50 protein-coding genes and 2 pseudogenes (2 of these 52 running past the window's edge) are annotated in these 57,671 nt (G+C 45.4%); 42 read left to right on the top strand and 10 right to left on the bottom strand.

Annotated elements, in window-relative coordinates; all coding sequences use genetic code 11:
- Positions 1-442, bottom strand: the start of a protein-coding gene (rdgC, locus tag LIX84_RS19390) for a recombination-associated protein RdgC (RefSeq protein WP_005391604.1). It extends 473 nt beyond the left edge of the window; the window shows 442 of its 915 coding nt (coding positions 1-442); the start codon lies at positions 440-442; the stop codon falls past the left edge of the window.
- A gap of 224 nt (positions 443-666) precedes the next feature.
- Here rdgC and phoB point away from each other — a divergent pair, with 224 nt between their 5' ends.
- The 3 genes from phoB to LIX84_RS19375 are packed head-to-tail and all read left to right on the top strand — an operon-like array spanning position 667 to position 3,654.
- The gene (gene phoB / locus LIX84_RS19385) at positions 667-1,356 is read left to right on the top strand and encodes a phosphate regulon transcriptional regulator PhoB (RefSeq protein WP_005381752.1); all 690 of its coding nucleotides are present in this window, start codon (positions 667-669) and stop codon (positions 1,354-1,356) included.
- Positions 1,357-1,396: 40 nt separating this feature from the next.
- Positions 1,397-2,695, top strand: a complete 1,299-nt coding sequence (phoR, locus tag LIX84_RS19380) for a phosphate regulon sensor histidine kinase PhoR (RefSeq protein WP_226421993.1) — start codon at positions 1,397-1,399, stop codon at positions 2,693-2,695.
- A complete protein-coding gene (locus LIX84_RS19375; RefSeq protein ID WP_226421992.1) occupies positions 2,695-3,654 on the top strand; it encodes a PstS family phosphate ABC transporter substrate-binding protein in 960 nt (319 codons plus the stop codon). Before phoR ends, LIX84_RS19375 begins: the two co-directional genes overlap by 1 nt.
- Before the next feature lie 34 nt (positions 3,655-3,688).
- Here the strand turns inward: LIX84_RS19375 and ppx are convergent, their stop codons facing one another.
- Positions 3,689-5,194 carry an exopolyphosphatase gene (ppx, locus tag LIX84_RS19370; RefSeq protein WP_226421991.1) on the bottom strand — a complete coding sequence of 502 codons (1,506 nt, stop codon included), beginning with the start codon at positions 5,192-5,194 and terminating at the stop codon, positions 3,689-3,691.
- Complete coding sequence (ppk1, locus tag LIX84_RS19365) at positions 5,178-7,268, bottom strand: polyphosphate kinase 1 (RefSeq protein ID WP_005391598.1); 2,091 nt, start codon at positions 7,266-7,268, stop codon at positions 5,178-5,180. Before ppk1 ends, ppx begins: the two co-directional genes overlap by 17 nt.
- Before the next feature lie 207 nt (positions 7,269-7,475).
- Between ppk1 and LIX84_RS19360 the strand changes: the two genes are divergently transcribed.
- From LIX84_RS19360 to phoU, 5 genes and pseudogenes are all read left to right on the top strand, one after another.
- A complete protein-coding gene (locus tag LIX84_RS19360) occupies positions 7,476-9,680 on the top strand; it encodes an ABC transporter permease subunit (RefSeq protein ID WP_226421990.1) in 2,205 nt (734 codons plus the stop codon).
- Positions 9,681-9,710: 30 nt separating this feature from the next.
- Positions 9,711-9,942, top strand: a pseudogene (locus LIX84_RS23565) (phosphate ABC transporter permease PstA); the annotation flags it as partial.
- 65 nt (positions 9,943-10,007) lie between these two features.
- Positions 10,008-11,384, top strand: a pseudogene (gene pstA / locus LIX84_RS19355) (phosphate ABC transporter permease PstA); the annotation flags it as partial.
- A gap of 2 nt (positions 11,385-11,386) precedes the next feature.
- A complete protein-coding gene (gene pstB, locus LIX84_RS19350) occupies positions 11,387-12,205 on the top strand; it encodes a phosphate ABC transporter ATP-binding protein PstB (RefSeq protein WP_005381745.1) in 819 nt (272 codons plus the stop codon).
- A 30-nt stretch (positions 12,206-12,235) separates the two neighbouring features.
- Entirely contained in the window at positions 12,236-12,934 is a 699-nt protein-coding gene (phoU, locus tag LIX84_RS19345) for a phosphate signaling complex protein PhoU (RefSeq protein ID WP_005381744.1), read from the top strand.
- Positions 12,935-12,996: 62 nt separating this feature from the next.
- Here phoU and ppk2 read toward each other — a convergent pair whose 3' ends face one another.
- From ppk2 to LIX84_RS19330, 3 genes are all read right to left on the bottom strand, one after another.
- Positions 12,997-13,773, bottom strand: coding sequence for a polyphosphate kinase 2 (ppk2, locus tag LIX84_RS19340; RefSeq protein WP_053808700.1), 777 nt, complete (start codon positions 13,771-13,773; stop codon positions 12,997-12,999).
- 70 nt (positions 13,774-13,843) lie between these two features.
- A complete protein-coding gene (locus tag LIX84_RS19335; RefSeq protein ID WP_081442479.1) occupies positions 13,844-14,587 on the bottom strand; it encodes a copper homeostasis protein CutC in 744 nt (247 codons plus the stop codon).
- Positions 14,588-14,870: 283 nt separating this feature from the next.
- Positions 14,871-15,482, bottom strand: coding sequence for a peroxiredoxin C (locus tag LIX84_RS19330; protein WP_005381738.1), 612 nt, complete (start codon positions 15,480-15,482; stop codon positions 14,871-14,873).
- 199 nt (positions 15,483-15,681) lie between these two features.
- On the opposite strand from LIX84_RS19330, the gene LIX84_RS19325 reads away from it, so the two are divergent.
- The 3 genes from LIX84_RS19325 (at position 15,682) to aceA (ending at position 20,256) form a co-directional block, all read left to right on the top strand.
- Complete coding sequence (locus LIX84_RS19325) at positions 15,682-16,587, top strand: hydrogen peroxide-inducible genes activator (RefSeq protein WP_005383681.1); 906 nt, start codon at positions 15,682-15,684, stop codon at positions 16,585-16,587.
- A gap of 606 nt (positions 16,588-17,193) precedes the next feature.
- Positions 17,194-18,822, top strand: a complete 1,629-nt coding sequence (aceB, locus tag LIX84_RS19320; protein WP_226421988.1) for a malate synthase A — start codon at positions 17,194-17,196, stop codon at positions 18,820-18,822.
- A 120-nt stretch (positions 18,823-18,942) separates the two neighbouring features.
- The gene (gene aceA, locus LIX84_RS19315) at positions 18,943-20,256 is read left to right on the top strand and encodes an isocitrate lyase (protein WP_226421987.1); all 1,314 of its coding nucleotides are present in this window, start codon (positions 18,943-18,945) and stop codon (positions 20,254-20,256) included.
- A 124-nt stretch (positions 20,257-20,380) separates the two neighbouring features.
- Here aceA and LIX84_RS19310 read toward each other — a convergent pair whose 3' ends face one another.
- Positions 20,381-20,830, bottom strand: a complete 450-nt coding sequence (locus LIX84_RS19310; protein ID WP_005391583.1) for a CBS domain-containing protein — start codon at positions 20,828-20,830, stop codon at positions 20,381-20,383.
- A 323-nt stretch (positions 20,831-21,153) separates the two neighbouring features.
- Here LIX84_RS19310 and LIX84_RS19305 point away from each other — a divergent pair, with 323 nt between their 5' ends.
- The 6 genes from LIX84_RS19305 (at position 21,154) to secF (ending at position 28,278) form a co-directional block, all read left to right on the top strand.
- Positions 21,154-22,320, top strand: coding sequence for a S1 family peptidase (locus LIX84_RS19305; RefSeq protein ID WP_226421986.1), 1,167 nt, complete (start codon positions 21,154-21,156; stop codon positions 22,318-22,320).
- A gap of 270 nt (positions 22,321-22,590) precedes the next feature.
- Positions 22,591-23,643, top strand: a complete 1,053-nt coding sequence (gene queA, locus LIX84_RS19300) for a tRNA preQ1(34) S-adenosylmethionine ribosyltransferase-isomerase QueA (RefSeq protein ID WP_046874341.1) — start codon at positions 22,591-22,593, stop codon at positions 23,641-23,643.
- A 150-nt stretch (positions 23,644-23,793) separates the two neighbouring features.
- A complete protein-coding gene (gene tgt / locus LIX84_RS19295) occupies positions 23,794-24,942 on the top strand; it encodes a tRNA guanosine(34) transglycosylase Tgt (protein ID WP_005391577.1) in 1,149 nt (382 codons plus the stop codon).
- A gap of 166 nt (positions 24,943-25,108) precedes the next feature.
- Complete coding sequence (yajC, locus tag LIX84_RS19290; RefSeq protein ID WP_005381725.1) at positions 25,109-25,438, top strand: preprotein translocase subunit YajC; 330 nt, start codon at positions 25,109-25,111, stop codon at positions 25,436-25,438.
- Positions 25,439-25,459: 21 nt separating this feature from the next.
- Complete coding sequence (gene secD / locus LIX84_RS19285; protein WP_006741889.1) at positions 25,460-27,316, top strand: protein translocase subunit SecD; 1,857 nt, start codon at positions 25,460-25,462, stop codon at positions 27,314-27,316.
- A 14-nt stretch (positions 27,317-27,330) separates the two neighbouring features.
- Positions 27,331-28,278 carry a protein translocase subunit SecF gene (gene secF / locus LIX84_RS19280; protein WP_005391572.1) on the top strand — a complete coding sequence of 316 codons (948 nt, stop codon included), beginning with the start codon at positions 27,331-27,333 and terminating at the stop codon, positions 28,276-28,278.
- 209 nt (positions 28,279-28,487) lie between these two features.
- Here secF and suhB read toward each other — a convergent pair whose 3' ends face one another.
- Positions 28,488-29,291, bottom strand: a complete 804-nt coding sequence (gene suhB, locus LIX84_RS19275; protein ID WP_047010191.1) for an inositol-1-monophosphatase — start codon at positions 29,289-29,291, stop codon at positions 28,488-28,490.
- Positions 29,292-29,522: 231 nt separating this feature from the next.
- Between suhB and trmJ the strand changes: the two genes are divergently transcribed.
- From trmJ to LIX84_RS19175, 20 genes are all read left to right on the top strand, one after another.
- Complete coding sequence (gene trmJ / locus LIX84_RS19270; protein ID WP_006741887.1) at positions 29,523-30,242, top strand: tRNA (cytosine(32)/uridine(32)-2'-O)-methyltransferase TrmJ; 720 nt, start codon at positions 29,523-29,525, stop codon at positions 30,240-30,242.
- 125 nt (positions 30,243-30,367) lie between these two features.
- Complete coding sequence (iscR, locus tag LIX84_RS19265) at positions 30,368-30,874, top strand: Fe-S cluster assembly transcriptional regulator IscR (RefSeq protein ID WP_005381720.1); 507 nt, start codon at positions 30,368-30,370, stop codon at positions 30,872-30,874.
- 28 nt (positions 30,875-30,902) lie between these two features.
- The gene (locus LIX84_RS19260) at positions 30,903-32,117 is read left to right on the top strand and encodes an IscS subfamily cysteine desulfurase (RefSeq protein WP_005391556.1); all 1,215 of its coding nucleotides are present in this window, start codon (positions 30,903-30,905) and stop codon (positions 32,115-32,117) included.
- A 38-nt stretch (positions 32,118-32,155) separates the two neighbouring features.
- A complete protein-coding gene (iscU, locus tag LIX84_RS19255; protein ID WP_005381718.1) occupies positions 32,156-32,539 on the top strand; it encodes a Fe-S cluster assembly scaffold IscU in 384 nt (127 codons plus the stop codon).
- Positions 32,540-32,609: 70 nt separating this feature from the next.
- On the top strand, positions 32,610-32,933 hold the full coding sequence (iscA, locus tag LIX84_RS19250; protein WP_005391554.1) for an iron-sulfur cluster assembly protein IscA: 324 nt from the start codon (positions 32,610-32,612) through the stop codon (positions 32,931-32,933).
- Positions 32,934-32,988: 55 nt separating this feature from the next.
- Positions 32,989-33,504 (top strand): co-chaperone HscB, encoded by a 516-nt coding sequence (gene hscB, locus LIX84_RS19245; protein WP_203343553.1) that lies wholly within the window; start codon positions 32,989-32,991, stop codon positions 33,502-33,504.
- 21 nt (positions 33,505-33,525) lie between these two features.
- Positions 33,526-35,379 carry a Fe-S protein assembly chaperone HscA gene (hscA, locus tag LIX84_RS19240; RefSeq protein ID WP_104969103.1) on the top strand — a complete coding sequence of 618 codons (1,854 nt, stop codon included), beginning with the start codon at positions 33,526-33,528 and terminating at the stop codon, positions 35,377-35,379.
- Between the two features lie 13 nt (positions 35,380-35,392).
- Positions 35,393-35,731, top strand: a complete 339-nt coding sequence (gene fdx, locus LIX84_RS19235) for an ISC system 2Fe-2S type ferredoxin (RefSeq protein ID WP_005391548.1) — start codon at positions 35,393-35,395, stop codon at positions 35,729-35,731.
- Positions 35,732-35,774: 43 nt separating this feature from the next.
- On the top strand, positions 35,775-35,969 hold the full coding sequence (iscX, locus tag LIX84_RS19230; RefSeq protein ID WP_005391546.1) for a Fe-S cluster assembly protein IscX: 195 nt from the start codon (positions 35,775-35,777) through the stop codon (positions 35,967-35,969).
- Positions 35,970-36,130: 161 nt separating this feature from the next.
- The gene (gene pepB, locus LIX84_RS19225; RefSeq protein ID WP_005391544.1) at positions 36,131-37,429 is read left to right on the top strand and encodes an aminopeptidase PepB; all 1,299 of its coding nucleotides are present in this window, start codon (positions 36,131-36,133) and stop codon (positions 37,427-37,429) included.
- Between the two features lie 94 nt (positions 37,430-37,523).
- Positions 37,524-37,949, top strand: a complete 426-nt coding sequence (gene ndk / locus LIX84_RS19220) for a nucleoside-diphosphate kinase (RefSeq protein WP_005391542.1) — start codon at positions 37,524-37,526, stop codon at positions 37,947-37,949.
- A gap of 378 nt (positions 37,950-38,327) precedes the next feature.
- A complete protein-coding gene (locus tag LIX84_RS19215; protein WP_005391540.1) occupies positions 38,328-39,455 on the top strand; it encodes a bifunctional tRNA (adenosine(37)-C2)-methyltransferase TrmG/ribosomal RNA large subunit methyltransferase RlmN in 1,128 nt (375 codons plus the stop codon).
- Positions 39,456-39,890: 435 nt separating this feature from the next.
- Positions 39,891-40,841, top strand: a complete 951-nt coding sequence (rodZ, locus tag LIX84_RS19210) for a cytoskeleton protein RodZ (RefSeq protein ID WP_226421985.1) — start codon at positions 39,891-39,893, stop codon at positions 40,839-40,841.
- A 6-nt stretch (positions 40,842-40,847) separates the two neighbouring features.
- Complete coding sequence (gene ispG / locus LIX84_RS19205; protein WP_005391537.1) at positions 40,848-41,966, top strand: flavodoxin-dependent (E)-4-hydroxy-3-methylbut-2-enyl-diphosphate synthase; 1,119 nt, start codon at positions 40,848-40,850, stop codon at positions 41,964-41,966.
- Positions 41,967-41,992: 26 nt separating this feature from the next.
- Positions 41,993-43,261, top strand: a complete 1,269-nt coding sequence (hisS, locus tag LIX84_RS19200; RefSeq protein WP_005391530.1) for a histidine--tRNA ligase — start codon at positions 41,993-41,995, stop codon at positions 43,259-43,261.
- Positions 43,262-43,387: 126 nt separating this feature from the next.
- Positions 43,388-44,002 carry a YfgM family protein gene (locus tag LIX84_RS19195; RefSeq protein WP_226421984.1) on the top strand — a complete coding sequence of 205 codons (615 nt, stop codon included), beginning with the start codon at positions 43,388-43,390 and terminating at the stop codon, positions 44,000-44,002.
- A 12-nt stretch (positions 44,003-44,014) separates the two neighbouring features.
- Positions 44,015-45,175 carry an outer membrane protein assembly factor BamB gene (gene bamB, locus LIX84_RS19190; RefSeq protein ID WP_226421983.1) on the top strand — a complete coding sequence of 387 codons (1,161 nt, stop codon included), beginning with the start codon at positions 44,015-44,017 and terminating at the stop codon, positions 45,173-45,175.
- Between the two features lie 167 nt (positions 45,176-45,342).
- A complete protein-coding gene (gene der / locus LIX84_RS19185) occupies positions 45,343-46,839 on the top strand; it encodes a ribosome biogenesis GTPase Der (RefSeq protein WP_005391527.1) in 1,497 nt (498 codons plus the stop codon).
- A 59-nt stretch (positions 46,840-46,898) separates the two neighbouring features.
- Positions 46,899-47,774 (top strand): alanyl-tRNA editing protein, encoded by an 876-nt coding sequence (locus tag LIX84_RS19180; RefSeq protein WP_226421982.1) that lies wholly within the window; start codon positions 46,899-46,901, stop codon positions 47,772-47,774.
- A gap of 309 nt (positions 47,775-48,083) precedes the next feature.
- Positions 48,084-48,308 (top strand): zinc ribbon domain-containing protein, encoded by a 225-nt coding sequence (locus LIX84_RS19175; protein WP_226421981.1) that lies wholly within the window; start codon positions 48,084-48,086, stop codon positions 48,306-48,308.
- Positions 48,309-48,321: 13 nt separating this feature from the next.
- On the opposite strand, the gene xseA is transcribed toward LIX84_RS19175, so the two are convergent.
- Positions 48,322-49,653, bottom strand: a complete 1,332-nt coding sequence (gene xseA, locus LIX84_RS19170; RefSeq protein ID WP_226421980.1) for an exodeoxyribonuclease VII large subunit — start codon at positions 49,651-49,653, stop codon at positions 48,322-48,324.
- 231 nt (positions 49,654-49,884) lie between these two features.
- Here xseA and guaB point away from each other — a divergent pair, with 231 nt between their 5' ends.
- From guaB to LIX84_RS19145, 5 genes are all read left to right on the top strand, one after another.
- On the top strand, positions 49,885-51,351 hold the full coding sequence (guaB, locus tag LIX84_RS19165; protein WP_005391524.1) for an IMP dehydrogenase: 1,467 nt from the start codon (positions 49,885-49,887) through the stop codon (positions 51,349-51,351).
- A 99-nt stretch (positions 51,352-51,450) separates the two neighbouring features.
- Positions 51,451-53,004, top strand: a complete 1,554-nt coding sequence (gene guaA, locus LIX84_RS19160) for a glutamine-hydrolyzing GMP synthase (protein WP_005391523.1) — start codon at positions 51,451-51,453, stop codon at positions 53,002-53,004.
- 165 nt (positions 53,005-53,169) lie between these two features.
- Positions 53,170-54,693, top strand: coding sequence for a Na+/H+ antiporter NhaC family protein (locus tag LIX84_RS19155; RefSeq protein WP_226421979.1), 1,524 nt, complete (start codon positions 53,170-53,172; stop codon positions 54,691-54,693).
- A 212-nt stretch (positions 54,694-54,905) separates the two neighbouring features.
- A complete protein-coding gene (locus LIX84_RS19150; RefSeq protein ID WP_226421978.1) occupies positions 54,906-56,588 on the top strand; it encodes a chitinase in 1,683 nt (560 codons plus the stop codon).
- Positions 56,589-56,770: 182 nt separating this feature from the next.
- Positions 56,771-57,361, top strand: coding sequence for an acetate uptake transporter (locus LIX84_RS19145; protein ID WP_005391518.1), 591 nt, complete (start codon positions 56,771-56,773; stop codon positions 57,359-57,361).
- Positions 57,362-57,460: 99 nt separating this feature from the next.
- On the opposite strand, the gene LIX84_RS19140 is transcribed toward LIX84_RS19145, so the two are convergent.
- Positions 57,461-57,671, bottom strand: the 3' portion of a protein-coding gene (locus LIX84_RS19140; protein WP_012842106.1) for an alanine/glycine:cation symporter family protein. It continues 1,337 nt past the right edge of the window; 211 of the gene's 1,548 nt are visible here — the last part of the coding sequence; its start codon lies off the right edge, out of view — the gene reads right to left on this strand; it ends in the stop codon at positions 57,461-57,463.

The following is a 57,671-nucleotide window of genomic DNA, read 5'->3' as shown; positions in this document are numbered from 1 at the left end:
CTTCCGCTTTTTTGTAGCTGCTTGCGTCAACAAGGATGAACCCTTCTTTTGGCATGATGAGCACGTGAGTGTGGCTGCTGCGGCTAAATGCGCGAGGCAGTAAATCCATTACGATGTCATCTTTCAGGTTGTCTTTCTCTTTCTTCTTCAGAGGACGACCTTCTTGCGCTTCCATTGCTTCTACTTTTGCATTCAATGACTCTTTGATCACTGAGGCAGGTAGCATTTTCTCTTCTTTCTTGGCGCAAATCAGAATGCGGTTTTCTGACACGTGAGTCATCATGTCGCCATGTCTACCCATTGCACTGACCCAGCCAAATTTCTGTTTATCTTGACTGCCACATGGGGTGAATCGGAATTCAGACAGTTGAGTTTCTAGTTGTTCGGCGTTGAAAGTAACCTCGCGGTTAACGCGGTATACCAGACAGTTTTTAAACCACATAAATCTTCTCTAGGCTTGATGACAAGGGACTAATCATAGGGAATTTTTGTGCTGATGTCTTAATAGAAATGAAAAATATCCGAATGAACCTCAAAAGAAAGTTATATGAAAATTTGTTTTCAAAGGTCACAAAAGTGTCATAATTGGTAGTGATAATGCTTATGCATAGAGGGGCGCTTTGTCTCTTAAATTCATTAGCTCAACGAACATAAGGTTACTCAATTATGTCTAGAAGGATTCTGGTTGTTGAAGACGAAGCTCCTATTCGCGAAATGCTGTGCTTCGTACTTGAGCAGAAAGGTTACCAAGCGGTAGAGGCGGAAGATTACGATACTGCAGTAACCAAACTGGCTGAACCCTTCCCTGATTTAGTTTTACTGGATTGGATGTTACCAGGCGGAAGCGGCATTAACTTCATCAAGCATATGAAGCGAGAGGAATTAACGCGCAACATTCCAGTTGTGATGCTTACCGCTCGTGGTGAAGAAGAAGATAAAGTGCGTGGTTTAGAAGTCGGTGCGGATGACTACATTACTAAGCCATTCTCTCCTAAAGAGCTGGTTGCCCGCTTAAAAGCGGTGATTCGTCGCGTAACCCCGACCGCACTGGAAGACGTCATTGATGTGCAGGGATTGAAGCTTGATCCTGTATCACACCGTGTCACGGCTAATGATGCACCATTAGATATGGGCCCAACAGAGTTTAAAATGCTGCATTTTTTCATGACGCATCAAGAGCGTGTGTACAGCCGTGAGCAGCTATTAAACAATGTTTGGGGTACTAACGTGTATGTTGAAGATCGTACGGTCGATGTTCATATTCGCCGCCTGCGTAAAGCATTGGAAGCCGCAGGTCATGATAAGCTGATCCAAACTGTTCGTGGTGCTGGATACCGCTTCTCGACAAAGGCATAAATTAACACGCAGCTTATCGGTACCATTTCTGGAGTTATGAGTGGTTGAAAGATTAACGTGGAAAAAGCTGGCCTGGGAGCTGGCTTTTTTTTACACCCCATGGGTGATAGTAGGTTGGATATTCGGTTATATGCCGTGGTTGCTTTTGGCAGCTACGGCATTGCAGCTTGTGTGGCATTTGCATAACCAAGTACGTTTATCTTCTTGGTTATGGGATGAAAAGCGCCTTACGCCACCGTCTGGTAGCGGTAACTGGGAATCTTTGTTCAATGGCTTGTATCGCTTACAGCAGCGCCAACGCCGTAAACGCAAAGAGCTTACTAATCTTATCCGCCGATTCAGAAATGGTGCGGAATCTTTACCCGATGCCGTCGTGGTGTTCCGTGCTGAAGGCAATATCGTTTGGTGTAACAAACTGGCTCAACACTTATTGGGTTTCCATTGGCCGGAAGACTCTGGTCAACCTATCTCCAACCTCATTCGTACGCCTGACTTTATCAAGTACCTCAACAAGAAAGACTTCTCTGAGCCATTGGAAATGAGTTCACCACTCAATGTCGAACGCATGCTAGAACTACGTATCGTACCGTATACCGAAGGTGAACATTTGATGGTGGTGCGTGATGTTAGCCAGTTAAAACAACTTGAGGGAATGCGCCGTAATTTCTTTGCTAACGTTTCTCATGAACTGCGTACACCAATGACGGTGCTACAAGGTTATTTGGAGATGACAGAAGACCCTGACATGGTTGTGGGCCCAATGTGGAGCAAAGCGCATGGTGTTATGACGGAGCAGCTTAACCGCATGAACAGTTTGGTGAACCAACTACTGACGCTATCTAAAATTGAAGCGGCACCTATGCATGAGCTTGAAGAAGTCGTGAATGTACCTGCGATGCTCGAAGTACTAGAAAAAGAGGCGGTCAGCCTTAGCGGGGACAACCAACATAAATTGAAATTTGATGTTGATGCTAGCCTACGCGTACTGGGCGATGATGACCAGTTACGTAGTGCTATCTCTAACCTCGTTTATAATGCTGTCAAATACACACCGCCTGGCGCGAACATTAATGTTCGTTGGTTCCAGACATCTCAAGGCGCATGCTTAGAGGTGGAGGATAGTGGTGATGGTATAGAGCCTCAGCACCTCCATCGACTTACTGAGCGTTTTTATCGCGTCGATAAAGCAAGATCACGCGATACCGGAGGGAGCGGGTTAGGGTTGGCTATTGTGAAACATGCGCTGAGCCACCATGATGCTCATTTGGAAATTCACAGTGAAGTGGGCGTGGGCAGTAAGTTTTCTTTTGTATTGCCTGAACGTTTGGTGGTGAAATAATGGCATTAAGAGTCGCAAAAGTGTTCAGTCTACTGGCTCTCGCTTGTTCAGGTATGGCTGTCGCTCAAGATAAACCATTGCCGAATTATCATAAAACGACTGGGATTGTCGGGAATTTGCTCTCTGTCGGCTCCGATACACTTGCGGGCATGACAACACTTTGGGTTGAAGAGTTTAAATCCATTTACCCGAATATTAATGCGCAAGTCCAAGCGTCTGGCTCTTCTACTGCCCCCCCAGCATTGACCGAACAAACAGCTCAGTTTGGTCCCATGAGCCGCCCTATGCGTTTAAGAGAGGTTGAAGCGTTTGAACGTGAACATGGCTACAAGCCAACGGCGCTCAGGGTGGCCATCGATGCAATAGGTATTTTTGTTCATCAAGACAATCCAATTCAAGGGCTTAACTTTAGTCAGTTAGATGCTTTGTTTTCTGCCACGCTACGCTGTGGTGAAAGTCAATTTATCACGAACTGGCAGCAACTCGGTCTTGAATCACAGTGGGCAAAGCGCAACGTACAGTTGTTTGGTCGTAACTCCGTTTCTGGAACTTATGGTTACTTCAAAAGCAATGCCTTATGTGGCGGCGACTTTAAAACCCGAGTTAACGAGCAGCCAGGCTCCGCGTCAGTTGTGCAAGCTGTAGCGTCAACCATCAGTGGAATTGGTTATTCCGGTGTCGGCTATCGAGTAGCAGGCGTGCGCTTAGTTCCGGTGGCAAAAATAGGAAATGACTACGTGACGCCAACGCGAGAACATATTGTTAGTGGTAAGTACCCACTATCACGTTACTTATATGTTTACGTGAATAAGCACCCGGATTACCCATTAACACCAATTGAAGCCGAGTTTATTCGCTTTATTTTCTCCGCTCAGGGGCAAGCGTTGGTTGAGAAAGATGGCTATGTACCCATTACAGCAGATTTTGCAGAAGAAGAATTAAAAAAAGTCGGCCTATAAGCCGACTTTTTGTTTAGGCGTGAACAGTGCGAGATCAGAAAGTGAGTGTCCACTTCGCGCTGCTCCATCGTTCTTGTTCTTCCTGTAAATCAGCATGAAGCAATTTGTTGTTTTCTAGCCATGCTTTATCTGTGCACGTAAGAATCCATTCATCATTTTTGATGGATAAAGTGATGTCAGGCAATGGATCTTCGTTACGCTGTCCATTTAATACGATAGAAAGTCGTAATATTTTGATGAGGCTTATCACGTCACTTTGTTTGTAGAGGTTGAAATCTGGCAGTTCTTGCAGTTTGAGCGCTTTACGCTGGAAGCGGGCTAATGTTGCGAGCACTAATTGCTGTTCACGGTTGAAGCCTTGTAGAGTGGAATGCAACAGAATATAGAAAGAGTGGCGATGGAAGCTACGTAAGTTGATACTTAATCCGACTTCATGAAGCAATGCTGCCCATTCTAGTAAGTCAAATAACTCACTTTTTTTCTTAATGCCTAGTTCAGAGCGCACCTGACATAACATCTCACGTGCATGGCCTTTAACACGAGCAGCATGCTCTAAGTCAACCCGGTGTTTGTTGGCTAAATTTTCAGTTGTGCGCATACGTATATCGGAGCGCGCAAAACGCTCTTCCATTTCGTACAACAGGCCTTCGCGCAGAGCACCATCGGAGAAAAACATCTGCTCAATGCGAAGTGCTTTGAAAATCGCGGACAAAATCGCCACGCCTGCCGCGAATACGGGCTTACGTTCTTCTGTTAAACCTGTCAGATCAATCTCTTCTATTGAATCAAAATTACACAGAGTTTCAATAAGCGTGTCCAGTCTCTTCGCGGTGATCAGGCCATCTTCAAAACCCAACCCTACAAGTACTTCTTGAATCGCTTTGATAGTTCCTGACGAGCCGAGCGCGATATCCCAGCCTTTTTTACGGTATGCTGAAGCTATGGACTCGAGTTTTTGCTCGGCGGCTAACATCGCTTTATTAAAGTTTTTCCCAGACAGTTTGCTGTTTTTAAAATATTGCTCTGTAAAGCTGACGCATCCCATCTGTTTACTGTTGAGAAGCTCAGGTTCAAACTCTTGTCCAATGATCATTTCGGTACTGCCGCCGCCAATATCAACGACCAACTTGGAGTTTGACTCTACTTGAGTGTGAGCGACACCTAAGTATATCAGGCGGGCTTCTTCTTCCCCAGGGATGATTTCTATTGGGAAGGGCATCACTTCTTTCGCACGCTCAATGAATAGATGAGCATTTTTAGCGCGTCTTAGTGTGTGTGTCGCGGCGATACGCACATTCGACTCATCAAGCCCTTGCAGTCTCTCTGCGAACATGGCTAAGCACTCTAACGCACGTTCCATCGCGGAATGACTTAAGTTCAATTCACTGTCGAGTCCTGATGCTAAGCGAACACGCTGTTTATGACGGCTAACCAGTTGTAAGTCACTGCCTACAACCTTGGCCACCACCATGTGGAAACTGTTTGAGCCGAGGTCTATCGCGGCAATGTAGCGAGTATCTTGTTCAAGTATTTGAGGCATCTGAATTTTGTTTTCTAGTTTGCTTTTCTATATTTTTAAGATAGTCATAGATAGCGATTTGAGAACGAACTTTTTTGCGATTACCTCGTGGTACGTAAGCGTTGCTCATTTCCTTATCTATAAAACGAGCCTTTACTGTATCGGTAAAATGGATATTCGTTATATCAATAATTCTCTGTTTCAAACGTGGATCACGGACTGGCGCCGCCACCTCAATGCGGTGATCGATATTTCTTGTCATCCAGTCAGCAGAAGAGATATAGACTTGCGGATCGCCATCGTTATGGGTAATCACCACGCGTGGGTGTTCCAAAAAGCGGTCAACAATACTGATGATGCGAATATTGTCGCTGATCCCCTCAATGCCCGGTACTAATGAGCACATGCCGCGAATGATCATATTTATTTTCACTCCCGCCGTACTTGCTCCATATAGCTTATTGACGATGCCCTTATCGACTAGGTTATTGACCTTGATCGTAAGAGCGGCTTTCTTTCCTAGCTTGGCATTCGCAATTTCATTATCAATTAAGCGGTAGATTTGGGTTCGAGAATTACGTGGAGATACCATGAGGTGGTTGAACTTCACTGGGCGGTATGGATTCTCAATATAACCGAAGACATTACGAACTTCGTTAGTGATTTCTTGATCTGCCGTAAGCAGGGAGAAGTCGGTATAAATTCGTGCCGTCTTCTCATGGAAGTTGCCTGTGCCGATGTGTGCGTAGCGAATAATTTCTTCACCTTCGCGGCGGCTAATCATCAGTAGCTTTGAGTGAATCTTAAGACCAGGCGCACCAAAGATGACGTGCACACCAGCTTCGGTCAACACTTTTGACCATTCGATATTGGCTTCTTCATCAAAGCGAGCCTGCAGCTCCACGACCACGGTGACGTTTTTGCCGTTGTGCACGGCATCAATTAACGAGTTCATCAAGCGAGAATCTTTCGCGACACGGTAAATGTTAATCTTGATACTAAGCACTTTCGGATCGAAGGAGGCTTGGCGTACCAACTCACTAATGTGGTCAAAAGTGTGGTAGGGGTAATAGAGTAGAATATCTTTCGCTTTAATCGCATCAAAGCTGTTAGCGTAACCTTCGAAATCGGCGCATTTCATTGGCGGAAGCGGTTTATTTTCAAGGTACTCTCGCCCAACATTTGGAAAAGCAATGAAGTCTTTAAAATTGTGATAGCGGCCGCCGGGGATAAGGTTATCGTAATTAGAGATATTGAGCTTGTTACAAAGAAACTCTAGCATTTGGGGCGGCATATCACGTTCGTAGACGAAGCGAACGGGCTTTGCTGTCAGTCGCTGATTGACACCTTCCGACATTTGTTCGAGCAAGCTGTATTCGATTTCGTTGCGTAAATCGTATTCGGCGTCACGCGTCATTTTCATCGCATAGCCGCTAAGCTCATCATAATCAAAAAAGCCTTTGAACAGCTCATCCAAACAGTGGCGGATAATATTATCAAGTAAGATGATGGTTTTTCGACGCTTTCCTTTCTGTTCTGGTACCATCACAAAGCGGGGAAGGTGATCGGTCGGAATTTCGATCAGAGCGTACTGGTAATGCTCTTCTTTACGTAGCTCTACGGCGATGTAAGCGTACTCGTCTTTGAGAAATTGCAGAACATCGATCTCATCTTTCATTAGCAAAGGGGTGATATGCGGCATGACCTCTCTACGGAAGTATTTCGCGATCCACTTTTGCTGCGATTCATCCAGTTGTTGCTCGTTGACCAAGAAAATGCGACGTCGCGCCATTTCTCGAATCAATTCGCTGTAAAGCTCATCAAATTGTTCGTTAAGCTTGAGTGCTTTCGACTGCATTTTGGTTAACAGTCGTTTAGGGCTATCACTGCCACCGCGCTCTTGGCTGATTAGGATTCTGCGCTTCACGTCCGCAAAGCGTACTTTGTAAAATTCATCTAAATTGTTGGAAAAGATCCCAAGAAAGCGAATACGTTCGATCAAAGGGACGGTTTTATCGGCAGCTTCTTGTAATACTCGTTCGTTGAAAGACAACCAACTCAGTTCTTTTTCTATATATAGTTTTTCTGCGCTCATAACCTTACCTAGCCAAAAGTGAAGTAATACGTACTCATCTTGGAAAAATGGATGAGTGAGAACATTATGAGATTTTCATTACAGATTTATTTCATACCACGCATTGCATAAGAGTTGTATTCTTTTCAGGTGTTTAATGTGATCTGTAATATAATTGTCATCTTAACGACATATTCTAGTACTAAGTCAAAAAAGGTAGAGATTTAAATGGCACAAGCCGAGTTTTCATTGCAGGAAAAAGATAAGAAACGACTGATAAAAGATCGTTTAGTTCGACTTGCAGTGACATCTGGTGGTGTCGGCGTACTCGCGGCGCTTATTTTGATCTTTGTCTACCTCGCCATGGTGATCATTCCGCTTTTTTCTGATGCGGAGATCAAAACCAACCAAGCAATTCGAGCCACTCATATTGAAACACCACTGGCGATTTCAGTGGATGATTACGCTCAGCTCGCGTTCGTTCTAACCCAAAGTGGTGAGATTCAATATTTGTCGATGGAAGATCCTACGAAACCTGCGGTGTATAAACAGCAAATCGTCCAGAAACCCGTCGCTTTCTCTCAACCTGCTCCTGGGCTAGGTTGGTATGGATTTGTTGATGGGCAGGGTAAAGCGAACCTTTTCAAGCCAGAATTTAATGCCACGTTGAGAGAAAATACACGTCCTCCGGAAGTGATTGATCTAGACACCAGCATGGATCTGACACTAAGTACGCCTCAAGATCCTGTGACTCAGTTTGTATTTGCAGCTTCGACGCCCTTACCAACGATTGTTTGGCAGACGCAAAGCGGTGAAGTGAAAGCTCGCTGGCAAGTGGCTTCGTCTTTGGGTACGCCTCCGACAACGATCGATTTTACGTTCTCTTCAGGCTTTGATGCACCTCAGCAAATGTTATTGACACCTGACGGTGAAACGCTTTATTTGCGCGATGGCTCTGAGTTGATCGTGTTAAAGAAAACCGCACGTAAATTTGCTGTGCGAGAGGTGGTCGATCTCACTCAAGGTGATAAGAAGCATTCCGTTCGTACGATAGACTTATTGGCTGGTGCTTACTCGCTTTTGGTGACGCACAACGATGGTCGGGTGTCGCAATGGTTTGATACGCTGCAAGAAGAAAAACGCACGTTAACGCATATTCGTGATTTTAAATTGGCATCAGAGCTTAAGTATTTGTTGCCGGATTCTCATCGAAAAGGATTTTATAGCTTTTACACCAACGGCACGTTGCAAAGCCATTATACAACCAGTGAAAAACTGGTGTTGTTTAAGCGAGCGTACCATCAAGCGCCTGCAATCGCAGCCATGTCTAACAATGAGCGCTACTTAATCACTTGGCAAAGTAATGAGTTAAACGTTGCGGAAGTGGACAATGCCTATCCGGAAATTTCATTGTCTTCATTATGGCAAGAAGTGTGGTACGAAGGGTATCCTGAGCCTGAATATGTGTGGCAATCGACTTCGGCGAGCGATAACTTTGAGGCTAAGTTCAGCCTAGTACCTATTGCGTTCGGGACGATAAAAGCGGCGATGTTTGCGATGCTGTTTTCAGTACCGCTCGCAGTGCTAGGTGCTATTTATACGGCTTACTTTATGTCGCCACGCATGCGTCGTGTCGTAAAACCGTCGATTGAGCTAATGGAAGCACTGCCGACTGTGATCATTGGTTTCCTAGCGGGGCTGTGGTTCGCCCCTATTGTAGAGGATCACCTGATTACGATCGTTGTTATGTTGTTCGTTTTGCCCTTGAGCACCATGATTATGGGAGGGTTATGGGCGTTAATACCGCAACCTTTGCGGAATCGTCTGCCTAATGGTTGGCATGCTTTAGTGCTCATGCCTGTCATATTGGTACTGATTGGGCTTGGCGTGTGGATTTCGCCTACGATTGAGCAGACGTTCTTTGGTGGCGATATGCGCTTATTCTTAACCGAGCATGGTATTGGCTACGATCAACGCAATGCATTGGTGGTGGGGTTAGCGATGGGGTTTGCTGTTATCCCGACGATTTTTACCATCGCCGAAGATGCCATTTTCTCTGTACCGAAGCATTTATCGGATGGCTCTTTGGCATTAGGGGCCACGCCTTGGCAAACTTTAATCTATGTTGTCTTGCTTACCGCAAGCCCAGGTATTTTTTCTGCCATTATGATGGGCCTGGGACGCGCTGTTGGTGAAACCATGATTGTGTTAATGGCAACGGGCAATACGCCATTAATGGATTGGAATATTTTGGAAGGATTGCGCAGCCTGTCGGCGACCATCGCCGTTGAGTTGCCAGAGTCGGAAGTTGGAAGTTCGCATTATCGCCTGCTGTTCCTAGCTGCATTGATTTTGTTTGTGTTTACGTTTGCAGTAAACGCGCTTGCGGAGTGGGTTCGTCAGAGACTGAGAGACAAGTACCGTGCGTTGTAATAATGGTTTGAATAAAGAGCGAGTAATGACGTGTTAAATTGGATTCGTTCTGGCGCACCGTGGATATGGCTAACAGGCGGTGCAGTCAGCATCAGTTTGTTGTCGGTATTAGGGTTGTTACTCCTTATCGGCTGGAAAGGCCTGACTTACTTTTGGCCAGCTCCCTTGTATCAGTGGAATGTTGCAGCGCTGACCCCTGTACAAGGCGAAGTGCTACATGAAAATACTATTCTGATTGGCCAAGTGTATGAGCGCAGCTTTGTACCGAAGAGTTATCTGCCTGAAAGCGCAGCACAGCAGTTAGAAGACGATGAAGACTTTGCCACGCGACTCAGTATCAAAATCGCTAACCGAGAGTTGTATCCCGCCGATTTTATCTCCGTATTGCAAATGCAGTTGGATGAGCCCACGACGCCAAAAGAGTGGGCGGTGATAGAGCGCAGTAGCGGTGGTTATTTCTTTGGTAAGCTGGTGGCGTTTCAAGATGGCGATAATATATACACCAGTGATATTCAATCGGTACTAAATAAAAAGCTTGATGATGCAGAAACTCTGCGCCATGAGATTGATTCTTTGGTGGTCGATCAGCTTAAAGAGCTTGGTTGGAAGCTAGAGCAGTTGCGATTAGAAAAGCGCAAGCATGAGTTGAATGACACGCTGACAGAAAGCTTCTTAAAGGAAAACCAGACTAAAAAAGAGCGGATAGAGAGAGCTCTGGCGACGTTAGATTTACAGCTTGATGGCTTACGATTACAGCTTTCTGGCTATGCCCTGATTGTCGAGGATATGACGGGCTCACAAGTATCGATTCCGCTCGAAGACATTTTGGACTACTGGTACCCAAACCAAATGTCACTGCCTGATAAAGTCATGCACTGGGGGAAGCAGGTTTGGAAGTTTTTATCTGAAGATCCAAGAGAGTCGAACTCTGAAGGAGGCGTGTTCCCTGCGATATTTGGTACGGTTTTCTTAGTACTTATCATGTCGATCATTGTGATGCCACTTGGGGTGATCGCTGCTATCTATCTGCATGAATACGCTAAGAATAACGCTCTAACCAGGGTTATTCGTATTGCGGTTATAAACCTAGCGGGTGTTCCATCGATTGTTTATGGCGTGTTTGGTTTAGGCTTCTTTGTTTATACGATTGGTGCCTCTATCGACAACGTATTCTATGCGGAGAAGTTACCGGCACCAACCTTTGGTACGCCGGGTTTGCTATGGTCCGCATTAACCCTTGCCGTGTTGACGCTTCCGGTTGTGATTGTGACGACAGAAGAAGGTTTAACTCGTATTCCGAGTTCAGTACGACATGGCTCTCTGGCACTTGGTGCAACTCAGTTCGAAACACTATGGCGTGTGGTTTTGCCTATGGCGACGCCAGCTATTATCACAGGGTTGATCCTTGCGATTGCGCGGGCAGCTGGCGAAGTAGCGCCACTGATGCTGGTGGGGGTCGTGAAATTGGCATCCAGTTTACCGGTTGACGGGCAATTCCCTTATGTGCATTTGGATAGAAAGTTCATGCATTTAGGTTTTCACATTTATGATGTTGGCTTTCAAACCTCCAACATCGAAGCTGCGCGACCATTAGTTTATGCCACCTCTTTCTTACTCGTGACAGTGATTGTCGGGCTAAACTTAACAGCAATCAGTATTCGCAATAATTTACGAGAAAAATACAGAACGTTAGGACAAGATTAAGTATGTTTAATTTTGATAGTACATTAGGTTATGAGCCACCATTGGACGTTCATAATTTAACGGATGAACAAACAGCAATCTCAATCGAGAACCTTAATCTTTTCTATGGTCAAACTCAGGCGCTGCATGATATTTCGATGCGAATTCCCAAAGGGCGAGTCACCGCTTTTATCGGTCCTTCAGGGTGTGGAAAGTCGACGTTATTACGTTGCATCAATCGCATGAACGACTTAGTAGAAGGGTGTCGAGTCACAGGTAAAGTCCGTCTACATGGCAAGAATGTTTATCATCCTAATGTCGATGTTGCGACACTTCGACGCCGAGTGGGGATGGTGTTTCAAAGACCCAATCCATTTCCTAAGTCTATTTATGAAAATGTAGTTTATGGCTTACGCTTACAAGGTGTAAAAAACAGCCGCAGTTTAGATGACGCAGTGGAGCGATCCTTGCGCTCGGCGGCGTTGTGGGATGAGGTAAAAGACCGCTTGCATGAGAACGCATTTGGTTTATCTGGTGGTCAGCAACAGCGCTTGGTCATTGCGCGTGCGGTGGCGATTGAGCCGGAAGTCCTGTTATTGGATGAGCCGACATCAGCGTTGGATCCAATCTCAACTTTAACTATTGAAGAGCTTATCAATGAGCTTAAGACTCAATATACTGTCGTTATCGTTACCCATAACATGCAGCAAGCGGCGCGAGTGAGTGATCACACCGCATTCATTCATATGGGTAAGTTAATTGAATACTCTGACGCGGACTCGATCTTCACCTCGCCAATGAAGAAACAGACCGAAGATTACATTACGGGTCGATACGGTTAAGTCGCGACTCTATACGGAATAAGGAACATCATGCACTTTGGACGTCATATTTCAGGACAATTTAACGTAGAGCTAGAATCGATTCGTACTCATGTATTAACCATGGGTGGCTTGGTAGAACAGCAGCTTTCGTATGCTATTCAAGCCTTGCATAAAGAAGATATCGAACTGGCGCGTAAGGTTGTGCGTGACGATCATAAAGTGAATGCGATGGAAGTCTCGATCGATGACGCCTGCACACGCATTATTGCTAAGCGTCAGCCAACGGCAAAAGACTTGCGCTTAATCATGGCTATCATCAAAACGATCACTGATTTAGAACGTATCGGTGACGTGGCGACACGCATTGCTTACGTTGCCATTGAAAGCCCATCATCAAAAGAACGACAGTTCCAAGTGTCGTTAGAGCCTCTCTGCCGTCAGGCAATTAATATGCTGCATCAGGTTTTGGATGCGTTTGCCCGCATGGATGTAGAAGCGGCAGCAGAGGTGCACAAACAAGATGACAAGCTAGACGCTGAATATGAAGCGGTAATTCGTCAGTTGATGACCTATATGATGGAAGACCCAAAAAATATCCCCAATATTCTGCAAGTGATGTGGTCTGCACGCGCGATTGAACGCGTGGGGGACCGTTGCCAGAACATCTGTGAATACATTATTTACTTCGTGAAAGGGAAAGATGTACGCCATCTAGGTGATCAAAGCATTGATGACGTACTGAAGTAACTGATTTCAATAAATAGACCAGCTTTTAGGCTGGTCTATTTATTAGGGAAAGGGAAAGTACATCAATATTTATCGGGCACGAAGGTCTGATCATCAATGGGTGCTCTGACATAACCTTCTTTATTGAGATCGGGTAATTCAATCGGTGGGTACTCAAGCGCTTTGTAATCAATCTGGCTAAGTAAATGGCTGATACAGTTCAAGCGCGCTTTCTTTTTATCATCAGAAGGGACGACCCACCAAGGGCAGTTTTTCGTGTCTGTATAGGCAAACATCTTATCTTTTGCCTCCGAATACTCCGCCCAGCGGTGACGTGACTCCAAATCCATTGGGCTGAATTTCCAACGTTTGATCGGCGTATTAATTCGACCTAGAAAACGTTTTTCCTGCTCTTCGTCTGAAACCGAAAACCAATACTTAATCAGAATAATCCCAGAGCGTTGCAACATTCTTTCGAATTCAGGACAAGAGCGTAAAAACTCTTCGTATTCATCAGGCGTACAGAACCCCATGACTTTTTCGACACCCGCTCGGTTATACCAACTTCGGTCAAATAAGACGATTTCACCAGCAGATGGTAAATGAGCGACGTAACGTTGGAAGTACCATTGCGTTTTTTCTTTTTCTGTCGGTGCAGGCAGAGCGACCACGCGACAAACACGCGGGTTTAGCTTTTCTGTGATGCGTTTAATCACCCCGCCTTTGCCCGCAGCATCACGGCCTTCAAACAGAACCACCACTTTTAACCCTTTGTGTTTGACCCACTCTTGAAGTTTTACGAGCTCAACTTGAAGGTTTTTGAGCTCCTTTTCGTATTCCTTTTTCTTCAATTTAGACATACACCTTTCCTCACTCCTTGATAAACAATATGTTAGCACTCAAAAGCTATGCGTGTGAGGTTACGGTCGTCTATTTGAGAGCTGCTACGACATCGGTAATGGCTTGTGTACTTGTGATGGGGATTAAAAAATCATCGACATCGGATGCGCCCATTTTGCTTTGTTCTGCAATAAATATCATTTGGCTAGGGCGTGTGGTCTTGCCTGACAGATGGATTTCAGGAACTTGAGTGTCTTCTACTAATGCACGTACGTTACTTGCATTAACGCCAGCACCCGCCATGATTGCAATGCGTCCTTGGGCTTGTTCAACAAGAGATTTAAGTACTTTCTGGCCTGCTGGCGCAGAAGGTGCGAGCCCTGAAGTGAGAATGCGTTCGCAGCCCAAACTGATGACCTCTTCCAATGCTGATTGAGCGTTTCTACATTGATCAAAAGCACGATGGAACGTTACGCCCAGCCCTAATTCCTGTGCGAATTCGCACAGTGCTGTTGCAAAGGGCATGTGGATATCCCCTTCTTGGGTGAGTACACCGAGAACCACACCATCCAAGCCCGATTGGTGAGCCGCTTCAATATCCCAACGCATCATTTCGATCTCTTCTTCACTGTAGAAGAAGTCACCTTGGCGTGGGCGAATCATGGCATAAACAGGAATAGTCGAAATCCTAGCGGCTTGCTGCATAAAGCCATAACTGGGTGTTAGTCCGCCTAAAGCCAAAGAGGAGCAAAGTTCAATCCGAGAGGCGCCGCCAGTAATGGCGTAGTGCAGAGATTCAATATTATCGATACAGACTTCTAGGTGAGTAACCACGTTCATTCATCCTGCTAACGTTACAAATAAGTGTTGTGGCTAAGATATTAGCAGGGCCAGTAAGCAGAATCTGTATGGGAGGCATGAGAAATAGAGGTAAAGTTTACGCTGCAGCGTTACCTCATTTTGGCGGTTTATCTGAAGGTAAAAGAAAGCCCAGAGCATTTGCTCTGGGCTTTGATAGGACTTTACTTAGACTGATTGGCGTTTGCGGTTTTCCGCATTAGCTTTTTGCTTTATATACATCCAACCATCACACCCGTTGAGCTAGGGTGAAGGTCTATTATTTTTTGCCTAGGTCAGCTGCGTGCTCAGATAGGAACGCTGCAACACCTTTTGGAGATGCGTCCATACCTGCTTTACCTTCTTCCCATTGTGCAGGACATACTTCGCCGTGCTTCTGGTGGAAGTTAAGAGCGTCAACCATGCGTAGCATTTCGTCGATGTTACGGCCTAGTGGTAGGTCGTTAACTACTTGGTGACGTACAACGCCTTCTTCGTCGATTAGGAAAGAACCACGGAAAGCAACGCCTGCTTCTGGGTGCTCAACGTCGTAAGCTTTACAGATTTCGTGCTTAACGTCAGCAACTAGTGGGTACTTAACTTGACCGATACCGCCATCTTCGATAGCAGTGTTACGCCATGCGTTGTGAGAGAACTGAGAATCGATAGAAACGCCGATTACTTCAACACCTTTAGCTTGGAAATCAGCTAGACGGTTGTCGAATGCGATTAGCTCAGATGGGCAAACGAAAGTGAAATCTAGTGGGTAGAAGAATACTACTGCTTTCTTACCTTTAGTGAACTCTGCAAAGTTGAAGTTTTCAACGATTTCACCGTTACCTAGAACAGCTGCTGCAGTAAAATCAGGGGCTTGACGACCTACTAGTACCATTTTTTTGCTCCTAAAAAGTATGGTTAGTTCCAAACCGAATTCAGTTGTGTCGGTTTGGTCCGTGTTTGTACGAGACAAACTATAGTACAGATTGTAGTATTGAAAAAAGCGAAATAAATAGATTGAGTTAATCGAAAAAAACGATAATAGCAAAACTCTTAACTCGATCACTGGAACGGCGGTAGATACAAATACAATTATGAATAAATGGCCCAGTTTGAAGCAGTTGCACTACTTAGTCACACTGCATGAAACAAGACATTTTAGTGACGCTGCAGAGCGTTGTTTTGTCAGTCAGTCGACTTTAAGTAAAGGTATTCAAAACTTAGAGGAATTGATTGGTTGTCCATTATATGAAAAGAAAGACAAGAAAAGTCCACTGGTTTTTACCCAAACAGGAGAAATGGTAGTAAAGCAGGGGCGAGAGCTGTTAGCAAAAGGGCAAGATTTGGTCGAGCTTGGACGTATGTGCCAAGGCGACGATATGCAAGGCCAGCTAAAAGTGGGATGCATACCAACAATTGCTCCGTTTTTACTGTGTGATTTGGTGCAAGAGGTTAACTACCGTTTCCCACAACTGAATCTTTTATTAAGAGAAGACACGACAACAAACTTACTTCAAGCGCTTAGACACGGTGAGTTGGATGTACTCATTTTAGCGTTGCCAGTTGAAATTGACGGTATGGAAAGTCGAGTGGTGGGTAAGGATCCGTTTCGAATGGTTATTAGTGCTAATCAAGCCCAATCGGTGCCTGTGCCGATTCGTTACGCAGATTTACCTGACGAATCCGTCTTTTTATTAGAGAAAGAGCATTGCTTAACGGAACACGCGGTATCAGCGTGTAAATTAACAGATAAAGAAAAAATTAATCCGTTTACAGCAACCAGCCTTCATACTTTGGTGCAAATGGTTGCGAATGGTTTAGGAACGACGTTCATTCCTCAAATGGCTATCGACCACGGCCTGCTGCATAACCAGAATTTAGTCGTGATCGATCCCCCAGGAAAGCAAGCCTATCGTGAAATTGGCTTAGTTTGGCGTCCGAGTTCATCAAGAACGAAAACATTTAATCAGCTTGCAGAAGTCGTTTCCGAGCTGCTTTAGCTATTAGTATTAGCCTCTACATCTCCATTATTTATCTAAAAGCGCACTGAAAACAGTGCGCTTTCTAGTATTTTATTCTGTTGGTGAACTTTGACTTGTAAAATTTTACAGCTCTTCTTTGATGAAGCTTTCATAAAATAGTGAAATTTCACAATGTTAATTTTACACAAAACCTTGTATGTCTTGTTTGACCCTTGTTTGAGTTCACCTTGCCAGCCCTTGTGAATACAAGGTGTTTGTTTGCCAGTCTATATTCATACACTCGTTTGAAATGATAAATCGGCCTTAAAATTAATGTAATTTAATTACGTAATAAATTACAAAAATAGGTGTTCGATAGGCGGTTTTTACCCTGCCGAATAAAACTTCGAATTTTCTGTTTTGTTTATCTTGGGGGTTTCGTTAAACCCTTTGTTGAGATAGCTTATTTAAAGGCCGGTACGACTTATGTCTAGATTGAAAATACACGTAGCATTACGCAATCTATCGACATGGCTAGACGAGTTGAACACAAAGTTAAAGGATGTAATTTGTTGTTCATAACTTACAAATGTAGCTTTACGCTGATTGCCCAAGATTGATAAAGCACGTTAAGGATGAATGATTATGCTTGCTCAGACAGAACAAAAAACACAACAACTAAAGCAAACCCAAGGCATGCTTGAGGTGAATGGAGTCGTTGCTCCAGAACATCAAGCAATTTTCCCTGTTGAAGCCCAAACCTTTTTATCTCTACTGTGTGAAAAATTTGCCGGACGTGTTGAACAGTTGCTGGAAGCAAGAGAAGAGAAGCAAGCACGTATTGATGCTGGTGAGCTACCAGATTTTCTACCAGAGACACAAGACATCCGTGAAGGAAGTTGGAAGATCCTAGGAATCCCACAAGATCTGCAAGATCGCCGAGTGGAGATTACCGGACCAACTGATCGCAAGATGGTGATTAACGCACTGAATGCGAATGTAAAAGTGTTTATGGCAGACTTCGAAGATTCAATGTCTCCAGCATGGAGTAAAGTGCTGGATGGGCAAGTGAATTTACGCGATGCCGTGAATGGCACCATCAGTTACACCAACCCTGGCAATGGCAAGCATTATCAGCTGGAAGATGACCCAGCGGTGTTGATCTGCCGTGTTCGCGGCCTTCATTTAAAAGAAAAACACGTTACGTGGCACGGTCAGATCATTCCAGGTGCGCTATTCGATTTCGCTCTGTACTTCTATAACAACTACAAAGCGTTACTTCAAAAAGGCAGCGGCCCTTATTTCTACATTCCAAAACTGCAATCGCATCACGAAGCGAAGTGGTGGAGCGAAGTGTTCCATTTCACGGAAGACTATTTCGGTCTTGATACAGGCACCATCAAAGCGACTGTGCTGATTGAAACTTTACCAGCCGTATTCGAAATGGATGAGATTCTGTTCTCACTTAAAGAACACATCGTTGGTTTGAACTGTGGTCGCTGGGATTACATCTTTAGCTACATCAAAACCTTGAAGAAGCACCCTGAACGCGTACTGCCAGATCGCCAAGTGGTCACTATGGACAAGCCATTCTTGAACGCTTACTCGCGATTATTGGTGCGTACTTGTCATAAACGAGGTGCTTTCGCGATGGGAGGAATGGCCGCCTTTATCCCAGCGAAAGACCCGCAAGAGAATCAAAAAGTATTAGACAAGATCCAGACTGACAAATCGCTAGAAGCAAACAATGGTCACGACGGTACTTGGGTAGCTCATCCAGGTTTGGCTGACACCGCGATGGAAGTTTTTAGTGCTGTACTGGGCGAGCGCACCAACCAATTGGATGTGAGTCGTTCAGAGGATGCACCTATTACAGCGGCTGAACTACTCGAGCCTTGTGAAGGCGAGCGTACAGAAGCCGGAATGCGCCACAATATTCGTGTTGCGCTGCAATACATCGAAGCTTGGATTTCTGGTAATGGTTGTGTACCGATTTATGGCTTGATGGAAGATGCGGCGACAGCTGAAATCTCTCGCGCTTCTATCTGGCAATGGATTCAACACGGCAAGTCGCTAGATAACGGATTGAAGGTCACTAAGGATCTGTTCGAGCTCTATCTAAAAGAAGAGATTGAAGTCGTGAAACAAGAAATTGGCAAGCAGCGCTACCAAGCGGGTCGATTTGAAGAAGCGGCAGACTTGATGGCAAGGCTCACTACGAGCGATGAGCTGACCAACTTTTTAACAGTTCCTGGTTATGACTACCTGGATTAATAAAGAATAACTGTAACACCAATAACGTGAAGGATTTTCAAGGCAGATAGGGAAGTACTGCCTGAGAACGGAAACTCAACGCACACGCATAAAGTGCAAATTATAAAGAGGGATAGACCAATGACTAACTTAACTCGCCGCCAACAAATTGAAGCTCTGGAAAAAGACTGGGCAACTAACCCGCGCTGGAAAAATGTAAAGCGTACATACACTGCTGAGGAAGTGGTGGAACTGCGTGGTTCTATGGTACCTGCCAACACAGTTGCACAACGTGGTGCAGACAAACTTTGGTCACTGGTCAACGGTAGTGCGAAAAAAGGTTACGTAAACTGTCTTGGTGCGCTAACGGGTGGTCAAGCCGTTCAACAAGCTAAAGCAGGTATTGAAGCGATTTATCTGTCAGGCTGGCAGGTAGCGGCGGATAACAACACCGCTTCGACGATGTATCCAGACCAATCTCTTTACCCAGTCGATTCTGTACCGTCAGTAGTAAAGCGTATCAACAACTCATTCCGTCGTGCAGACCAAATTCAGTGGGCTGCTGGTAAGACGCCTGAAGATGAAGGTGGTATTGATTACTTCCTACCTATCGTAGCGGATGCTGAAGCGGGCTTTGGTGGTGTGCTTAACGCTTACGAGCTCATGAAATCGATGATCGAGGCAGGCGCAGCGGGCGTTCACTTTGAAGACCAGTTAGCATCGGTGAAAAAGTGTGGCCATATGGGTGGTAAGGTATTAGTTCCTACGCAAGAAGCGGTACAAAAGCTCGTTGCAGCTCGTTTGGCTGCTGACGTGGCGGGAACAACAACATTAGTTATTGCTCGTACTGATGCGAATGCGGCGGATCTCATTACTTCAGATTGCGACCCATATGATAAAGATTTTATTGAAGGTGAGCGCACTCAAGAAGGTTTCTACCGCGTTCGCGCTGGTATCGACCAAGCGATTTCTCGTGGCCTGGCTTACGCACCATATGCAGATTTGATTTGGTGTGAAACGGCTACGCCATGTTTGGAAGAAGCACGTAAGTTTGCAGAAGCAATTCACGCTGAATACCCAGATCAATTGTTGGCGTACAACTGCTCGCCTTCATTCAACTGGGAGAAAAACCTAGATGCAGAAACCATTGCTAAGTTCCAACAAGAGCTTGCAGACATGGGCTACAAGTACCAATTCATCACGCTAGCAGGCATTCACAACATGTGGTTCAACATGTTCGAACTGGCACACGCTTATGCTCAAGGTGAAGGTATGCGTCATTATGTTGAGAAAGTTCAGCGTCCTGAATTCCAGGCGGCAGAAAAAGGCTATACATTTGTTGCACACCAACAAGAAGTAGGTACAGGTTACTTCGATAGAATGACCAATACTATCCAAGGTGGTAACTCTTCAGTGACCGCATTAACCGGTTCGACCGAAGAAGACCAATTCTAATTGGCAGAGAAACACTTCCTTAATCAGCGTCAGTAATGGCATTTTGAGCGGCAACCCTGCCGCTCTTTTTTCGTTTAAAACGTTTAAGAAACGAAATTTACACCCAAGATAACGCGTTTGCGTATTATTCTTCTGGCTCGATTTCTTCGGGTTCCACTTCTTCTTGCAGTTCCAATAAGTTAATCGCAATGGTCACAAAGTCACTGTCAGTAATGATGCCTACCAATCGACCCTTGGTGACAACAGGTAAACAGCCAACTTTGTGCTTTTGCATGTAGATAGCGCTCTCTTTAAGCCCCGCGATGGGTTCGGCCGTCATGATGTTAGTGTGCATCATTTCGTAGAGCGGTGTATCTAGAGTAAAAGATTGTTCAGCCTCATCTGGGTGCAAGCTCGATTCTTGAGCAGCAAGAATGTCGCGTTGAGTCACCAAGCCTTGTAAGTGGTTATTGGCATCAACAACCGGAATATGTCGAATATCAAGCGCATCCATCATGCTTTTTGCATCACGCAAGGTGTGCGTGCGCAGTAAGGTATGAGGATTACGAGTCATCATGTCTTCAACCTTGATCATAGAGACCTCCAGCGGCATTGTCCTTCTCTTAAATATAGAGAATATTTTTCTGTATATCTGGGAGCTAACTCGTTTTTCATCAATTAAATAGCACAATACACTTGCGCTTCTTTTTGTCTGCGTAATCTGTGTCTTATCGACGTTTTTATTAATTTGAATAAGTCGGTTTGCGTGCGAGTCAGTTGGCATTTTTGATTGATATTGAATGTGTACCCAAGGTAATCCAATGAATTGAATCGCACATTTTTATTCGTTGGATTTTCCAAGATTCGTCTCTCGAAGAAGATACGCTCAGGCTTACCAAATTGAAGACAGCAACCTAAATGAAAAGAACAACGTGTAACAAACTCATTGCGCTGGCAGTGGCGGCATTCAGTGTGCAATCAGCACAGGCGATTGTGTTAGGAGATGAACTAACCGACTCTGTTGACCGCGTTACTTTACGAGCAAGTAATATGGCAGAGTTCCCACTGTGTGGCGGCACCATGCTGACGGAGCAGTGGGTGTTGACTGCGGCACACTGCGTGGTAATGGGGCAGGGAACGAACGAAGCAAGCTACTATGTGACCCCGCCGGGCGAGTTGTCGGTGAATGCGAATGTGCATGAACTTAATTCAGCAGGGCTTGATAACTTCTATCCGGTGTCTCACGTTGTGGTTCACCCTGATTACACGCGGATTTCAAAAGCTGAGACCGACAGTAATGGCAACGTGAAACCTATCCAAACCGGTTTAGACTCAGACATCGCGTTGCTGTATCTCACGCGCCCAGTGGCAAACGCAAGCTTTGCTGATTTAGCAAACAAAGCCGACATGGAGAGTATCGAAGCGCGGTTGGCTGCGGATTGGAACGATAATTACCTGACCAATCAACGTGTCGAAAATGTGCAAGTGTTTGGGTGGGGGACCACTCAGCCGGATGCTTCTGAACCTTCCAATACGCTCAAAACCACCATTAGTACATTTTTACCCATCGACAAATGTTATGAGCGTTTAGAAATTGGCAGCAGTTTTCCGGGGATCATCGACTCAAGAGAAAACCAAACCAAAATTTGTACGCTACCAACGAAAAACCGAGTATTAGAGCCGGATAGCCACACCCAATATGGTAACTCTGCATGTAAAGGTGACAGTGGGGGGCCGCTGGTCGATGTGGCGACGGGAAAACAGATTGGTATTGTTAGCGGTGGACCTCTCATTCTTCCGACTTGTGGCTCTTTGACGATTCCAAGTTTCTACACCAAGGTGAGTCAATATTACGACTGGGTACAGTCTTACATTACTGCCGATGCGCCACCAAGTAGCTACATCATTGCACCGAACTTTATTAAAGAGGCTAATAACGAAGTCGGCGGAGATAAAGAGTGTCACGACGGTATCGCAACCAATAACTGTGATTTCAAAGGGGCAGATGATGATGGTGGCAGTCTGGGTCTGTGGCTATTGGGTCTATTGGTGCCCTTGGCGTGGTGGCGAAGGCGTGAGGTTTGATAGGGCGATTTGAATACTAAACGAGTAAGCAGCGTTATGCGCTGCTTTGCTTTTTAATGTTCCATTTCTTTCGACTTGAACTGAAAAATAATGCCAAGTGATCGCGGTTTTTCACGTTTTATTACACTCTTCATCATGGCTTTTACAGTGATATTCTGGGGATTTGCTTGCTATTGCAGCATGTAAACATATACTAGTCTGCTGCGAAAAACTCGTCGCAATTTTATCGTCGTCCTAGACGTGATTTGACCAATATATAAGACAAGTAACATGCAAGTATCAGATTTCCATTTCGACCTTCCAGATGAACTTATCGCTCGTTACCCTCAGCCAGAGCGTACCGCTAGCCGACTATTGCAAATGGATGGCAATACCGGAGAGCTAATTGATGGCACATTTACTGATGTATTGGGCCAAGTTCAACCCGGTGATCTCGTGGTGTTTAATAATACTCGTGTTATACCTGCTCGTCTTTTTGGTCGTAAAGAGTCGGGTGGTAAGCTAGAGGTGCTGGTGGAGCGCATGCTTGATGAGAAAAGCATCCTCGCGCACGTTCGCTGCTCTAAATCTCCAAAACCAGGTACAACCATCATTGTTGGCGAGAATGATGAATACTCTGCAGAAATGGTGGCGCGTCATGACGCTCTATTTGAACTGAAATTTAACGCTGATAAGACGGTATTAGAAATTTTGGAAGAAATCGGCCACATGCCACTTCCTCCTTACATTGACCGCCCAGATGAAGATGCAGATAAAGAGCGTTACCAAACCGTATATAACCAGAAGCCAGGCGCAGTAGCGGCGCCGACAGCGGGTCTTCATTTTGATGATGTTCTACTAGAGAAAATCAAAGCGAAAGGCGCAGAGTTTGCTTACGTCACTTTGCACGTTGGTGCTGGTACATTCCAGCCAGTAAAAGTAGAAAACATCAACGATCACCATATGCACGCTGAGTACGTAGAAGTACCGCAAGAAGTCGTCGAAGCAATTAAAGCGACGAAAGCGCGCGGTGGACGAATTATTGCTGTTGGTACTACATCGGTACGCTCACTTGAAAGCGCAGCGCAAGACGCATTGAAAAAAGGGACTGAGTTGGTCCCATTCTTTGGTGATACAGAAATCTTTATTTTTCCTGGCTACGAATATCAGCTTGTGGATTGCTTGATTACCAATTTCCACCTGCCAGAATCCACACTGATCATGTTGGTGAGTGCATTTGCAGGTTATGAGAACACCATGAATGCTTACAAGCATGCGGTAGAAAACAAATATCGCTTTTTCTCATATGGTGATTCAATGTTCATCAAGAAGAAAACGATTTAGTAAAAAATAAGATTTACGAGTGCTAGCAGTAAGCTAGGAAATAGAGCAGAACCTCTGCTTTATCTCTCGCAAGGAAAAGCGACCGCTCCTTAAAGTAGGGTTGAGCCCTAAACACTCAGTCAGACTGTTTCTCTGACACCCGGAGGCATCGTGAAATTAAAATTCGATCTTAAGAAGAAAAACGGCAATGCGCGTCGTGGTCAACTGACTTTCGAACGTGGCACTGTTCAAACCCCAGCGTTTATGCCAGTTGGTACTTACGGTACGGTTAAAGGCATGACGCCAGAAGAAGTGAAAGGTACGGGCGCAGAAATCCTACTAGGTAACACGTTCCACCTTTGGCTGCGTCCTGGTCAAGAAGTCATGAAAATGCACGGCGACTTGCATGATTTTATGAACTGGCACGGTCCTATTCTTACTGATTCAGGCGGCTTCCAAGTATTCAGCCTTGGCAAGATGCGTACTATTACCGAAGAGGGTGTGCACTTCCGTAACCCAGTTAATGGTGACAAGATTTTCATGGACGCAGAAAAGTCGATGGAAATTCAAAAAGACCTAGGTTCTGACATCGTCATGATTTTTGACGAGTGTACGCCATACCCAGCGACACACGATGAAGCGAAGAAATCGATGGAAATGTCACTACGTTGGGCACAGCGCTCACGTGATCACTTCGAGAAGCTAGAAAACCCGAACAACCTGTTTGGTATTGTTCAAGGTGGTGTTTACGAAGATCTACGTGATGTGTCGGTAAAAGGTCTAACGGAAATCGGTTTTGACGGTTACGCGGTTGGTGGCTTGGCAGTAGGCGAGCCTAAAGAAGACATGCACCGTATTCTTGAGCACACTTGTCCGCAGCTTCCAGAAGACAAGCCTCGCTACCTAATGGGCGTGGGTAAACCAGAAGACTTGGTTGAAGGTGTTCGCCGCGGTATCGACATGTTTGACTGTGTAATGCCAACGCGTAACGCGCGTAATGGTCACCTGTTTGTGACAGGTGGTGTGATCAAGATCCGTAATGCGAAACATAAAACGGATACAACCCCGCTGGATCCGCACTGTGACTGTTACACTTGTCAAAACTACAGTAAATCGTACCTTCATCACTTAGAGCGTTGTAATGAAATACTAGGTGCTCGTCTGAATACGATCCACAACCTACGCTACTACCAGCGTCTGATGGAAAGTATTCGTAAAGCGATTGATGAAGATCGTTTTGATGAGTTTGTTACTGAGTTCTATGAGCGTCGTGGCCGTGAAGTGCCACCACTAGCAAAAGAACAGTCATTGACGGACTAAAAAGAATTAAAGCCTTTGGCATGTCGCCAGAGGCTTTTGCTAATAAAGTAGGCTAACGCACGTTATTTTTGAGAGAGTGATCGCTATTAGTTACTCTCAGACTTGAATCTAAAATGCGAAAGCCCAACTTGTTGGATTATCAATAAAATATAATGAGGATGTTTTAATGTTTATTTCTCAGGCTCACGCAGCAGCAGAAGGCGCGCCAGCAGGCGGTGGTTTTGAAATGCTAATCATGCTTGGCATGTTCGCAGTGATCTTTTACTTCATGATTTACCGCCCACAAGCGAAACGTGTAAAAGAGCACAAGAACCTAATGGCTTCTATGGGCAAAGGCGACGAAGTTCTAACTAGCGGTGGCCTAGTGGGTAAAATCACTAAGATTGCTGAAGACAATGACTACATTTCAATCGAGCTTAACGCGAACAATGAAGTGGTAATCAAGAAAGACTTCATCACTGCAGTGTTGCCAAAAGGTACGCTTAAGTCTCTATAAAACAGCTAAAGGATCCTCGCTGTGCTAAACCGTTATCCATTATGGAAGTACTTGATGGTATTTTTTGCCATCATCACCGCTGCGTTATACGCACTTCCAAATATCTACGGTGAAGATCCGGCTATTCAAGTTACAGGGGCGCGTGGCGCCTCTGTAGATATGTCAACGCTGGATGCTGTCACTACTGCTCTTGATAAAGAGCAACTCTCTCATAAATCCATTGCTCTCGAGAATGGATCAATTCTTGTTCGCTTTAACGACACTGACACACAAATCAGTGCTCGTGATGTCATCAGCGAAGCGCTTGGCAAAGACACAATTGTTGCACTTAACCTTGCTCCTTCTACACCCGATTGGCTAGAAGCGATTGGAGCGTCACCATTAAAGCTGGGTCTTGACCTTCGTGGTGGTGTCCACTTCTTAATGGAAGTAGACATGGACGCTGCGATGGAAAAGCTCGTTGGTCAGCAAGAAGAAGCTTTCCGTAGCGAACTTCGTGAGGCAAAAATTCGTTATCGTGCTATCCGCCCTTCTGGCAAAGAAGCGGTAGAAGTTCTGCTACGTAACGAAGAGCAATTAGCAGAAGCGAAAGCAATGCTAGAAAAGAATCACCCGGACATGCTCTTTGTCGAATCTGATTCAAATGGCCGTTACGCTCTTACTGCGACCTTTACCGAGCAACGTTTACAAGAGATCCGTAACTACGCTGTTGAGCAAAACATTACGATTTTACGTAACCGTGTAAACGAGCTAGGTGTTGCAGAGCCTCTCGTTCAACGTCAAGGTGCAAGTCGAATTGTTGTTGAGCTTCCTGGTGTTCAAGATACTGCTCGTGCAAAAGAGATTCTAGGTGCGACCGCAACGCTAGAATTCCGTGAAGTTGACGATAAAGCTGACCTATCAGCGGCGGCAAATGGTCGTGCGCCAGCAGGCAGTGAAATCAAAATGGACCGAGACGGTCGTCCGGTTGTGCTTAAGAAGCGTGTTATTCTTGGTGGTCAAAGCATTACGGATGCAAGCTCAAGTGTCGATGAATACGGTCGTCCACAAGTTAACATCTCGCTAGACAGCGAAGGTGGTAACAAGATGTCAGCGTTCTCTAAGAAGAACATCGGTAAGCTAATGGCTACCGTGTTTGCTGAGTACAAAGACAGTGGTCGTCGTACGCCAGAAGGCAAAGTCATCCTAGATAAGCATGAAGAAGTCATCAACCAAGCGACGATTCAATCGGCTCTTGGACGTAACTTCCGTATCACGGGTATAGACTCCGCAGCTGAAGCGCACAACCTTGCACTTCTATTACGTGCTGGTGCACTGATCGCACCTATCTCTATCGTTGAAGAGCGTACTATTGGTCCATCAATGGGCCAGCAAAACATCGATATGGGTATCCAAGCGTGTATCTGGGGTATGGTTGCCGTAATGCTGTTTACGCTGCTTTACTACCGTGGCTTTGGCTTGATTGCCAACATCGCTCTAATGGCTAACTTAGTGTTGATCATTGGTGTTATGTCGATGATTCCAGGCGCTACCATGACGCTTCCGGGGATTGCCGGTATCGTGTTAACGGTCGGTATGGCGGTTGATGCGAACGTACTGATCTTCGAGCGTATCCGTGAAGAGCTTCGTGATGGGCGTAGTCCACAACAAGCTATTCACCAAGGTTATGCGAATGCATTCAGTACGATTGCCGATGCGAACATCACGACACTGATTACTGCAATTATCCTATTTGCAGTCGGTACTGGTGCAGTGAAAGGTTTCGCGGTTACTCTATCTATCGGTATCTTAACTTCAATGTTCACCGCCATTATTGGTACACGTTGTATCGTGAACCTGATTTACGGTGGCAAACGCGTTGATAAATTGTCGATCTAAGGCTGGGAATTAATATGTTTCAAATTCTAAAAGCAGAGAAGACGATCGGCTTTATGCGTTGGTCGAAAGTAGCATTCGTTTTTTCAATCTTTATGATTGCTGCTTCTATCTTCACTTTGTCAACTAAGTGGCTAAATTGGGGCCTAGACTTCACTGGCGGTACGCTAATTGAAGTTGGCTTTGAAAAACCTGCGAACCTTGAAAAAATCCGAACCGCTTTAGATGCGAAAGGTTTTGGTGATGCGACAGTACAAAACTTCGGTAGTGCTCGTGAAGTAATGGTTCGTCTTCGTCCACGTGATGACGTTTCTGGTGAAACGCTGGGCAACCAAATCATTGGTGCTATCAAAGATGGTACTGGCGAAAGCGTAGAAATGCGTCGTATTGAATTCGTAGGTCCTAACGTTGGTGATGAGCTAACAGAAGCTGGCGGTCTAGCGATCCTCGTGTCGCTGATCTGTATCCTGCTTTATGTCTCGATGCGATTTGAATGGCGTCTAGCGGCTGGTGCGGTTATGGCATTGGCTCACGATATCATTATCACGTTAGGTGTTTTCTCATTCCTACAAATAGAAGTTGACCTAACCATCGTCGCGGCATTATTAACGGTAGTCGGTTACTCGCTCAACGATACCATCGTTGTGTTTGACCGTATCCGTGAAAACTTCCGTAAGATGCGTAAAGGTGAGCCAGCCGATATCATGGACGCTTCAATCACCCAAACGTTGAGCCGTACGTTGATTACCTCGGGTACAACATTGTTCGTGGTAATTGCACTGTTCATGCAGGGTGGTGCGATGATTCACGGCTTCGCAACCGCACTTCTACTTGGTATCACTGTAGGTACTTACTCTTCTATCTACGTAGCATCAGCACTAGCGCTAAAACTGGGCATCCAGAAAGAGCACTTGATGCCACCTCAAGTAGAAAAAGAAGGCGCAGAGTTCGACGAAATGCCATAAGGCAGGTTGAGAGTCGAAAACAAAAACCGCTGAGCAATCAGCGGTTTTTTTGTATCTGAATCGAGTTTTGTGCTTGCAGAACCTCACGGTATGAAGAGCCTTACATTGCCGCTAAGTAGATACGGTTCAGTAGATACAAGAAAGCCCCGCTCATTGAGCGGGGCTTTTTAAAGTCATCAGCGTGACGGGCTAAATATGACTTTCAAATCTTACTTAAGGATCGCGCTGTTACCGTTTTCGCGGATGTGCTTAAGGATAGATTTTACGCCACGAGCGCTTGAAGCAACAATGTTACCAGACTTCATGTACTCAGTGCCGCCAGCAAAGTCAGTTAGGATTGCGCCAGCTTCACGAGCAATAAGCTCACCTGCTGCCATATCCCAAGGTTTTAGACCTAGCTCGAAGTAACCATCAACACGGCCAGCAGCCACGTAACATAGGTCAAGAGCAGCAGAGCCGCTACGACGGAAATCAGCACATTCAGTGAATAGCGCACCAACGATCTTGATGTAAGACTCAGCGTGTTGTTTCTGTTTGAATGGGAAACCAGTAGCTAGAACAGTACCTTGAAGGTCTTTTAGTTGAGCAACACGGATACGCGCACTGTTTAGTTGAGCGCCTGCACCACGTTGTGCAGTGAATAGCTCGTTTTGCATTGGATCGTAAACACAAGCAACTTCAGTTTTGCCTTTGATACGAACTGCGATAGAAACCGCGAAAGTTGGGTAACCTTTTACAAAGTTAGTGGTGCCATCCAGTGGGTCGATGATCCATTGTACGTCTTTATCTTTACCTTCGATAAGACCTTGTTCTTCAGCAACGATACAGTGCTCAGGGTAAGACTGCTTGATAGTATCGATGATGATGTATTCTGCTTCTTTATCTACATTAGTGACAAAGTCATTAGTGCCTTTAAGAGTAGATTCTACTTTATCAGTGTTTTCTAATGATTTAGCAATATGATTGCCTGCCTTTCGCGCAGCGCGAATAGCAATGTTTAGCATTGGATGCATACGAATTTCCCAACGGATGTTAAAGAACAAATGAAAGCGGCGGCGAGTATACCAGAGATCAGTAAAAAGGGAAGTGGTTATTTTTTGTTCTAAAGTCAGTGGTTTTATTGTATTTAGCTTGAGGCGAACGAGAACAATGACCAAGAATGAGAAGAGAGGCCTGCTTCGCCCTAGGGTGTGTTAAAAAACTATGGTAACATTCTGCGGTTTTAATTTAGGTAGCAAACACAGATGTTGGATCAAGTAAAAATTGTACTCGTAGGTACCTCTCATTCAGGCAATATTGGCTCAGCAGCTCGAGCTATGAAAGTGATGGGTTTAAGCCAACTAGTATTAGTCGATCCACAATGTGAAGTGGATGAACAAACTCTTGCTTTGGCTGCGGGGGCTGGTGATATTGCTCAAAATGCAAAGATTGTCGGCACATTAGAGGAAGCGGTTGAAGATTGCAGCCTCGTGGTGGGCTCCAGTGCTCGCTCTCGTACATTAGAATGGCCAATGCTTGAGCCACGTGAATGTGGTGAGAAATTTGCGGTTGAGGGTAGAAAACATCCTGTCGCGCTCGTGTTTGGTCGTGAAAGAACTGGTCTAACAAACGAAGAGCTGCAAAGGTGTCACTACCATGTTTGCATTCCTGCTAACCCTGAATATAGCTCGCTTAACCTAGCGATGGCCGTACAAACTCTGAGTTACGAAGTACGAGTTGCGCATTTGAACTTAGAGCAAAGCCAGTTTGCCCCAAATGAGCCGGAAGAGTACCCACGTCATAGAGAGCTCGAAATGTTCTTCGAGCATCTTGAAAAGGTGATGGTTGAGACCCAGTTTATCAATAAAGAGCAACCAGGACAGGTGATGAATAAATTGCGTCGCTTGTTCTCTCGTGCTCGGCCAGAAACCCAGGAGCTCAATATTCTACGCGGCATTTTAACCTCGATAGAAAAGAAGTTCTGAATAAAGAATAACCACTTTAGGTGTAAGGATGAATACCTGAGTAAAATGGTCAAATAAATACTTGACCAAATTACTCAGGTATGGAAAAATCTTAACCATTACAAACCATGTGGATACGGTGTGGTATGAAACTTACATCTAAAGGAAGATATGCGGTGACAGCCATGCTGGATGTGGCACTGCATTCGCAACAAAACCCTGTGCCTCTTGCTGACATCTCAGAGCGTCAGGGGATCTCGCTCTCTTACTTAGAGCAGCTATTTTCAAAATTGCGTAAAGCAGGTCTCGTTGCCAGCGTTCGTGGTCCTGGTGGTGGTTACCGACTTGGTGCCGACGCACACAGTATCGCTATTGGTACCGTGATTGCAGCCGTTGATGAGTCAGTCGATGCAACCAAATGCCAGGGCAAAGGAGATTGCCAAGGCGGAACACGTTGCCTTACTCACACGCTATGGCGCGACTTAAGCTCTCGCATTAGTGACTTCTTGAATAACATCACTCTTGGTGAGTTGATGACAGATAATGAAGTCCTCGAAATTTCTGATCGTCAGGACATTGATCTGGCGGTAACCCATGGGCTATCAAACAAAAATACAACCGCCGCGCCCATCGGTGTAAACGTCCGCTCTTAGCGGTCAGCTTTTTACATTGGAGTAGAGAATGAAACTGCCGATTTATCTTGATTATTCCGCTACATGTCCAGTTGATCCACGTGTTGCTGAAAAAATGGTTCAGTACATGACAATGGATGGCACATTTGGCAACCCAGCGTCGCGTTCGCACCGTTACGGCTGGCAGGCAGAAGAAGCGGTCGATACTGCTCGTGAGCAAATTGCTGACCTTCTAAATGCAGATCCTCGCGAAATCGTATTTACATCTGGTGCGACAGAATCAGACAACCTTGCGATTAAAGGTGCAGCGCACTTTTACTCGAAGAAAGGCAAGCACGTAATCACTTGTAAAACAGAGCACAAAGCCGTTCTTGACCCATGTCGTCAACTTGAGCGTGAAGGCTTTGAAGTGACTTACCTTGAGCCAGAATCAAATGGCTTGATCGATCTAGAGAAGCTTAAAGCGGCAATGCGTGATGACACAGTGCTTGTGTCTATTATGCACGTAAACAACGAGATTGGTGTGGTTCAAGACATTACAGCGATCGGCGAATTGTGTCGTGAGCGTAAAATTGTTTTCCACGTGGATGCAGCGCAATCTGCAGGTAAATTACCAATCGACGTTCAAGAGATGAAAGTTGACCTAATTTCGCTTTCTGCTCACAAAGTTTATGGCCCTAAAGGCATCGGTGCACTTTACGTTCGTCGTAAGCCTCGTATTCGTCTTGAAGCGCAAATGCACGGTGGCGGCCATGAGCGTGGTTTCCGCTCTGGTACACTTCCTACTCACCAAATCGTTGGTATGGGTGAAGCATTCCGCATTGCAAAAGAAGACATGCAAAAAGATTACGATCACGCTTTAGCGCTTCGTAACCGTCTTTTTGATGGCGTGAAAGACTTAGAAGCAGTGACGGTAAACGGTGACCTTGAGCAACGTGTACCACACAACCTAAACATCAGCTTCGCATTCGTAGAAGGTGAATCACTACTAATGTCGCTTAAAGATCTAGCGGTATCTTCTGGTAGTGCTTGTACGTCTGCAAGTCTTGAGCCTTCTTACGTTCTTCGTGCCTTAGGCATGGATGATGAATTGGCTCACAGCTCGGTTCGTTTCTCGTTTGGTCGTTTCACGACTGAAGAAGAAATTGATTACGCAATTGAACAAATCCGCGTTGCAGTGACTAAGCTACGCGACATGTCTCCTCTATGGGATATGTACAAAGAAGGGATTGATTTGAGCACTGTTGAATGGGCTCACCATTAATCTCAGGGATTGAAATAGAGGATTCGAGGTAATTTATCATGGCATACAGCGAAAAAGTAATTGATCACTACGAGAACCCACGTAACGTTGGTTCATTCGATAAAGAAGACCCATCAGTAGGTAGCGGCATGGTTGGCGCTCCAGCTTGTGGTGACGTAATGAAGCTTCAAATCAAAGTGACACCGGAAGGTATCATCGAAGATGCGAAGTTCAAAACATACGGTTGTGGTAGTGCAATCGCATCAAGCTCACTAGTAACTGAGTGGGTAAAAGGCAAGTCAGTTGATGAAGCAGCAGCAATTAAAAACTCTGAAATTGCTGAAGAGCTAGAGCTTCCACCAGTGAAAGTTCACTGTTCAATTCTTGCTGAAGATGCAATCAAAGCAGCGGTTGCAGACTACAAGAAAAAACACCAAGAATAATTATTCCGTAATATAATGGGAGCTTTGACGCTCCCATTCCAATCGAAATTTAGACAGACTAAGGTGCAGTATGGCCATCACAATGACAGAATCAGCGGCAAGTCGCGTAAGAGCATTCCTAGATAACCGAGGCAAAGGTATCGGTTTACGTCTTGGAGTGAAGACGACTGGTTGTTCAGGCATGGCATATGTACTTGAGTTTGTTGATGAGCTTAACGAAGAAGATGAAGTTTTTGAACTCTCTGGAGTGAAAATCATCATCGACAAAAAAAGCTTAGTGTACCTAGACGGTACCGAATTGGATTACGTGAAAGAAGGGTTGAATGAAGGTTTTGAATTCAACAACCCTAACGCGAAAAGTGAATGTGGTTGTGGTGAAAGCTTCAACGTCTAATTGATTGTCCTTCTGGGCAAGCGAGTCCGGAAGGCTTTACTAGGACCCGAACTTAATGAATCACTTTGAATTATTTGGGCTACCAAGTCAGTTTAAGCTGGATGGTAGCCTTCTTTCTTCTCAGTTCCGAGAACTACAAAAACGCTTCCACCCGGATAACTTTGCAACGGGATCTGAACGTGACCGTTTGATGGCGGTGCAAAAGGCAGCGCAAATCAACGATGCCTATCAAGTTCTGAAAAATCCTATCTCCCGTGCCGAGTACATCCTCGCAGAGCAGGGAGTTGAGATCCGAGGTGAACAGCAGACAATGCAAGATCCAATGTTCTTAATGGAGCAAATGGAGCTGCGCGAAGAACTGGAAGAAATTGCTGACAGCACCGATCCTGAGTCGGCGCTTTTTGACTTCGATTCTAAGGTCAGCAAAATGTACAAACAGCATCTGGCAAACGTCGAGCAAGAGCTTGATGATGGTCTTTGGGCTGAAGCCGCAGACCGAGTTCGTAAGCTAAAATTCATTGCCAAACTAAAGAACGAAATTGAACTAGTCGAAGACAAACTCCTCGGCTAGTTAGCGTGACAAGGACCTATCATGGCACTACTTCAAATCGCAGAACCGGGCCAAAGCTCGGCACCTCATGAGCATAAGTTAGCAGCGGGTATCGACTTAGGTACTACCAACTCTTTGGTTGCTTCTGTACGTAGCGGCGATGCAACTCCACTTGCGGACGAGCAGGGCCGTACTATTTTACCTTCAGTCGTTAATTACACTGAGGAAACGTTAACGGTTGGCCACGAAGCCAAAGCCAAAGCAGAATTTGAACCAGAGAACACTATTATCTCTGTAAAACGTTTGATTGGTCGTTCATTAAAGGACATTCAGTCCCGTTACTCTTCACTTCCTTATCGTTTTAGAGAGAGTGAAAATGGTCTTCCGATCCTGCAAACGCCTCAAGGTGACAAAAACCCGATTGAAGTATCTGCGGACATTCTAAAAGCGCTAGGTAAGCGAGCTGAAGAAACGTTAGGTGGGGAGTTAGCGGGCGTTGTGATCACTGTTCCTGCTTACTTTGATGATGCTCAGCGTGCAGGTACTAAAGATGCCGCGAAATTAGCTGGCCTTCATGTGCTGCGTCTTCTGAACGAACCAACTGCCGCGGCAATTGCTTATGGCTTAGACTCAGGCCAAGAAGGAGTGATTGCAGTTTATGACCTAGGCGGCGGTACATTTGATATCTCTATCCTACGCTTGTCGAAAGGCGTATTTGAAGTATTAGCAACAGGCGGTGATTCTGCGTTAGGCGGTGATGACTTTGACCATCTGTTAGCGGATTACCTAATGGAGCAAGCGGGTCTCGAAGCCCCACTTTCTGCTGAAAAAAACCGTACGCTACTGAACATTGCTACTGCGACTAAGATTGCTTTCTCTGAGCAAGACAGCGTTGACGTTGACGTGTTTGGCTGGAAGGGCACCGTTACTCGTGAGCAGTTCGAAGATCTGATTCGCCCATTAGTGAAGAAAACACTAATGTCTTGTCGTCGCGCATTAAAAGATGCTGATGTTAACGCAGACGAAGTACTCGAAGTGGTCATGGTTGGTGGTTCAACACGCACATTGCTGGTTCGTGAAATGGTAGGCGAGTTTTTTGGCCGCACACCGCTAACAAGCATTAATCCTGATGAAGTTGTCGCAATCGGCGCGGGTATCCAAGCCGACATTCTAGCGGGTAACAAGCCTGATTCAGAAATGTTACTTCTTGACGTGATCCCACTGTCGCTTGGTATTGAAACCATGGGTGGTTTGGTTGAGAAGATCATCCCTCGCAATACCACGATTCCTGTTGCGCGTGCGCAAGAATTTACCACATTCAAAGATGGCCAAACGGCCATGAGTGTTCATGTGGTACAAGGTGAACGTGAAATGGTTGATGATTGTCGTTCACTGGCTCGTTTCTCATTGAAAGGCATTCCACCGATGGCGGCGGGTGCGGCACATATTCGTGTGACTTACCAAGTTGACGCTGACGGTCTTCTTTCTGTTACGGCAATGGAAAAGAGCACCGGTGTTCAGTCAGAGATTCAAGTAAAACCTTCTTACGGGTTAAGCGATAATGAAGTGGCGGATATGCTGCGTGATTCAATGACTCACGCTAAAGAAGACATGCAAGCTCGTGCGCTAGCTGAGCAGCGTGTTGAGGCCGACCGTGTGATAGAAGGCTTGATTGCAGCCATGCAAGCTGATGGTGACGAACTACTATCAGAACAAGAGAAACAAGACCTGATAAAAGCCATCGAAGCCTTGATTGAGCTGCGTAATGGTGATGATGCAGATGCGATTGAGCAAGGCATTAAAGATACCGATAAAGCGAGCCAAGATTTCGCATCGCGCCGTATGGATAAATCGATTCGAGCTGCGCTGTCAGGTCAATCAGTAGACGATATATAAGAGATAAGTAGTTATGCCTAAGATTATTGTATTACCACACGACGATTTGTGCCCAGAAGGCGCAGTGTTGGAAGCAAACACTGGTGAAACCGTTCTGGACGTAGCGCTAAAAAATGGTATCGGTATTGAACATGCGTGTGAAAAATCATGTGCTTGTACCACCTGCCACGTGATCATCCGTGAAGGTTTTGATTCGCTAGAAGAAAGTGAAGAGCTGGAAGACGACATGCTGGATAAAGCGTGGGGTCTAGAGCCTGAATCACGTCTAGGGTGTCAGGCGAAAATTGCTGATGAAGACTTAGTGGTAGAAATTCCTAAGTACACGCTAAACCACGCTTCAGAAGATCACTAAACTATCTTCCCAATATAGGGAAGAAGCAAAAGGAAGATGAGCAATGAAATGGACAGATTCTCGCGATATCGCGATTGAACTTTGTGACAAGTTTCCAGATGTTGATCCGCAAACGGTGCGTTTTACCGATCTTCATCAATGGATCATGGAGTTAGATGAGTTTGAAGATGACCCAAACCATTGTAACGAAAAGATTCTGGAAGCCGTTATCATGTGCTGGATGGATGAAGCAGACTAAGTCTGTAAAACACAGCCTAGTTAACAATTCTTACTAAAAAAAGCGGACCTTTAGGTCCGTTTTTTTATCCAATTGACATTTTTGCCCTACATAATGCTAACATCCGTGAGTTATTAAAAAGAAGCAGCGTAGGCAACGCTGCTATAAGACAAGGAGAAACCATGTCTACACAGATGTCTGTATTTTTAAGTCAAGAGTCGGCAGCACCACATTGGGGTGAAAAAGCACTGCTTTCATTCGCTGAAAACGGCGCAACCATTCATTTAGGTGAAGGTCACGATCTTGGTGCAATTCAACGTGCAGCTCGTCAGCTAGATGGCCAAGGAATTCGTTCTATTTTTCTTTCCGGTGATAACTGGGATTTAGAGAGCGTTTGGGCTTTCCACCAAGGTTACCGTAACCCAAAAAAACATGGCTCAGTTGAGTGGTCTGCATTGTCTGAAGAAGATCAAGCAGAGCTTCAAGCGCGTATTACCGCGACTGATTTTACCCGCGATATCATCAATAAAACCGCAGAAGAAGTTGCCCCTCGTCAGCTAGCGACAATGGCCGCTGAATTCATCAAATCTGTTGCGCCTAAAGGCACAGTGACAGCTCGTATCGTCAAAGACAAAGACTTGTTGGCAGAAGGTTGGGAAGGCATTTACGCCGTAGGCCGTGGTTCGGAGCGTACTTCTGCGATGCTCCAGCTAGACTACAACCCGACAGGTGACGAGAACGCACCAATATTCGCGTGTCTTGTCGGTAAAGGTATCACCTTTGATTCGGGTGGTTACAGCTTGAAGCCTTCTAACTTCATGAGCGCAATGAAAGCAGACATGGGTGGCTCAGGCACCATTACCGGTGGTCTTGCACTGGCGATTCTTCGTGGTTTGAACAAGCGTGTAAAACTGATCCTTTGTTGTGCAGAGAACATGGTTTCTGGTCGCGCACTCAAGCTTGGCGACATCATCACCTACAAAAACGGTAAAACCGTTGAAATCATGAACACCGATGCAGAAGGTCGTTTAGTGCTTGCTGATGGCCTTATCTACGCTAGTGAGCAAAAACCTGAGTTAATCATTGATTGTGCAACACTAACAGGTGCGGCGAAGAATGCGTTGGGTAATGATTACCACGCACTAATGAGTTTTGATGACGAGTTATCGCATCAAGCGCTCACTGCGGCAAACCAAGAAAAAGAAGGTTTATGGCCGCTACCACTTGCTGACTTCCACCGTGGAATGCTGCCTTCAAACTTTGCTGACCTATCGAATATCAGTTCTGGCGACTACTCTCCGGGTGCAAGCACAGCAGCAGCATTCTTGTCTTACTTCGTAGAAGACTACAAAAAAGGCTGGTTGCACTTCGACTGTGCGGGTACATACCGTAAAGCCGCGTCTGACAAATGGGCTGCGGGAGCTACGGGTATGGGCGTTCGTACACTTGCTCGTTTCCTCAATGAGCAAGCTGGTAAATAAGATTGATTGCGGCACTCCTTGTTTGAGTGCCGCTCTTACCCAGTAAGTCACTTTAAAAACACAACTATTATTACAAGTACAGAAAGGAAATTTTATGGCTCTAGAAAGAACATTTTCAATCATTAAGCCGGATGCGGTAGAGCGAAACCTAATTGGTGAAATCTATAACCGTATTGAAAAGGCTGGCCTACGTATTGTCGCTGCTAAAATGGTCCACCTGACTGAAGATCAGGCAAGCGGTTTTTATGCAGAGCATGAAGGCAAAGAGTTTTTCCCTCCACTAAAAGAGTTCATGACATCTGGTCCTATTATGGTTCAGGTACTGGAAGGTGAAAATGCGATTGCACGTTACCGTGAGCTGATGGGTAAAACTAACCCAGAGGAAGCGGCATGCGGTACGCTTCGTGCCGATTACGCACTTAGCATGCGTCACAATTCAGTTCATGGTTCCGATAGCCCTGAATCTGCAGCACGTGAAATTGAGTTTTTCTTCCCTGAGTCAGAGGTTTTTTCTCGCTAATTAGGCGTGATACTGCACTTGTTAGTGATGCTCTGATACAGAAAAGCCTTGGAACTTTCCGAGGCTTTTTCATTTCATATACCTAAGTTGAGTGGCAATGTTGACTGCATAAGTGATCTCTTAAACGCTAACTAGTCTGACTATATAATGGACTTTAAAGCCCAGTAACGTGAGTTATTTTTAGTCTTCTCCCTTTACGATTTCTACGCTTTTACTTTTGATAGTGTAATAGCCACTTAATAGCGCAAGGGGTGCTTAAAATTTAATCATTTTGATTTTAATGCCTTAGCAAACTCAGGGTTTTACACCCCTTGTTGTGGCTGCATAAAGGCTGTACAATTCGCGCCCTTATTCTTGTTTCAGTCATTGAGAGGCAACATGACCACTGAAAAAATCAATCTACTCGACTTTGATCGCAAAGGCATGCGTCAGTTTTTCGCAGAAGAACTCGGCGAGAAAGCGTTTCGTGCCGATCAGGTTATGAAGTGGATCTACCATTTCGGTGTAGATGACTTCGAAAAAATGACAAATATTAACAAGAAGCTGCGCGAAAAGCTTTTACACAAGTGCGAAATCAAGGCGCCAACAGTCGCAGAAGCTCAGCACTCTTCTGATGGTACGATCAAGTGGGCGATGAACGTTGGTGATCAGGATGTGGAGACGGTTTACATTCCAGAAGATGATCGTGCAACGCTTTGTGTGTCTTCTCAAGTAGGTTGTGCGTTGGAATGTAAGTTCTGCTCAACCGCACAGCAAGGCTTTAACCGTAACTTGAAAGTTTCAGAGATCATCGGTCAGGTGTGGCGTGCTGCACGTGAAATTGGTCTTGAGAAAGAAACAGGTCGTCGCCCAATTACTAACGTCGTGATGATGGGGATGGGTGAACCGCTTCTAAACATGAAGAACTTGATCCCGGCATTAGAACTAATGCTGGACGACCTTGGTTTTGGTTTGTCAAAACGTCGTGTGACTGTATCTACATCAGGTGTGGTTTCTGGTCTTGATCAGATGACAGGCAAAATCGATGTCGCGTTGGCTATTTCACTTCATGCGCCAAACGATAAGCTGCGTAGTGAAATCATGCCAATTAACGATCGTTGGGATATTCAAGATTTCCTAGCATCAGTTCGTCGTTATATCGCTTCATCGAATGCAAACCGCGGTAAGGTAACGGTTGAGTACGTACTTCTTGATCATGTGAATGATGACATGGACCATGCTCGTGAACTGGCTGAGCTGATGAAAGACACACCATGTAAGATTAACTTGATTCCGTTTAACCCGTACCCAGGTTCACCTTACAAGAAACCAAGTAACTCACGTATCGATCGCTTCCAAAAAACATTGATGCAATATGAGCATACAGTAACGGTTCGTAAGACTCGTGGCGATGACATTGATGCAGCGTGTGGTCAGTTAGTCGGTGATGTGATTGACAGAACTAAACGTACTGCAATGTTAAAAGCGTCGCGCGGTGCTGATACCATTGAAGTAAAAGCCGTATAAACGACCGGAATTCAAAAATAGCCAGAGCCATTTGCTCTGGCTATTTTGTTTAGCGATAAGGGCATTTCTGCCAAAATTTATGACGACAACTCTCCAACTCGAGGTTATTTGGGTATAATTTCGAATTCCTTTGTCAAAGTTTGGACAAAAGCTTGAGCTATCTGTTAGTTTGAGTGTAAAGAGTTTTTGTCTTCGTTACACATTCGCTTATCATGATATGTGACATTAACGATGACACCGATAATTCTCAGCATTTTCTCACATACGCTTTGCTGATTTTTGCAAAACGGGTATTCACACTCAAATCGCTGAGAGTTTCTTAAAATTATTATTTTGGTTAACGCGTTTAGGCTAGCTATCTTTTAAAGAGGCTTAAGAACAATAACGAAAATACATAACCACGTTAGCCACTAAAACAGATTAAATACCACCATTATGACAGAAAACGAAAATACGAATGAAGTGCCACTTTCTATTGAAGCTGGCACATTACTGAAAAACAAACGCGAATCTCTTGGGATGAGTCAAAAGCAAGTTGCTGATCGCCTGAGGCTTCGCGTTTCTGTTATTGAAGATATTGAAAATAACCGATTTGAGTCTCAACAAGTTGCGACATTTACGCGTGGTTACTTGCGTTCTTACGCGAAGTTCGTGGGCCTTGATGAGAAGATGGTTTTGACTGCGTTAGAGCAGACAGCAGATGTACAGCCACAAGAGCAAGAAATTGAAATGCAGAGCTTCTCTCGCAAAACAAAAGATGAGAAGCACAATAGCCGTATCATGCTCCTGACTTGGGTTATCGGGTTGGTCATTATTGGTATTTCTGCAGCTTGGTGGTGGCAAAACCAGCAAGAGAATAGCCTAACGAAGGAAGTTACTGATTCAAGTGTTGAAGCGCCGAAGCCCACAGCGCAAGAGTTAGCTGATATCGATTTAATGACGGCTGAGGAGTTAATCGCAAGTACTCCTGAAGAAGTTGTTTCAACAAGTAATGATGTTGTTGAAACGAGTGAAGTACCAGTCGAGCAGGGTAGCGACCCTCTGCTTGCTGAAACTGAAAATACAACAAGCGTAGATTCTGAAGAACCTGTTGCCGTGATTGAAACTGCGGAAGAGGAACAGCCTGCGCCAGTCGTACCTGAAGGCATGACACTTCTTACTATGAAGTTTAAAGCGGACTGTTGGATTCAAGTAAAAGACACCAATGGTAAAACGCTGGTAAGTGGTACTCATAAACCAGGACAAGATGTAGAACTTACCGGAAAAGCGCCGTTTAAAGTGATATTAGGCGCACCGGAAGGGGTTACAATGACATTTGCAAGTGAACCTGTCGACCTTTCTGGGTATACTTCAGGCAAAGTAGCTAGATTCACTCTACCGTTATAAAAAATTATGCAACACGAATCTCCAATTATTCGTCGTAAATCGACGCGTATTTATGTGGGTGATGTGCCAATTGGTGATGGTGCGCCAATTGCCGTACAGTCAATGACTAACACTCGCACGACTGACGTAGAAGCGACAGTCGCTCAAATCCGAGCACTAGAAAAAGTCGGTGCAGATATCGTTCGAGTTTCTGTACCTACCATGGACGCAGCAGAAGCTTTCAAACTGATTAAACAGCAAGTCTCTGTACCGTTAGTGGCTGATATTCATTTCGACTATCGTATCGCGCTGAAAGTGGCGGAGTACGGTGTTGACTGTTTACGTATCAACCCAGGTAACATTGGCAATGAAGAGCGCATTCGCGCTGTTGTTGACTGTGCTCGCGATAAAAACATCCCAATCCGTATTGGTGTCAACGGTGGATCTTTGGAAAAAGATTTACAGATGAAATACGGTGAACCAACGCCAGAAGCTTTAGTTGAATCGGCGATGCGTCACGTTGATCATCTCGATCGTCTTAACTTTGACCAATTTAAAGTTAGCGTGAAAGCTTCAGACGTCTTCCTAGCGGTGGATTCATACCGTCTGCTAGCGAAGAAAATCGATCAGCCTCTTCACTTGGGTATTACAGAAGCGGGCGGTGCTCGTGCTGGTGCTGTTAAGTCATCTGTTGGCTTAGGTATGCTGTTATCTGAAGGGATCGGCGATACGCTGCGTATCTCTTTGGCTGCCGATCCAGTTGAAGAAATCAAAGTCGGTTTCGACATTCTTAAATCTCTGCGCATTCGCTCTCGAGGCATCAACTTTATTGCTTGCCCAAGTTGCTCGCGCCAAGAATTTGATGTGATTGGTACGGTGAATGCACTGGAGCAACGTTTAGAAGACATCATCACGCCAATGGATGTGTCTATCATCGGTTGTGTGGTAAACGGCCCTGGTGAAGCAGAAGTTTCTCACTTAGGTCTAGCAGGCAGTAACAAGAAGAGCGCATTCTACGAAGATGGTAAACGCCAGAAAGAACGCTTTGATAACGATGACCTTGTGAATCAGCTAGAAGCTAAGATCCGTGCGAAAGCAGCCATGATGAATGGCGAAAACCGCATCGAAGTTAAAGTACAAGATTAATCTCAACGAGAATTACGGTAAGTATTGTGGCAAAAACAATTCAAGCAATTCGAGGCATGAACGATTGCCTCCCAACTCAGTCTCCACTGTGGCAGAAACTAGAAAACACAGTGAAAAATGTAATTAGCGCATACGGTTATAACGAAGTGCGCATGCCAATCGTTGAAGAAACAAACCTATTCAGCCGCGCTGTTGGTGAAGAGACAGACGTCGTTTCAAAAGAAATGTACACCTTTGATGATCGTAACGGAGACAGCCTAACACTTCGCCCTGAAGGTACGGCGGGTTGTGTACGTTCATGTATTCAAAACAGCCTGATCAACCGTGACGAACAGCGTCTGTGGTACATGGGGCCTATGTTCCGTCATGAGCGTCCGCAGAAAGGTCGTTACCGTCAATTCCACCAGTGTGGTGTTGAGGTGTTTGGTCTAAATGGTCCAGATGTTGATGCAGAGCTTATCATGATGACGGCGCGTCTATGGCGTGAGCTAGGTATCAATGAACATGTTCGTCTTGAGCTGAACTCTATCGGTTCTCAAGAAGACCGCGCAGACTACCGTACTGCACTGGTTGCGTTCCTTGAGCAACATATTGATGTACTAGACGAAGATTGTAAGCGTCGCATGCACACGAACCCACTGCGTGTTCTGGATACGAAGAACCCTGACGTTCAAGCTATTTTAGGTGATGCACCTCGCCTTTCAGATTACTTAGGTGAAGAATCTAAAGCACACTTCGCAGGTCTATGTGAACTTTTAGACGCCGCAGGTATCGAATACACAGTTAACGAACGTCTAGTTCGTGGTCTGGATTACTACAACCGCACGGTATTTGAATGGATCACTGAGAGCCTAGGTGCTCAAGGCACTGTTTGTGGCGGTGGTCGTTACGATGGTCTTGTAGAGCAATTAGGTGGTAAACCAACACCAGCAGTTGGCTTTGCAATGGGCCTAGAGCGTCTTGTTCTGATGCTAGAAACACTAGAACTAACAGACGTTCGTCGCAGTGTGGATGTTTACGTAGTAACAGCAGGCGAAGGCACCATGATGGCAGGAATGAAGCTAGCAGAGCAGCTTCGTGAGTCCATCCCTGGCGTTCGTGTGATGAATCACTTCGGTGGCGGTAACTTCAAGAAACAGTTTAAACGTGCAGACAAAGTTGGTGCTGTTATAGCATTAGTTCTGGGTGAAAACGAAGTTGCGGATAATACCGTAGTACTGAAAGACTTGGCCGGTGGTGAGCAAGAGACTTACAACCAAGCAGAAGTTGCAGAAAAGATCGCAGCACTGATTTAAGTCTTTTAGTAATCTAACAAAATTACATCCTAGTTCGTAAGCTAAGGCTCCCAAATGTGGAGCCTTTAAACGAAATAGGAACAATGGCAGCTAAGCTGCCATTTACATGTTTTAAGAGGACAGGAAGTGGAACTTTACGATACTGAAGAACAACAAGTTGAAGCCATTAAAGACTGGTGGAAGGAAAACGGCAAAGCCGTCATCATCGGTGCGGTTGTTGGCTTAGGTGGTCTATTTGGCTGGCGTTACTACCAGGATTCTGTGATTCAGGCGAGTGAAGCAGCTTCTCAAAGCTACACGACAGCAATGAATGCTTTGCAAGATAAAGGTACTGATGCTCAAGCTGACGTGAAAGCTTTCATTGAGTCAAATGAAGTAAAAGAATATTCAGTATTGGCTGCGCTACAACTTGCTAAAGCACAAGTTGAAGCTCAAGATCTTTCTGCTGCATTAGAGCAATTGAAGTGGGCGCAAAGCAACACCCAAGATGCTGCGCTGTTACCATTGATTAGTTACCGCATTGCGCGCATTGAAACGGAAATGGGTAACTTTGACGTTGCAACGGCTGAGCTAAGTAACGTCACTGATGCAGCATGGACAGGTCGTATTGCTGAACTTCGTGGCGATATTGCGATTCGCCAAGGTGACAAAGATGCCGCATACGCTGCGTATACTGAAGCTCAGCAAGCGGCAGACGCAAGCCCGACACTACAAATGAAATTGGACGATCTGGCGAAATAAGGACCGCATTGGATGAAAAGAGTCTTTGACAAAGCCTTGTTAGGGGCGTTAACAATGGGAATTCTTGCCGGTTGTGCTGGTGAGAAAGATACCATTGTAATGGCGCCACTACCTCAGGTAGACAGTGAGTTTACAACCAGTAGTGAGTGGAGTACATCGGTTGGCGATGGTGTTGGTCATTACTTTTCAAAGCTATCCCCTGTATTTGCGAATGATACATTGTTCGTGGCAAGTCGCGATGGCTTAGTAAAAGCGCTGGATCCTGAAAACGGTAAACAACGTTGGCAAACGGACCTAGAAGAAGATGTCATTGCTCGTCTCTCTGGTGGTATCACAGCAGCATACGGAAACCTTTACATTGGCTCTGAGAATGGTGAAGTCATCTCTCTTGACCAAGAAACAGGTGAAATTGTTTGGCGTGTAAAAGTTGGTGGTGAGGTACTGGCGAAGCCAGTTGCAGACTCAGGCCTTATTATCATCAATACTAGCCGAGGCATGTTGATTGCCCTTAATGAGAGTACTGGTGAGCAACGCTGGGCATTGAGTACAGAAGTGCCGAACCTAACTTTACGTGGCGACAGTACTCCGACTGCAATTGGCGGCGGTGTATTTTGGGGAACGGCAAATGGCCGACTCGCAGCTGCTATCGTTGAGCGTGGTCAGCTGATTTGGCAACAGCCTGTTGGTACGCCAAAAGGCGCGACAGAAATTGATCGTTTGGTTGATGTTGATTCATCGCCAATTGTGCTAGGCGGTACTCTTTTCACCATTGGATACAATGGTCAACTTATCGCCATTGATTTGCGTTCAGCGAACCCGATTTGGAAGCGTAATTACTCATCTGCAACAGACATTTCTACAGATGGTAGCCGCATCTTTGTGATAACGGAAAAAGATCATGTTGTTGCCGTTGATTCACGAAGTGGGACTGAGTTGTGGGAAAACAGCTTGCTTGAGCACCGACAACTTACAGCGCCAGTTATTGTCGGCAATTATCTCGTTGTCGGTGACACGCTTGGTTACCTTCACTGGATGGATCGTTCAACGGGCGAATTTGTTGCGCAGCAGTTTATCGATGATAGCGGCTTTGCCGTTGGCCCGACGTTATTGTCGGATGGTTATGTGATTACAACTCGCAACGGCGATGTAAAGAAACTAACCATTAACGAATAATATCGTGATATAATTCACATTCGGCTCCTGGCTGGTGACAGCTAGGAGCCGTTTTGTTGTTTGAATTTATTAACCCTGACGTGGTTATAGGTAAAAAGCTGGTTTGATTTGGCATCGAGCAAGTCGTTACCTATAACTACAGAAGAAAGATTATTGTAGAGGTTGTTATGGTACCTGTTGTAGCTCTAGTAGGGCGTCCGAACGTAGGTAAATCTACACTATTTAACCGATTGACTCGCACTCGTGACGCGTTGGTTGCGGACTTTCCAGGCCTAACGCGAGACCGTAAGTATGGCCAGGCGAGACTTGGTGAAGAGCACGAATTCATTGTGATTGATACCGGCGGTATTGATGGCACAGAAGAAGGCGTGGAAACAAAGATGGCAGAACAGTCATTAGCCGCGATTGATGAGGCTGATGTTGTATTGTTCCTTGTTGACGGTCGTGCTGGTCTGACTCCTTCAGATGCAGCAATTGCTGCGCATCTGCGTAAAATTGAAAAGCCAGCGATGCTGGTGGTAAACAAAATAGATGGTATTGATGCCGATGCGGCGTGTGCTGATTTTTGGCAGCTCGGCGTGGATGATATGTATCAGATTGCGGCCGCTCATGGCCGTGGTGTGACCGCTTTGCTTGAGCGTGCTTTATCTCCATTCTTTGATGATCTATTAACAAGTGAATCTGAAGAAGGTGAGATTGAAGACCTGACTGGATTCGAAGACGAAGAGCCTCTTGTTGAAGATTACACTGAAGAAGACGCAGAAGCTGAATTCAAGCGCCTTCAAGAGCAGCCGATTAAGTTGGCGATCATCGGTCGTCCTAACGTAGGTAAATCGACACTGACTAACCGTATTCTGGGTGAAGAACGTGTAGTTGTATACGATATGCCTGGTACAACGCGTGATTCTATCTACATCCCGATGGAGCGTGATGGACGCGAATACGTACTAATTGATACCGCAGGTGTTCGTCGTCGTGGTCGTATCAATGAAACGGTTGAAAAGTTCTCTGTTGTTAAGACGCTGAAAGCGGTAGAAGATGCAAACGTCGTTCTACTGGTGATTGATGCACGTGAAAATATTTCAGACCAAGACCTAAGCTTGCTTGGTTTTGCACTGAATGCTGGCCGCTCAATTGTCATCGCCGTTAACAAGTGGGATGGCCTAGACAGTGACGTGAAAGAAAGCGTGAAGAAAGAACTGGACCGCCGTTTAGGATTCGTCGACTTCGCGCGTATCCACTTTATCTCTGCGCTGCACGGTACTGGCGTTGGTCACTTGTTTGAATCTATCCAAGAAGCATATAACTCGGCGACAACGCGTGTGGGTACGTCAGTACTGACGCGTATCATGAAGATGGCAGTGGATGATCACCAGCCGCCAATGGTTCGTGGTCGTCGTATCAAACTCAAATACGCACACGCAGGTGGTTACAATCCACCGATCGTTGTTATCCACGGTAACATGGTTCGTGAATTGCCAGATTCGTATAAACGTTATCTGATGAACTACTTCCGTAAGTCTCTGGAAATTATGGGAACACCGATTCGCATTAACTTCCACAACAGTGATAACCCATACGAGAACCGTACGAATAAGCTTACGCTATCACAAGAGCGTAAACGTAAGCGTATGATGTCGATGGTGAAAAACCGCAATAAATAATGAAATTCGAATACCCAAGTTTCTACTTGGGTATTTTTTTATCAAAAGTAATCGTAAAAATGACTATCACAGCAACAAAGACTCGTTTTTGTCATCAAACATGGCAATTAGAAGCACAAATACAGCTCGTTCAATCTACGGAAGAAGGGACTTACGTTATTACAGATGTCACGCCGTTCCATCCCGTTAGTCACATATGGCCGGATCACCCTGCAGACAAAGGAACGTTGAAGGTGAATGGGGCTGAGCATGACGTGGTAGATTGCCAAGTTGGAGCAGTGGAACAGGAAAGTGGTGCGCTGTATGTGGGTAGTGACATCCCTGTAAAGCGTGATGCTGAAGGTTGGGTGTTTGTCGTCGTGCATGTTATATCGCGTACGGAATCACTTGTTACTGATGATTTGGTGATATTGGCGGTAGATAAGGATTACCAACACGCTTTGAGCCGAGGCCATAGTGCAGGACACTTAGCGTATTTGGCGTTGAATAAAGTGCTAGCGGAAGGCTACTGGAGAAAAGACGCAGACCGCAAAGACCCACATGGTTATTATGACTTTAATAGCTATGCGCAAGTTACGAGTTATGTCACTCCAGACAAGTGCCTCGATACGTACCGTTTAGGCAAAACACTCCGTAAAAGAGGATTAAACAGTGCAAATATGCTGAATGACCTCCAGGCGATTGCAGAAAAAGTGAATGGCCAACTGGTTGAATGGCTTCAAAGAGATGCGATGATCACCATGGAATGCCTCGGCGATAGATTAACTGACTCTCGCTATTGGAAGTGCGATTTAGGGGAAGGTCAATTAGCGGTAATCCCTTGTGGTGGAACGCATGCGAGCCATTTAAATGAGTTTGCTTTTATCCAAGTTAAACTCGTTGAGCTCGACGCTCAAACTATCGAAATGCACACCAATGTAAATGCGGCTTTCTGAATAAGATCTTTTTATTAAATTCTGATTCCCCGTTTAATTAAATTAAATTAAGGATTTTTATCCTGCCTTAAATTGGAATGCAGAATATGTAACTTATGCTTTCGGTGTGTGGTTATATAAATATTCTTTTAAGGGGTGATCGCTGATCAAGGAGTAAATATCAGACGATCAGTATAAGATCCTACGTATCAAGTATGGTTAGCGCCTCGTGAAACTTGTTGGGGCGGTGATGAAGATCAACATACTTGTTCGTTATTTTGAGTAGCATGCGTTACTCGAAATTGCTTAGTTTAGAGAGAGGAACGGGATATGCAGCAGAACATTTGCCCGACTTGCAACGTCGAACTGGAATGGACAGGACAATACCATTGTGAACAGTGTGAATCGGATTTTAAAAAAGTAGGTTTTTGCCCTGATTGTGAGGCGGAGCTGGAGAAGCTGCAAGCATGCGGTGCTGCGAGCTACTTTTGTAATGTGTGTAATGAACTCAAATCAAAATCACGTGTCCGATTTGAGTTCCAGAAAGTCACTTAACCAGAGTTTGTATTCAGTTAACGGTAGAACGAACGTCGCCTTCGGCTAATCGAGTAATCAATACATCTCCCGACTTAACATCTGAAGATTGCGTAATTACTTTACCTTGCTCAGTTTGAGTAATTGAGTAACCTCGTTTCAATGTCGCTAGTGGGCTGACGGTGTCTAACTTCTCTGCAGCAATCGCGAGTTGATGGCGCATAGTCAGTAATTTGCGATCCATTGCATCCATGAGCTTTTGCTCAACACGTTCTAGCTTCGACTTCTGCTCGCCAAGGCGTGTTACAGGAGAATTCAATTGCAGCCGATAATGTTGACGCTCGATTCGCTGTTGGCGCAAGGCAATAAAACGACTCATCGCTCGCTGTAAGCGCATGTCCAACTCATCTAACTGTTGCGTCTGACGTTGCAAGCGATAGCTTGGGTGTTGGCGCTCTAAACGGTGTATAAGTTGAGCTGATTGCTGTTTTTGCTGCGCTAGGTAGTAACGCATTGCACTGGCTAGCTTATGTTGACGAGTCACCAAAGCTTGATCTTTGTGGCTGTTATCGCGGCTTACCAATTCAGCCGCCGCTGATGGAGTCGGCGCTCGCATGTCCGCTACAAAGTCGGCAATAGTCACGTCAACCTCATGACCAACTGCACTGATGATCGGAATTTGGCTTGCAGCAATCGTGCGAGCAAGAATTTCGTTGTTAAAGCACCATAAGTCTTCTAATGAACCACCACCTCGGCCCACAATTAGCACATCACATTCATCACGGCTGTTAGCGCGACCAATGGCTTGTGCAATTTGAATGGCTGCGTCCTCACCTTGTACTACTGTCGGATAAATCACAACGGGTAGGGAAGGATCACGACGTTTCAATACGTCTAAGATATCGTAAAGTGCGGCACCAGTTTTCGATGTGATGACGCCAACACGTTTTGGGTGTTCAGGCAAAGGTTGCTTATTGGTTTGAGCGAACAACCCTTCTGCTGCAAGCTTCATTTTCAGCTCTTCAAACTCTTGCTGAAGACGGCCGTCACCTTCCGGTTGCATGCTTTCGATGATCAATTGGTAGTCACCGCGAGGCTCATAAAGAGAAAGACGAGCTTTTACTAGGACTTGATTACCGTTAGCGGGCTTGAAAGTAACGCGGCGATTGTTACCACGAAACATGGCACATTTCACTTGAGCGCGAGAGTCTTTAAGAGTGAGGTACCAGTGACCAGAGACAGGAGCTGAAAAGTTGGATATCTCTCCGACGAGCCAAACGATCCCCATTTCGTTTTCAAGGAGTAAACGAACTTCTGCGTTGAGACGAGAAACAGTAAAGATGTTTTGATTGGTCTTGGAGAGCACAGCTAATCTCTTAGACGTGAGTATGGAAATTAGCGGAAATATAGTACATAGCAAGGGGGTAATTGCAAGAAAAAAATTAAAAAATTTGTGGTCAAGCGATTGCGTTAACCGTATAATCCCTCCGCAATATCTAATCCAAATGTAGCTTGTTGCTAACACAGGTTACCCTCATTATGCGAAACGATGAGATTGGATTGTTCTTTTTACTCCTCTAATTGTGAGATATTGCAAATGCTAAGAATTGCCAAAGAAGCGCTGACATTCGATGACGTACTACTTGTGCCAGCACACTCCACCGTTCTCCCAAACACAGCTGATCTTCGCACTCAGCTAACTAAGAACATCACCCTAAACATCCCAATGATTTCAGCGTCTATGGACACTGTTACTGAAGCTCGTCTAGCGATCGCGCTAGCGCAAGAGGGTGGCATTGGCTTTATCCACAAGAACATGTCTATTGAGCAGCAGGCAGCCGAAGTTCGTAAAGTTAAGAAATTCGAAGCTGGTATGGTAACTGACGCGGTTACTGTAAACCCTGACGCGACCATCGCTGATGTTGTTGCACTCACTGAAAAGCATGGTTTTGCAGGTTTCCCTGTTGTCACTGAGAGCAATGAGCTTGTTGGTATTATCACTGGTCGTGACGTTCGTTTTGTGACGGACCTTTCTAAGAAAGTATCTTCAGTAATGACGCCAAAAGAGAAGTTGGCAGCGGTTAAAGAAGGTGCAACACGAGAAGAAGTGCAAGAGAAAATGCACGAAGCTCGCGTAGAGAAAGTATTGGTTGTGAATGATGAGTTCCAACTAACCGGTATGATTACTGCGAAAGACTTCCACAAAGCAGAACGTAAACCAAACGCATGTAAAGATGAGCGTGGTCGCCTACGTGTTGGCGCAGCAGTTGGTGCTGGTGCTGGTAACGAAGAGCGTGTTGCGGCACTTGTTGAAGCTGGCGTTGACGTTCTACTTATCGACTCTTCACACGGTCATTCTGAAGGTGTTCTAAGCCGCATTCGTGAAACACGTGCAGCTTACCCAGATCTAGACATCATCGGTGGTAACGTAGCAACTGGTGCTGGTGCTAAAGCACTAATCGAAGCTGGCGTAAGCGCAGTGAAAGTTGGTATCGGCCCTGGTTCTATCTGTACAACTCGTATTGTAACGGGTGTGGGGGTTCCACAAATCACTGCAATCGCAGATGCGGCAGAAGTGGCTAATGATTATGGTATTCCGGTTATCGCTGACGGTGGTATCCGTTTCTCTGGTGATATCTGTAAAGCAATCGTAGCGGGCGCATCATGTGTGATGGTTGGTTCTATGTTTGCTGGTACTGAAGAAGCGCCGGGTGAAGTGATTCTATACAACGGCCGTTCTTACAAGTCTTACCGAGGCATGGGTTCTCTTGGTGCAATGTCTCAAGGTTCTTCTGACCGTTACTTCCAGTCTGACAACGCAGCGGACAAGTTAGTACCAGAAGGTATCGAAGGTCGTATCGCATACAAAGGCCGTCTAAAAGAGATCGTACACCAACAAATGGGTGGTCTACGTTCAAGCATGGGTCTAACTGGTTCTGCAACTATCGAAGATATGCGTACGAAAGCTGAATTTGTACGTATCTCTGGTGCTGGTATGCAAGAGTCTCATGTACACGATGTTCAAATTACTAAGGAAGCACCGAACTACCGTCTAGGGAACTAATTACCTAACGGAAACGTTTGCTTTTTCCTTGAAGCATTAAGAAGAGGCGAGTACACTCGCCTCGGTTTTAATCACTTAGCCTTAAAAAGACTGCTCAAAATGACTAAAAATATCCATGACCAACGTATTCTGATCTTGGACTTCGGTTCTCAGTACACTCAATTAGTAGCACGCCGCGTACGTGAAATCGGCGTTTACTGTGAACTATGGAGCTGGGATGTAGAAGAAGCGGATATTCGCGAATTCAACCCAGATGGCATTATCCTATCTGGTGGTCCAGAAAGCGTAACGGAAGAGAACTCTCCACGCGCGCCTCAATATGTGTTTGATTCTGGTGTTCCTTTACTTGGCGTATGTTACGGCATGCAAACTATGGCGGAACAACTAGGTGGCAAAGTAGCAGGCTCTAACGAACGTGAGTTTGGCTACGCTCAGGTTAAAGTTTCTGGTGAATGTGCCTTATTTAAAGATCTTGAAGCGACTCAAGACGTTTGGATGAGCCACGGCGACAAAGTTGTAGAAATTCCAGCAGACTTCGTCAAAGTCGGTGAGACAGACACTTGTCCTTACGCGGCAATGGCGAACGAAGAGAAGAAATACTACGGCGTTCAGTTCCACCCAGAAGTGACACACACAAAAGGTGGCTTACAAATGCTTGAGAACTTTGTTCTTGGCGTATGTGGCTGTGAGCGTCTATGGACATCGGAATCTATCATCGAAGACGCGGTTGCTCGCATTAAAGAGCAAGTGGGTGACGACGAAGTTATCCTAGGCTTATCTGGTGGTGTGGATTCATCTGTTGTTGCGATGCTGGTGCACCGCGCAATTGGCGACAAGCTAACGTGTGTATTTGTCGATAACGGTCTACTTCGTTTAAACGAAGGCCAACAAGTGATGGATATGTTTGGCGATAAGTTCGGCCTAAACATCATCAAAGTTGATGCAGAAGATCGTTTCCTTGAAGCTCTGAAAGGCAAGTCTGACCCAGAAGAGAAGCGTAAGACTATCGGTCACGTATTCGTAGATGTATTCGATGAAGAGTCTAAGAAGCTGAAAAACGCGAAATGGCTAGCTCAAGGTACGATTTACCCTGATGTAATCGAGTCTGCGGCATCTAAGACTGGTAAAGCGCACGTGATCAAATCGCACCACAACGTGGGCGGTCTACCAGATGAAATGGAAATGGGTCTTGTTGAGCCACTACGTGAGCTGTTCAAAGATGAAGTACGTAAGATTGGTCTAGAGCTAGGCCTGCCTTATAACATGCTTTACCGCCACCCATTCCCAGGTCCAGGTCTAGGTGTTCGTGTTCTTGGTGAAATCAAGAAAGAATACTGTGACTTGCTACGTCGTGCTGATGCTATCTTCATTGAAGAGCTTCACGCTGCAGACCTATATGACAAAGTATCTCAAGCGTTCACGGTATTCCTACCAGTTCGCTCTGTAGGTGTAATGGGCGATGGCCGTAAATACGACTGGGTTGTATCACTGCGTGCAGTAGAAACCATCGACTTTATGACGGCACACTGGGCGCACCTACCATACGACTTCCTAGGTAAGGTATCTAACCGTATTATCAACGAAGTTGATGGCATTTCTCGTGTTGTTTATGACATTTCTGGTAAGCCACCAGCGACAATCGAGTGGGAATAATTTTCCTCTAGACTGTTGAGTTTATAAGAACCAGCCTCCGGGCTGGTTTTTTTGTGCTTCAAATTTGTGAATAGGGGACTCAACTTTTTTACAGGAGATATATATATGCGATAAAATTAGATATATATTCATTTTGATTGTTTGAATATTATAAATGGTATTGCTATGGAACAGGCTGAAGTTACCTCTCTCATTCCCATCCTTATTACTCTTTTCCTCGCGCTGACCACGAGAAATGTCGTTGTTGGTTTATTCGCGGGTGTGGTGAGTGGTGTCGCTATGCTCGAAGGGACATTTGTCGAAAAAGGGCCACTAGACTCGTTTAGTGCATTGATGAAAAGCTATCTACTGCCGCAACTTACGGATAGCTACAACGCTGGTGTGATTTTATTATTAGTGTTCATTGGTGGTTTCGTTGCGCTGATGGAAAAGTCTGGTGGTGGTGTTGCTTTTGCTAAAAAGGTTACTCAATGGGTTGCGAGTAAATGCCAAGCTCAACTGTCCGCATGGTTCGGTGGTGTGGTTATTTTCTTCTCTGACCTTGGTACACCGTTGATTGTTGGTCCTGTTTTTCGCCCTTTATTTGATAAGTTAAAAGTATCACGCCAAAAATTAGCTTTTATTATCGATTCTACTTCCTCTCCCGTCGCAATCTTAATTCCTTTTATCGGGTGGGGCGTTTATATCATGGGATTGATTCAAAAAGAGTTTACTGCCCTGAATGTCAGTATGAGTGGCTGGGATGCTTTCATTGGCGCGATCCCGTATCAGTTTTACGCCTTTCTTGCGATCGCGATTGTGCCGATTGTCTCTTTCTTCAAATTAGATTTCGGACCGATGGCGAAGGCTGAACAACTAGCAGAACAGGGCTCCGACTTTGGGAAAGTGCAGGAGTCTATGAATGTATTTACGCATAAAAATGCAAAATCTAGTTTTGTATGGGCGCCTTTGCTCGTTATGCTAGTGGTTCTATGTACCATCCTCGTGCCACACGGTTTTCCATTTCAAAAAGTGGCAGGATCAACGTTTAGGGCTGCACTTTCTTCTGCATATTTCTTCGCGGCCTTCACTTTAATTGCGCTGATGGCGTTTTATGGCGTAAGAAAGCTTTCGGATGGTATTCAGGTTTATCTGAAAGGGATGTCAAACATGATGTCAGTGGCGGTGATTCTGGTATTGGCTTGGGCGCTTAGCTCGGTTGGGAAAGAATTAGGTGCAGCTGCATACATTGCTGAACAAGCTCAAGCCGGTTTCCCTTACTGGTTATTGCCAGCGGTTGCGTTTTTACTGGCCGGTATTATCTCGTTTGCGACGGGATCATCTTGGGGGACGTTTGCCATCATGATGCCATTAGTGATCCCAACGGCCGTCGCGATTGATGCTCCATTGTTAGTTTGTATTGGTGCGGTGTTATCTGGTGGTCTGTTTGGCGACCACTGTTCTCCAATCTCTGAAACGACGATTTTGTCGTCGACAGGGGCAGGGTGTGAGCAGTATGAGCACTTCCGTACACAGTTGCCTTACGCATTACTCAATGGAATGATTGCATTAGGGTGTTTCCTTTTAGCTGGAATCAACGCCTCGCCAGTGATTGTGCTTGCCGCTATTGTTGCCCAGTGTGTGGTTTATTTTGTGTTGTCTAAACAAAAATCAACCGCGAAGCTAGACGTGGTTTCGGCAGAACAATAAAGATAGAAATATCATAAAGCGGAGGCTCATTGGGTCTCCGCTTTTCTTTTGAGTCAAGGTAACATTTTTCTTGTGACAAAATGTGTGCGAGGACTTATTTATTCATTTTGTCTCGCAGAATCAACGCACTTAGCTCGGCGTTTTGCATATATGATCCACTATATGTCTAGTTATTCCTTGTATATTGTATTGTTGAAATCCGGAGACTAGACATGTTTGCACTCAAACATATTCCTCTTGCATTGAGTTGTGTCCTAGCTGCACAAGCGAATGCGAGTATGAATATCCAGCCCGATCCGCAGAATCCAAACGGCTATGTCATTGCTCGTGGTGACGTTCAAGCCGTAGAGCAAAGCAAAACCTCTGACCCTATGTATGCCATTTGGTCACAAGCATTAGAGACGCGCCCGAACTCAGTGGTGGAGGCGATTGTTCCTGGAGCGGCAACCAATCCAGAAAACGTGAAGCGTGTAGAGCGTGTGTTCCCTGAAAGTGAGTGGGACTTCCTGACTCAAATGGCGGCACCTGAATACACTTACACGCGTTTCCTACGTGCAATTGGTAAGTTCCTTGCATTCTGTGGTGAGTACACGGATGGGCGAGATTCGGATGCGATTTGTAAAAAATCGATCGTGACAGCCTTTGCTCACTTTGCGCAGGAAACTGGTGGTCATATTTCGATTGATAACGTATCGGATAACCCTCTTGGATTGGAAGAGTGGCAGCAAGCTTTGGTTCATGTGCGTGAAATGGGCTGGTCAGAAGGTCAAGAAGGTTACACGACCGGTTGTGGTCAGAATGACTGGCAAAATAAGCGTTGGCCATGTGAACCAGGACAAGGTTACTTTGGACGTGGTGCTAAACAGCTTTCTTACCATTTTAACTATGGCGCGTTCTCTGAAGTGATGTTTGATGGTGATGCATCTGTATTGCTAAAAAATCCAGGCTTGGTTGCGGATTCATGGCTGAACTTGGCATCGGCTATCTGGTTCTTCCTAACTCCACAAGCACCGAAACCAGCAATGCTGCATGTGATTGACCGTACTTGGGTGCCTTCACAGCGTGAGCTTGATGCTGGCATTGGTTACGGCTTTGGTACCACCATCAACGTGATCAATGGTGGTATTGAGTGTGGTGAGCAAAACAAGGATAAAGGTCAACCTGTTAACCGTATTCGTTATTGGGAAGGTCTTGCCGCCCATTATCAAATTCCAATTGAAGCTGATGAAACAAACACTTGTTGGCAGCAGACTCCTTACGGCAGTCTGAACCTAAATGGTGCGACAGACGTGCTTTACACCAACTGGGATGGTAACTGGAAATACTACTCAGATCGCCCTGGAGGCCATTCGTTTGAATGTGAGTTGGTTGGTTTCCAAACGGCTTACTCTGCGCTAGTTGCGGGTGATTACGAGAAGTGCGTAACTAACTTCTACCAATCTCATGCGGGTTGGCCTGAAGTTCGTGTGGTTGACAAGTTAGATCCTGTAGATCCGGTCGATCCGCCTGTAGGTGGCGTGGCAGCTTGGGATGCAAGCAAAGTGTACAACACTGGTGATCAAGTCTCTTACCAAGGTGCTGTTTACGAAGCGAAATGGTGGTCACAAGGTAATGAGCCAACGAAAGGCGACCCGTGGAAGCTGGTCTCAGGCACTCCGACAGAGCCGCCTACAACGGAACCTGAACCACCAGTGACTGAGCCAGAACCGCCCGTCACAGAACCGGAGCCACCAGTGACAGGTAATTTTATTCAGTGGGAGCCGGGCGTAACGCAAGTCGCTAACGGCGATAAAGTGACGTACCAAAACAAATGCTTTGTCGCAAAAAACGGCCCTGGAGTGTGGGAAAGCCCAACGCAAAGTAACTGGTTCTGGGACGAGATCTCTTGCCTGTAGTTGATTGAAAAGTAGTCTAACCATCTATAAAGACTCTGCTTTTTAGCGGGGTCTTTTTTTATTTGAGCGGTTGCTTATTTATGGAATCTAAGTTTTCAATAACAGTTTTTCTCTTTTGTTCTGGGGCCCATTAAAATTCGCGCGCATTTTTTATCAACATTTTTGAAAAAAGGTATTTGTACATGTCGACAAAACTGGCTAACCCAGCACCGCTAGGTCTAATGGGTTTCGGTATGACCACTATTCTGCTCAATATTCATAACGCAGGATTTTTCCCAATTGACTCTATGATTCTAGCGATGGGCATCTTTTACGGTGGCCTTAGCCAAGTAATCGTTGGCATCATGTGCTTTAAACGCGGCGACACGTTCGGCACAACTGCGTTTACTTCTTACGGTCTATTTTGGCTAACACTAGTAGGCTTGATCGTAATGCCTCATATGGGTCTTCCTGCAAGCCCAGCAAGCTTTATGGGTTGGTACCTAGCGCTTTGGGGCATCTTCACTGGTTTCATGTTCATTGGTTCTCTATGCTACCCAACAGCGAAGCAAGTGGTATTTGGTTCTCTAACTATCCTGTTCTTCTTGCTTGCTGCTCGTGATTTCACTGGTAGCGAAGTGATCGGTGCTATCGCTGGCTTCGAAGGTATCTTCTGTGGCGCAAGTGCAATTTACTTCGCAATGGCGCAAGTACTAAACAACGAATTTGGTCGTGAAGTTCTACCTGTAGGTAAAGCAAAAATCGCTCGTAAAGTAGAAGCTGTCGCTGCTTAATCCTTTACACATAATGCAGAAAAGGGGATTAACCAATGGTTAATCCCCTTTTTTATGCCCTTAAACGGACCACTGCTTTTTCTTGTTTATGCGTTAAGGCTATGTTGATGGTTGTTCAACAGTTTCTGTAGTACTGTTGTCTGCCGTTGGTGCCTTACCCGTTTTACGCTTGTACTTATCTTCCCAGTAATCTGCGCCTTTAATGCCTAGCGCTACAGGGTTGAATGTAAAGTCGGTCACACCACGTTTTTGTTGTTCTTCGTAATCGTTCAATGCTTTGAGAGCTGGTTTCGACATAAAGAAGATGATC

Origin of the sequence: Vibrio sp. E14 (assembly GCF_020515785.1) — a bacterium.
GTDB classification, from domain to species: Bacteria; Pseudomonadota; Gammaproteobacteria; order Enterobacterales; family Vibrionaceae; genus Vibrio; species Vibrio diabolicus.
The sequence above is the reverse complement of the archived record's forward strand: the minus strand, read 5'-3'. Positions and strand labels throughout refer to the sequence as shown.

What these genes read in the sequence shown, in the direction of transcription:
- phoB (WP_005381752.1), top strand. Translation starts at nt 667, where the DNA reads ATGTCTAGAAGGATTCTGGTTGTTGAAGACGAAGCTCCTATTCGCGAA.
- LIX84_RS19375 (WP_226421992.1), top strand. Translation starts at nt 2,695, where the DNA reads ATGGCATTAAGAGTCGCAAAAGTGTTCAGTCTACTGGCTCTCGCTTGT.
- ppx (WP_226421991.1), bottom strand. Translation starts at nt 5,194, where the DNA reads ATGCCTCAAATACTTGAACAAGATACTCGCTACATTGCCGCGATAGAC.
- ppk1 (WP_005391598.1), bottom strand. Translation starts at nt 7,268, where the DNA reads ATGAGCGCAGAAAAACTATATATAGAAAAAGAACTGAGTTGGTTGTCT.
- LIX84_RS19360 (WP_226421990.1), top strand. Translation starts at nt 7,476, where the DNA reads ATGGCACAAGCCGAGTTTTCATTGCAGGAAAAAGATAAGAAACGACTG.
- pstB (WP_005381745.1), top strand. Translation starts at nt 11,387, where the DNA reads ATGTTTAATTTTGATAGTACATTAGGTTATGAGCCACCATTGGACGTT.
- phoU (WP_005381744.1), top strand. Translation starts at nt 12,236, where the DNA reads ATGCACTTTGGACGTCATATTTCAGGACAATTTAACGTAGAGCTAGAA.
- ppk2 (WP_053808700.1), bottom strand. Translation starts at nt 13,773, where the DNA reads ATGTCTAAATTGAAGAAAAAGGAATACGAAAAGGAGCTCAAAAACCTT.
- LIX84_RS19330 (WP_005381738.1), bottom strand. Translation starts at nt 15,482, where the DNA reads ATGGTACTAGTAGGTCGTCAAGCCCCTGATTTTACTGCAGCAGCTGTT.
- LIX84_RS19325 (WP_005383681.1), top strand. Translation starts at nt 15,682, where the DNA reads ATGAATAAATGGCCCAGTTTGAAGCAGTTGCACTACTTAGTCACACTG.
- aceB (WP_226421988.1), top strand. Translation starts at nt 17,194, where the DNA reads ATGCTTGCTCAGACAGAACAAAAAACACAACAACTAAAGCAAACCCAA.
- aceA (WP_226421987.1), top strand. Translation starts at nt 18,943, where the DNA reads ATGACTAACTTAACTCGCCGCCAACAAATTGAAGCTCTGGAAAAAGAC.
- LIX84_RS19310 (WP_005391583.1), bottom strand. Translation starts at nt 20,830, where the DNA reads ATGATCAAGGTTGAAGACATGATGACTCGTAATCCTCATACCTTACTG.
- LIX84_RS19305 (WP_226421986.1), top strand. Translation starts at nt 21,154, where the DNA reads ATGAAAAGAACAACGTGTAACAAACTCATTGCGCTGGCAGTGGCGGCA.
- queA (WP_046874341.1), top strand. Translation starts at nt 22,591, where the DNA reads ATGCAAGTATCAGATTTCCATTTCGACCTTCCAGATGAACTTATCGCT.
- yajC (WP_005381725.1), top strand. Translation starts at nt 25,109, where the DNA reads ATGTTTATTTCTCAGGCTCACGCAGCAGCAGAAGGCGCGCCAGCAGGC.
- secF (WP_005391572.1), top strand. Translation starts at nt 27,331, where the DNA reads ATGTTTCAAATTCTAAAAGCAGAGAAGACGATCGGCTTTATGCGTTGG.
- suhB (WP_047010191.1), bottom strand. Translation starts at nt 29,291, where the DNA reads ATGCATCCAATGCTAAACATTGCTATTCGCGCTGCGCGAAAGGCAGGC.
- trmJ (WP_006741887.1), top strand. Translation starts at nt 29,523, where the DNA reads ATGTTGGATCAAGTAAAAATTGTACTCGTAGGTACCTCTCATTCAGGC.
- iscR (WP_005381720.1), top strand. Translation starts at nt 30,368, where the DNA reads ATGAAACTTACATCTAAAGGAAGATATGCGGTGACAGCCATGCTGGAT.
- LIX84_RS19260 (WP_005391556.1), top strand. Translation starts at nt 30,903, where the DNA reads ATGAAACTGCCGATTTATCTTGATTATTCCGCTACATGTCCAGTTGAT.
- iscU (WP_005381718.1), top strand. Translation starts at nt 32,156, where the DNA reads ATGGCATACAGCGAAAAAGTAATTGATCACTACGAGAACCCACGTAAC.
- iscA (WP_005391554.1), top strand. Translation starts at nt 32,610, where the DNA reads ATGGCCATCACAATGACAGAATCAGCGGCAAGTCGCGTAAGAGCATTC.
- hscB (WP_203343553.1), top strand. Translation starts at nt 32,989, where the DNA reads ATGAATCACTTTGAATTATTTGGGCTACCAAGTCAGTTTAAGCTGGAT.
- hscA (WP_104969103.1), top strand. Translation starts at nt 33,526, where the DNA reads ATGGCACTACTTCAAATCGCAGAACCGGGCCAAAGCTCGGCACCTCAT.
- fdx (WP_005391548.1), top strand. Translation starts at nt 35,393, where the DNA reads ATGCCTAAGATTATTGTATTACCACACGACGATTTGTGCCCAGAAGGC.
- iscX (WP_005391546.1), top strand. Translation starts at nt 35,775, where the DNA reads ATGAAATGGACAGATTCTCGCGATATCGCGATTGAACTTTGTGACAAG.
- pepB (WP_005391544.1), top strand. Translation starts at nt 36,131, where the DNA reads ATGTCTACACAGATGTCTGTATTTTTAAGTCAAGAGTCGGCAGCACCA.
- ndk (WP_005391542.1), top strand. Translation starts at nt 37,524, where the DNA reads ATGGCTCTAGAAAGAACATTTTCAATCATTAAGCCGGATGCGGTAGAG.
- LIX84_RS19215 (WP_005391540.1), top strand. Translation starts at nt 38,328, where the DNA reads ATGACCACTGAAAAAATCAATCTACTCGACTTTGATCGCAAAGGCATG.
- rodZ (WP_226421985.1), top strand. Translation starts at nt 39,891, where the DNA reads ATGACAGAAAACGAAAATACGAATGAAGTGCCACTTTCTATTGAAGCT.
- ispG (WP_005391537.1), top strand. Translation starts at nt 40,848, where the DNA reads ATGCAACACGAATCTCCAATTATTCGTCGTAAATCGACGCGTATTTAT.
- bamB (WP_226421983.1), top strand. Translation starts at nt 44,015, where the DNA reads ATGAAAAGAGTCTTTGACAAAGCCTTGTTAGGGGCGTTAACAATGGGA.
- der (WP_005391527.1), top strand. Translation starts at nt 45,343, where the DNA reads ATGGTACCTGTTGTAGCTCTAGTAGGGCGTCCGAACGTAGGTAAATCT.
- LIX84_RS19180 (WP_226421982.1), top strand. Translation starts at nt 46,899, where the DNA reads ATGACTATCACAGCAACAAAGACTCGTTTTTGTCATCAAACATGGCAA.
- LIX84_RS19175 (WP_226421981.1), top strand. Translation starts at nt 48,084, where the DNA reads ATGCAGCAGAACATTTGCCCGACTTGCAACGTCGAACTGGAATGGACA.
- guaB (WP_005391524.1), top strand. Translation starts at nt 49,885, where the DNA reads ATGCTAAGAATTGCCAAAGAAGCGCTGACATTCGATGACGTACTACTT.
- guaA (WP_005391523.1), top strand. Translation starts at nt 51,451, where the DNA reads ATGACTAAAAATATCCATGACCAACGTATTCTGATCTTGGACTTCGGT.
- LIX84_RS19155 (WP_226421979.1), top strand. Translation starts at nt 53,170, where the DNA reads ATGGAACAGGCTGAAGTTACCTCTCTCATTCCCATCCTTATTACTCTT.
- LIX84_RS19150 (WP_226421978.1), top strand. Translation starts at nt 54,906, where the DNA reads ATGTTTGCACTCAAACATATTCCTCTTGCATTGAGTTGTGTCCTAGCT.
- LIX84_RS19145 (WP_005391518.1), top strand. Translation starts at nt 56,771, where the DNA reads ATGTCGACAAAACTGGCTAACCCAGCACCGCTAGGTCTAATGGGTTTC.